This window comes from Streptomyces sp. NPDC002809 (assembly GCF_040295435.1).
GTDB lineage: Bacteria > Actinomycetota > Actinomycetes > Streptomycetales > Streptomycetaceae > Streptomyces.
In genome coordinates this window covers 1-56,802 of sequence record NZ_JBEOVJ010000012.1, presented here as the reverse complement: position 1 = coordinate 56,802, position 56,802 = coordinate 1, and the positions used below count along the sequence as shown (strand labels likewise).

Annotated in this window: 49 protein-coding genes, 1 tRNA gene and 2 pseudogenes (1 of these 52 only partly in view); 27 read left to right on the top strand and 25 right to left on the bottom strand. The window is 71.4% G+C overall.

All coding sequences use genetic code 11. From position 1 onward, the window contains the following. From ABT025_RS10650 to ABT025_RS10630, 5 genes are all read left to right on the top strand, one after another. A protein-coding gene (locus tag ABT025_RS10650; protein ID WP_350992160.1) for an energy-coupling factor ABC transporter permease crosses the window boundary here: on the top strand, window positions 1-1,047 show its 3' portion. It extends 18 nt beyond the left edge of the window; 1,047 of the gene's 1,065 nt are visible here — the last part of the coding sequence; its start codon lies beyond the left edge, outside the window; the stop codon is at window positions 1,045-1,047. A gap of 1 nt (window position 1,048) precedes the next feature. Continuing rightward, window positions 1,049-1,810 (top strand): cobalt ECF transporter T component CbiQ, encoded by a 762-nt coding sequence (cbiQ, locus tag ABT025_RS10645; protein WP_350992158.1) that lies wholly within the window; start codon window positions 1,049-1,051, stop codon window positions 1,808-1,810. Beyond that, window positions 1,798-2,592, top strand: coding sequence for an energy-coupling factor ABC transporter ATP-binding protein (locus ABT025_RS10640; RefSeq protein WP_502971916.1), 795 nt, complete (start codon window positions 1,798-1,800; stop codon window positions 2,590-2,592). The genes cbiQ and ABT025_RS10640 overlap by 13 nt, the downstream gene beginning before the upstream one ends. A 162-nt stretch (window positions 2,593-2,754) precedes the next feature. After that, the gene (locus ABT025_RS10635; protein ID WP_350992345.1) at window positions 2,755-3,915 is read left to right on the top strand and encodes a serine hydrolase domain-containing protein; all 1,161 of its coding nucleotides are present in this window, start codon (window positions 2,755-2,757) and stop codon (window positions 3,913-3,915) included. Then, on the top strand, window positions 3,912-4,706 hold the full coding sequence (locus ABT025_RS10630; protein WP_350992154.1) for an SDR family NAD(P)-dependent oxidoreductase: 795 nt from the start codon (window positions 3,912-3,914) through the stop codon (window positions 4,704-4,706). The genes ABT025_RS10635 and ABT025_RS10630 overlap by 4 nt, the downstream gene beginning before the upstream one ends. Before the next feature lie 193 nt (window positions 4,707-4,899). Here ABT025_RS10630 and ABT025_RS10625 read toward each other — a convergent pair whose 3' ends face one another. Next, the gene (locus ABT025_RS10625; protein ID WP_350992152.1) at window positions 4,900-5,415 is read right to left on the bottom strand and encodes a MarR family winged helix-turn-helix transcriptional regulator; all 516 of its coding nucleotides are present in this window, start codon (window positions 5,413-5,415) and stop codon (window positions 4,900-4,902) included. A gap of 59 nt (window positions 5,416-5,474) precedes the next feature. Between ABT025_RS10625 and ABT025_RS10620 the strand changes: the two genes are divergently transcribed. Beyond that, the gene (locus ABT025_RS10620) at window positions 5,475-6,959 is read left to right on the top strand and encodes an MFS transporter (protein ID WP_350992149.1); all 1,485 of its coding nucleotides are present in this window, start codon (window positions 5,475-5,477) and stop codon (window positions 6,957-6,959) included. An 88-nt stretch (window positions 6,960-7,047) separates the two neighbouring features. Here the strand turns inward: ABT025_RS10620 and ABT025_RS10615 are convergent, their stop codons facing one another. From ABT025_RS10615 to ABT025_RS10575, 9 genes and pseudogenes are all read right to left on the bottom strand, one after another. Continuing rightward, on the bottom strand, window positions 7,048-7,494 hold the full coding sequence (locus tag ABT025_RS10615; RefSeq protein WP_350992343.1) for a DoxX family protein: 447 nt from the start codon (window positions 7,492-7,494) through the stop codon (window positions 7,048-7,050). Window positions 7,495-7,513: 19 nt separating this feature from the next. Further along, window positions 7,514-9,271 carry a discoidin domain-containing protein gene (locus ABT025_RS10610; RefSeq protein ID WP_350992146.1) on the bottom strand — a complete coding sequence of 586 codons (1,758 nt, stop codon included), beginning with the start codon at window positions 9,269-9,271 and terminating at the stop codon, window positions 7,514-7,516. 129 nt (window positions 9,272-9,400) lie between these two features. Beyond that, a complete protein-coding gene (locus tag ABT025_RS10605) occupies window positions 9,401-10,513 on the bottom strand; it encodes a DUF1996 domain-containing protein (protein ID WP_350992144.1) in 1,113 nt (370 codons plus the stop codon). Window positions 10,514-10,868: 355 nt separating this feature from the next. After that, on the bottom strand, window positions 10,869-11,720 hold the full coding sequence (locus tag ABT025_RS10600; protein WP_350992142.1) for an EamA family transporter: 852 nt from the start codon (window positions 11,718-11,720) through the stop codon (window positions 10,869-10,871). A gap of 19 nt (window positions 11,721-11,739) precedes the next feature. Further along, the gene (locus tag ABT025_RS10595) at window positions 11,740-12,507 is read right to left on the bottom strand and encodes a hypothetical protein (RefSeq protein ID WP_350992140.1); all 768 of its coding nucleotides are present in this window, start codon (window positions 12,505-12,507) and stop codon (window positions 11,740-11,742) included. Window positions 12,508-12,544: 37 nt separating this feature from the next. Beyond that, the gene (locus ABT025_RS10590; RefSeq protein ID WP_350992138.1) at window positions 12,545-14,188 is read right to left on the bottom strand and encodes a penicillin-binding transpeptidase domain-containing protein; all 1,644 of its coding nucleotides are present in this window, start codon (window positions 14,186-14,188) and stop codon (window positions 12,545-12,547) included. 287 nt (window positions 14,189-14,475) lie between these two features. After that, window positions 14,476-14,668: pseudogene (locus tag ABT025_RS10585) on the bottom strand (site-specific integrase); the annotation flags it as partial. 165 nt (window positions 14,669-14,833) lie between these two features. After that, window positions 14,834-15,307, bottom strand: coding sequence for a GNAT family N-acetyltransferase (locus ABT025_RS10580; protein WP_350992136.1), 474 nt, complete (start codon window positions 15,305-15,307; stop codon window positions 14,834-14,836). A gap of 362 nt (window positions 15,308-15,669) precedes the next feature. Then, on the bottom strand, window positions 15,670-17,448 hold the full coding sequence (locus tag ABT025_RS10575) for a dolichyl-phosphate-mannose--protein mannosyltransferase (protein WP_350992134.1): 1,779 nt from the start codon (window positions 17,446-17,448) through the stop codon (window positions 15,670-15,672). Window positions 17,449-17,501: 53 nt separating this feature from the next. Between ABT025_RS10575 and rsmI the strand changes: the two genes are divergently transcribed. From rsmI to ABT025_RS10545, 6 genes are all read left to right on the top strand, one after another. Continuing rightward, window positions 17,502-18,398: a 16S rRNA (cytidine(1402)-2'-O)-methyltransferase gene (gene rsmI, locus ABT025_RS10570; RefSeq protein WP_350992132.1), complete on the top strand. Its 897-nt coding sequence runs from the start codon at window positions 17,502-17,504 to the stop codon at window positions 18,396-18,398. 159 nt (window positions 18,399-18,557) lie between these two features. Beyond that, complete coding sequence (locus ABT025_RS10565; protein ID WP_350992130.1) at window positions 18,558-18,932, top strand: hypothetical protein; 375 nt, start codon at window positions 18,558-18,560, stop codon at window positions 18,930-18,932. 48 nt (window positions 18,933-18,980) lie between these two features. Then, window positions 18,981-19,847, top strand: coding sequence for a TatD family hydrolase (locus tag ABT025_RS10560; RefSeq protein WP_350992126.1), 867 nt, complete (start codon window positions 18,981-18,983; stop codon window positions 19,845-19,847). Window positions 19,848-19,961: 114 nt separating this feature from the next. After that, window positions 19,962-21,185 carry a resuscitation-promoting factor gene (locus ABT025_RS10555; RefSeq protein ID WP_350992124.1) on the top strand — a complete coding sequence of 408 codons (1,224 nt, stop codon included), beginning with the start codon at window positions 19,962-19,964 and terminating at the stop codon, window positions 21,183-21,185. Window positions 21,186-21,368: 183 nt separating this feature from the next. Further along, the gene (gene rsmA / locus ABT025_RS10550) at window positions 21,369-22,241 is read left to right on the top strand and encodes a 16S rRNA (adenine(1518)-N(6)/adenine(1519)-N(6))-dimethyltransferase RsmA (protein WP_350992122.1); all 873 of its coding nucleotides are present in this window, start codon (window positions 21,369-21,371) and stop codon (window positions 22,239-22,241) included. Continuing rightward, entirely contained in the window at window positions 22,238-23,143 is a 906-nt protein-coding gene (locus tag ABT025_RS10545; protein WP_350992120.1) for a 4-(cytidine 5'-diphospho)-2-C-methyl-D-erythritol kinase, read from the top strand. Before rsmA ends, ABT025_RS10545 begins: the two co-directional genes overlap by 4 nt. Here the strand turns inward: ABT025_RS10545 and ABT025_RS10540 are convergent. Next, window positions 23,131-23,250 (bottom strand): type II toxin-antitoxin system YoeB family toxin, encoded by a 120-nt coding sequence (locus ABT025_RS10540; protein ID WP_350992341.1) that lies wholly within the window; start codon window positions 23,248-23,250, stop codon window positions 23,131-23,133. The two genes, ABT025_RS10545 and ABT025_RS10540, sit on opposite strands and share 13 nt — an antisense overlap. A 107-nt stretch (window positions 23,251-23,357) precedes the next feature. Beyond that, window positions 23,358-24,005: a lipoprotein gene (locus ABT025_RS10535; RefSeq protein ID WP_350992118.1), complete on the bottom strand. Its 648-nt coding sequence runs from the start codon at window positions 24,003-24,005 to the stop codon at window positions 23,358-23,360. A 192-nt stretch (window positions 24,006-24,197) separates the two neighbouring features. Between ABT025_RS10535 and ABT025_RS10530 the strand changes: the two genes are divergently transcribed. The 5 genes from ABT025_RS10530 (at window position 24,198) to ABT025_RS10510 (ending at window position 33,519) form a co-directional block, all read left to right on the top strand. Next, the gene (locus ABT025_RS10530; protein WP_350992339.1) at window positions 24,198-26,012 is read left to right on the top strand and encodes an ABC-F family ATP-binding cassette domain-containing protein; all 1,815 of its coding nucleotides are present in this window, start codon (window positions 24,198-24,200) and stop codon (window positions 26,010-26,012) included. A gap of 167 nt (window positions 26,013-26,179) precedes the next feature. Then, window positions 26,180-27,919 carry an outer membrane protein assembly factor BamB family protein gene (locus ABT025_RS10525; protein ID WP_350992116.1) on the top strand — a complete coding sequence of 580 codons (1,740 nt, stop codon included), beginning with the start codon at window positions 26,180-26,182 and terminating at the stop codon, window positions 27,917-27,919. A gap of 261 nt (window positions 27,920-28,180) precedes the next feature. Beyond that, window positions 28,181-30,007, top strand: coding sequence for an outer membrane protein assembly factor BamB family protein (locus tag ABT025_RS10520; protein WP_350992114.1), 1,827 nt, complete (start codon window positions 28,181-28,183; stop codon window positions 30,005-30,007). Between the two features lie 111 nt (window positions 30,008-30,118). Further along, entirely contained in the window at window positions 30,119-32,101 is a 1,983-nt protein-coding gene (locus tag ABT025_RS10515) for an outer membrane protein assembly factor BamB family protein (protein WP_350992112.1), read from the top strand. A gap of 722 nt (window positions 32,102-32,823) precedes the next feature. Beyond that, a complete protein-coding gene (locus ABT025_RS10510; protein WP_350992337.1) occupies window positions 32,824-33,519 on the top strand; it encodes a helix-turn-helix transcriptional regulator in 696 nt (231 codons plus the stop codon). Between the two features lie 33 nt (window positions 33,520-33,552). On the opposite strand, the pseudogene ABT025_RS10505 reads toward ABT025_RS10510, so the two are convergent. Further along, window positions 33,553-33,744: pseudogene (locus tag ABT025_RS10505) on the bottom strand (hypothetical protein); the annotation flags it as partial. A 416-nt stretch (window positions 33,745-34,160) separates the two neighbouring features. Here ABT025_RS10505 and galT point away from each other — a divergent pair. The 3 genes from galT to galK are packed head-to-tail and all read left to right on the top strand — an operon-like array spanning window position 34,161 to window position 37,344. Beyond that, window positions 34,161-35,204 carry a galactose-1-phosphate uridylyltransferase gene (galT, locus tag ABT025_RS10500; protein WP_350992110.1) on the top strand — a complete coding sequence of 348 codons (1,044 nt, stop codon included), beginning with the start codon at window positions 34,161-34,163 and terminating at the stop codon, window positions 35,202-35,204. Beyond that, complete coding sequence (gene galE, locus ABT025_RS10495) at window positions 35,201-36,181, top strand: UDP-glucose 4-epimerase GalE (RefSeq protein ID WP_350992108.1); 981 nt, start codon at window positions 35,201-35,203, stop codon at window positions 36,179-36,181. Before galT ends, galE begins: the two co-directional genes overlap by 4 nt. Continuing rightward, the gene (gene galK, locus ABT025_RS10490) at window positions 36,178-37,344 is read left to right on the top strand and encodes a galactokinase (RefSeq protein ID WP_350992106.1); all 1,167 of its coding nucleotides are present in this window, start codon (window positions 36,178-36,180) and stop codon (window positions 37,342-37,344) included. The genes galE and galK overlap by 4 nt, the downstream gene beginning before the upstream one ends. A 16-nt stretch (window positions 37,345-37,360) precedes the next feature. On the opposite strand, the gene ABT025_RS10485 is transcribed toward galK, so the two are convergent. Continuing rightward, window positions 37,361-37,804: a GNAT family N-acetyltransferase gene (locus ABT025_RS10485; protein ID WP_350992104.1), complete on the bottom strand. Its 444-nt coding sequence runs from the start codon at window positions 37,802-37,804 to the stop codon at window positions 37,361-37,363. Window positions 37,805-38,071: 267 nt separating this feature from the next. Here ABT025_RS10485 and ABT025_RS10480 point away from each other — a divergent pair, with 267 nt between their 5' ends. Next, window positions 38,072-38,893 carry a LuxR C-terminal-related transcriptional regulator gene (locus tag ABT025_RS10480; RefSeq protein ID WP_350992102.1) on the top strand — a complete coding sequence of 274 codons (822 nt, stop codon included), beginning with the start codon at window positions 38,072-38,074 and terminating at the stop codon, window positions 38,891-38,893. On the opposite strand, the gene ABT025_RS10475 is transcribed toward ABT025_RS10480, so the two are convergent. After that, entirely contained in the window at window positions 38,852-39,349 is a 498-nt protein-coding gene (locus ABT025_RS10475) for a MarR family winged helix-turn-helix transcriptional regulator (RefSeq protein ID WP_326736646.1), read from the bottom strand. The two genes, ABT025_RS10480 and ABT025_RS10475, sit on opposite strands and share 42 nt — an antisense overlap. Window positions 39,350-39,438: 89 nt before the next feature. On the opposite strand from ABT025_RS10475, the gene ABT025_RS10470 reads away from it, so the two are divergent. Together ABT025_RS10470 and ABT025_RS10465 are read left to right on the top strand one after the other, a co-directional pair. Then, window positions 39,439-40,236: a trans-aconitate 2-methyltransferase gene (locus ABT025_RS10470; protein ID WP_350992099.1), complete on the top strand. Its 798-nt coding sequence runs from the start codon at window positions 39,439-39,441 to the stop codon at window positions 40,234-40,236. After that, window positions 40,236-40,619: a VOC family protein gene (locus ABT025_RS10465; RefSeq protein ID WP_350992097.1), complete on the top strand. Its 384-nt coding sequence runs from the start codon at window positions 40,236-40,238 to the stop codon at window positions 40,617-40,619. Before ABT025_RS10470 ends, ABT025_RS10465 begins: the two co-directional genes overlap by 1 nt. 36 nt (window positions 40,620-40,655) lie before the next feature. Here ABT025_RS10465 and ABT025_RS10460 read toward each other — a convergent pair whose 3' ends face one another. Beyond that, window positions 40,656-41,342: a TetR family transcriptional regulator gene (locus ABT025_RS10460; protein WP_350992095.1), complete on the bottom strand. Its 687-nt coding sequence runs from the start codon at window positions 41,340-41,342 to the stop codon at window positions 40,656-40,658. Next, complete coding sequence (locus ABT025_RS10455; protein ID WP_350992093.1) at window positions 41,339-42,319, bottom strand: acyl-CoA desaturase; 981 nt, start codon at window positions 42,317-42,319, stop codon at window positions 41,339-41,341. The genes ABT025_RS10460 and ABT025_RS10455 overlap by 4 nt, the downstream gene beginning before the upstream one ends. 368 nt (window positions 42,320-42,687) lie before the next feature. Between ABT025_RS10455 and ppc the strand changes: the two genes are divergently transcribed. Further along, window positions 42,688-45,417 (top strand): phosphoenolpyruvate carboxylase, encoded by a 2,730-nt coding sequence (gene ppc, locus ABT025_RS10450; protein WP_350992091.1) that lies wholly within the window; start codon window positions 42,688-42,690, stop codon window positions 45,415-45,417. 85 nt (window positions 45,418-45,502) lie between these two features. On the opposite strand, the gene ABT025_RS10445 is transcribed toward ppc, so the two are convergent. The 6 genes from ABT025_RS10445 to ABT025_RS10420 all read right to left on the bottom strand — a co-directional run bounded on the left by ABT025_RS10445 (window position 45,503) and on the right by ABT025_RS10420 (window position 50,292). Continuing rightward, window positions 45,503-45,973, bottom strand: coding sequence for a hypothetical protein (locus ABT025_RS10445; protein WP_350992089.1), 471 nt, complete (start codon window positions 45,971-45,973; stop codon window positions 45,503-45,505). 101 nt (window positions 45,974-46,074) lie between these two features. Beyond that, the gene (gene pth / locus ABT025_RS10440) at window positions 46,075-46,668 is read right to left on the bottom strand and encodes an aminoacyl-tRNA hydrolase (RefSeq protein WP_350992087.1); all 594 of its coding nucleotides are present in this window, start codon (window positions 46,666-46,668) and stop codon (window positions 46,075-46,077) included. A gap of 111 nt (window positions 46,669-46,779) precedes the next feature. Further along, entirely contained in the window at window positions 46,780-47,367 is a 588-nt protein-coding gene (locus ABT025_RS10435) for a 50S ribosomal protein L25/general stress protein Ctc (protein ID WP_350992085.1), read from the bottom strand. A 200-nt stretch (window positions 47,368-47,567) separates the two neighbouring features. Continuing rightward, complete coding sequence (locus tag ABT025_RS10430; RefSeq protein ID WP_148019072.1) at window positions 47,568-48,542, bottom strand: ribose-phosphate diphosphokinase; 975 nt, start codon at window positions 48,540-48,542, stop codon at window positions 47,568-47,570. A gap of 120 nt (window positions 48,543-48,662) precedes the next feature. Next, complete coding sequence (glmU, locus tag ABT025_RS10425; RefSeq protein WP_350992084.1) at window positions 48,663-50,111, bottom strand: bifunctional UDP-N-acetylglucosamine diphosphorylase/glucosamine-1-phosphate N-acetyltransferase GlmU; 1,449 nt, start codon at window positions 50,109-50,111, stop codon at window positions 48,663-48,665. 109 nt (window positions 50,112-50,220) lie between these two features. Beyond that, window positions 50,221-50,292: transfer RNA gene (locus tag ABT025_RS10420), tRNA-Gln, on the bottom strand. A gap of 199 nt (window positions 50,293-50,491) precedes the next feature. Here ABT025_RS10420 and ABT025_RS10415 point away from each other — a divergent pair. Next, complete coding sequence (locus ABT025_RS10415) at window positions 50,492-51,793, top strand: sensor histidine kinase (protein WP_350992083.1); 1,302 nt, start codon at window positions 50,492-50,494, stop codon at window positions 51,791-51,793. Window positions 51,794-51,896: 103 nt separating this feature from the next. Here ABT025_RS10415 and ABT025_RS10410 read toward each other — a convergent pair whose 3' ends face one another. Beyond that, window positions 51,897-52,430, bottom strand: a complete 534-nt coding sequence (locus ABT025_RS10410) for an SUKH-3 domain-containing protein (RefSeq protein WP_350992082.1) — start codon at window positions 52,428-52,430, stop codon at window positions 51,897-51,899. Window positions 52,431-52,440: 10 nt separating this feature from the next. Then, window positions 52,441-52,974: a YwqJ-related putative deaminase gene (locus tag ABT025_RS10405; protein ID WP_350992081.1), complete on the bottom strand. Its 534-nt coding sequence runs from the start codon at window positions 52,972-52,974 to the stop codon at window positions 52,441-52,443. Between the two features lie 305 nt (window positions 52,975-53,279). On the opposite strand from ABT025_RS10405, the gene ABT025_RS10400 reads away from it, so the two are divergent. Both ABT025_RS10400 and ABT025_RS10395 read left to right on the top strand, forming a co-directional pair. Next, a complete protein-coding gene (locus ABT025_RS10400; protein ID WP_350992079.1) occupies window positions 53,280-54,257 on the top strand; it encodes an SMI1/KNR4 family protein in 978 nt (325 codons plus the stop codon). Between the two features lie 5 nt (window positions 54,258-54,262). Next, entirely contained in the window at window positions 54,263-56,695 is a 2,433-nt protein-coding gene (locus ABT025_RS10395; RefSeq protein ID WP_350992077.1) for an SUKH-4 family immunity protein, read from the top strand. The last annotated feature ends 107 nt before the right edge of the window (window positions 56,696-56,802 follow it).

Sequence of the window (56,802 nt, the reverse complement as noted above, 5' to 3'; positions counted from 1 at the left end):
TTCATCAACGCACCCGTCTCCGCCGTCGCCGGAGTCGTGGCCGCCGGAGCCGTGGCCGTCAGCCTGAAGGGGGCCCGGCGCGAGCTGAACGAGCGCACCGCGCCGCTGGCCGGGCTGGTCGCCGCCTTCATCTTCGCCGTGCAGATGCTGAACTTCCCCGTCGCGGCCGGCACCAGCGGGCACCTGCTCGGCGGGGCGCTGGCCGCGATCCTGGTCGGGCCGTACACCGGGATCCTCTGCATATCCGTCGTCCTGCTGATGCAGGGCATCCTCTTCGCCGACGGCGGGCTCACCGCGCTCGGCGTGAACGTCCTCGACATGGGCGTCGTGACCACCGTCGTCGCGTACGCCCTCTTCCGCGGCCTGGTCGGCGTGCTGCCGCGCACCCGCCGCTCCATGACCGCCGCGTCCTTCGTCGCCGCGCTTGTCTCCGTACCGGCGGCCGCCGCCGCCTTCACGCTGATGTACTGGATCGGCGGCACCACCGACATCCCGATCGGCAAGGTCTTCACCGCGATGGTCGGGGTCCACGTCCTGATCGGTATCGGTGAGGCCGCGATCACCGCGCTGACCGTCGGCGCCGTCATCGCCGTCCGCCCCGACCTGGTCCACGGAGCCCGCGGCCTCACCGCCCCCCTCAAGCTCCGTGTCGACGGTGAACTCGTCGACGCCCCCGCTCCCGCACGCGAGCCCGCCGCCGCCCACCGCTCCACCAAGGGCCTGTGGGCAACCGGCCTGGTCACCGCCCTCGTCCTGGCCGGCTTCGTCTCCTTCTACGCCTCCGCGAACCCGGACGGCCTGGAGAAGGTCGCCACCGACCAGGGCATCGACAAGGAGGCCAAGGACCACGCAGCCAAGGACTCCCCGCTCGCCGACTACGGCGTCAAGGACGTCTCCGACGCCCGGATGTCCGGCGGACTGGCCGGAGTGATCGGCGTCGGCGCCACCCTCGTCGTCGGCAGCGGCGCGTTCTACGTGGTCAGCCGTCGCCGCCGTGCGGACGACGAGCCCGCGGACCGCGACTCCCGTACCGACGAGAAGGTCTGAGATGGGCGCGGGCCACGCCCACAAGCTCTACCGGCACGGGCACTCGCCGGTCCACGACCTGCCGCCGCACTGCAAGCTCGCCGCGGTCTTCGCCTTCGTCGTGGTCGTCGTCACCACCCCGCGCGAAGCGGTATGGGCCTTCGGGCTGTACGCGCTGCTGATCGCGGGCGCCACCGCCGCGGCCCGCATCCCGGCCGGCTTCCTGCTCAAGCGGCTGCTGATCGAGGTGCCGTTCGTCGCGTTCGCCCTGCTCATGCCGTTCGTCGTACCCGGCGAGCAGACACACGTCCTCGGCCTCTCCGTCAGCGTCCCCGGACTCTGGGGCGCCTGGAACGTCCTCGCCAAGGGCACCCTCGGCGTCGCCGCCTCCGTGCTCCTCGCCTCCACCACCGAACTGCGCTCCCTGCTGCTCGGCCTCCAGCGTCTGAAGCTGCCCCCGCTGCTCGTCCAGATCGCCTCCTTCATGATCCGGTACGGCGATGTGATCACCGACGAGATGCGCCGGATGTCCATCGCCCGCCGTTCGCGCGGATTCGAGGCGCGCGGCATACGGCAGTGGGGTGTCCTGGGAAAGTCGGCGGGCGCCCTGTTCATCCGGTCGTACGAGCGCGGCGAACGCGTCCATCTCGCGATGGTCAGCCGCGGCTACACCGGCTCCATGCCGGTCATCGACGAGGTGACGGCCTCGCGCACCCAGTGGGCGTACGCCTCGGTACTCCCCCTGCTCGCCCTCGTCGTCTGTCTGCTGGGATGGACCGTATGAGCCAGCCGCAAGCCGCCCCCGAACCGACCCCGCCGCCGTCCCTCGAGGTCAGCGGTCTCGCCTACGCCTACCCCGACGGCCACCAGGCGCTCTTCGGCGTCGACCTGACCGTCGCCCGCGGCGAGCGCGTCGCCCTGCTGGGCCCGAACGGGGCCGGCAAGACCACCCTCGTCCTCCACCTCAACGGCATCCTCGACGCCGGCGCCGGCAGCGTCCGGGTCGCCGGGCTCCCGGTCGACAAGCGCAACCTCGCCGAGATCCGCCGCCGCGTCGGCATCGTCTTCCAGGACCCCGACGACCAGCTCTTCATGCCCACCGTCCGCGAGGACGTCGCCTTCGGCCCCGCGGCCGGCGGGCTGCGCGGCGCCGAACTGGAGGAGCGCGTCACCGAGGCGCTCAAGCAGGTCGGCATGGAGGAGTACGCGAACCGGCCGCCGCACCACCTCTCCTTCGGCCAGCGCCGCCGTGTCGCCGTCGCCACGGTCCTCGCCATGCGACCGGAGATCCTCGTCCTGGACGAACCCTCCTCCAACCTCGACCCGGCCTCCCGGCGCGAACTCGCCGACATCCTGCGCGCGTTGGACGTCACCGTGCTGATGGTGACGCACGACCTGCCGTACGCCCTGGAGCTCTGCGGCCGCGCGGTCATCCTCAGCGAGGGCGTCATCGCCGCCGACGACCGCACCCAGGACCTCCTGTGCGACGAGGAACTGATGCGCGCCCACCGGCTGGAGCTCCCCTTCGGGTTCGACCCGCGCTCGGTAACCGTTCGTGTTCCGTGACGGCCGGTGTCCCATGAGGGTTCGCGTTCCCTGTGGGTTCCGTGACGGTTCGTGTTCCCTGTGGGTTCGTGTTCCGTGACGGTGAACATCGGGTGACCCGCCCCTCGTCCGACCTGCGGCGCAATGCACCATGGGGGGATGAGCGGGAGCGCAGGAACAGGCGTGGACGTACGGGGCACGGCAGCGCCCGGATTCGAACCGGTCCGGGATGCTTTCATCCGTAACTTCGAGCAGCGCGGGGACCGCGGGGCAGCGGTCACCGTCTACCGGCACGGTCGGAAGGTCGTCGACCTGTGGGCCGGCACCAGAGACGTCGACGGCGTCGAACCGTGGGCCGTCGACACCGTGCAGGTCGTCCGCTCGGCGGGCAAGGGCATCGCCGCCGCCGTCCCGCTGCTGCTGCACCAGCGCGGCCAGATCGACCTGCACGCCCCGGTCGGCACGTACTGGCCGGAGTTCAAGGCGAACGGCAAGGAACGCGTCCTCGTCCGTCATCTCCTCGCCCACCGGGCCGGGATCGCGGCCCTGGACCGGCCGCTGACGCCCGACGAGGCGGCCGACGGGGTGAGCGGGCCGCAGGCGGTCGCCGCCCAGAGCCCCCAGTGGGAGCCCGGCACCGACCACGGCTACCACGCGCAGACCTACAGCTGGCTCGTCGGTGAACTGGTGCGCCGCGTCACCGGGCGGACCATCGGCCGCTGGGTCGCCGAGGAGATCGCCCGCCCGCTCGGCCTGGACTTCTGGTTCGGGATCCCTGCCGACGAGGCGCACCGGGTGGGCCGGATCGGCCAGGTCGAGCCGCCCGCCGGGGACGGCACGGGCGCACTGCGGATGCGCCCCAAGCGCTCGGTCGTCGACGCCTACCGCGACCCGGACTCGCTGACCCGCCGGGCGTTCGGCGCGATCGACCCGTTCCCCGACGAGAACGACGCCGGCTACCGGGCCGCCGAACTCCCCGCGTCCAACGGCATCGCCACCGCCCGCGGCCTGGCCCGGTGCTACGCGGCGATGATCGGCCCGGTCGACGGCCACCGGCTGTTCGCCCCGGCCACCCTCACCCTGGCCCGCACCGAGGAGTCGGCCGGCCCGGACCGGGTCCTGGTCGTCAACACCCGGTTCGGCCTCGGCTACATGCTCCACGGGTCGGCCTCCCCGCTCCTCTCCCCGGGCTCCTTCGGCCACCCGGGCCGGGGCGGTTCACTGGGCTTCGCCGACCCCGAATCCGGCATCGCCTTCGGCTATGTGACGAACGGTCTGCAGAAGGGAGTCACCGCCGACCCCCGTGCCCAGGCGCTGGTGCGCGCAGTACGTTCGGCGCTATGACTTCTGCCGCTCTCACGCGATTCGACGGATACAGCGCTCTCCTCACCGGGGCCGGCCAGGGCATCGGCGCCGCCACCGCCCGCCGGCTGGCCGCGGAGGGCGCCCGCGTTCTGGTCACCGACCTGGACGGCGAGCGGGCAGCGCACGCGGCCGCGGAGATCCGGGAGAGCGGCGGCGAGGCCGAGGCGCTGGCCTGCGACGTGACGGACCGGACGGCGGTCGAGGCGGCGGTGGCCCACGCCGTCTCGGTGTTCGGCGGGCTCGACGTACTGGTGAACAACGCGTACGCGTGCACCCCCGATGCCGCGCTCTTCGAGGACGAGCCGGACGAGTCCTGGCAGCGCGACCTGGACGTCACCCTCAGCGGCGCCTACCGGTGTGCGCGCGCCGCGCTGCCGCATCTGGTGGAGTCCGGCCGGGGCGCGATCGTCACCATCGGATCGGTCAACGGCGAGCAGTCCTTCGGCAACCACGCCTACAGCGCCGCCAAGGCGGGCCTGGCCAGCCTGACCCGTACGCTCGCCGGCCACGCCGGACCGCGCGGGGTGCGGGTCAACCTGGTCATGCCCGGCACGATCCGCACCGACGCCTGGGCGGGCCGCGACGCCGAACTCTCCCGGGTCAGCGGCCTCTACCCGCTCGGCCGGGTAGGCGAACCGGAGGACATCGCGGGCGCCGTGGCCTTCCTCGCCTCCCGCGACGCCGCCTGGGTCACCGGGACGACGCTGAGGGTGGACGGCGGACTGACCGCGGTGAACACGGGCTTCCTGCGGGCGGTCGCGGAGGACTGAGCTCGCGGAGGCCTGGGCTCGCGGAGGACTGATCTTGCGGAGTTCTGAGCCTGCGGAGTTCTGAGCCTGCGGGCCGAGCTCGCGTCGGACCGGGGTGGGCTCGGCGGTTCGTCGGACCGAGCTCGCGTCGGACCGGGGTGGCGGGCTCGGCGGTTCGTCGGACCGAGCTCACGTTGGACCGGGGGTGGCGGGTTCAGCGGTTCGTCGCGTCGTCGTACACGCCCACGATCCGCTCCAAGAACGCCGCCACGACCGCCTGTTCGTCCGGAGAGAGCTCCGCGGCGGCCTCGGTGACGCCCTCGATGACCGGCGCCACGTGACCGTAGGCCGTGGCGCCCCAGTGCTCGGCCGGGGTGACGATCACCTTGCGGCGGTCGGTGGGGTGCGGCTCGCGGGTGGCGTGGCCGCCCGCGACGAGCCGGTCGATCACCAGGGTCGTCGCCGCGGTCGAGGCGTCCAGCCTGCGGGCGAGCTCGGTGGGCGTCGTCGGTCCGACGTTGACGAGGTGGTCCATCACGGCGAGCCCCGCCGCGTCCACGTGCAGCTGCCGCCCCAGATGGCGCTCGAACCGCTGCTGCCTGAGCGTCAGATTCCGCAGCTGCTCCCTGATGGCGCCACCGGTCGTCCCGGAGCCTGCGGGCGCGGGTGCGTCCTCGGCGGGGCCGGTGGGGGCAGTGGGGCCGGTGGCGACGGGCGGTTTGACATCCATGCGGCTCAGGATACTCTCGATATTGCTAAGAATATTGGTAATCAATGATCTGAGGTAAAATGGGTGCGGAACCGATCGTGGCCCCCGTCCCGGCCGTGGACCGGGCGGGGAAGCCCCCGTACCGCTGGCGCTGGATGATCCTGGCGGTGATGCTCGTCGCGGAGATCATGGACCTGCTGGACGCGTCCATCGTCAATGTGGCCGGACCCGAACTGGAAAGGTCCCTCGGGGCGGGCCCCGTCGGCCTCCAGTGGGTGATCGGGGGCTACGCACTCACCCTGGGCGCGGGCCTGATCCTCGGCGGGAGGCTCGGCGACCGGTACGGCCGCCGCCGGATGTTCCTGACCGGCCTCGCCGCCTTCACCCTCACCTCGCTGCTCTGCGCGTGCGCACCGGACATCGGGTCGCTGATCGCCTTCCGGCTGCTCCAGGGCACCGCGGGTGCGATGCTCCTGCCGCAGGGCCTCGGCCTGTTGCGGGAGAACTTCTCCGGCGCCGAACTCACCAAGGTCTTCGGCATCTTCGGACCCGTCCTCGGACTGGGCGGCATCGTCGGACCGGTCCTGGGCGGCGGACTGATCCAGGGCGACTTCCTGGGCCTGGGCTGGCGGCTGGTGTTCCTGGTCAACCTGCCCATCGGCATCGCCGCGCTGATCGTCGCGGCGAAGGTCGTCCCCAAGAAGCCGGGCGACCGCACGGTGGTCGTCGACGGCGTGGGCGCCGCCCTGGTGGCCCTGTCCTGCGCCCTGCTGGTCCTGCCGCTGAACCAGGGCCAGGAGTCCGGCTGGCCGCTGTGGACCTGGCTGTCCATGGCCGCGTCCGTCCTCGGGTTCGCCGCGTTCGCACTTCAGCAACGCCGCACCGCGGCCCGTGGGCGCGAGCCGCTGGTGACACCCGCGCTGCTGCGCAAGCCCGCGTTCACGGTGGGGCTCGGCGGGATCGCACTGTTCTTCGGCGGGCTGGTCGGCAGCCAGCTCGTACTGACCCTCTATCTCCAGATCGGACAGCACTTCACCGCGGGTGAGGCCGGTCTCGGTAATCTGCCGCTCGCTGTGGGGACCGCGATCGGCGGCGCGGTCAGCGGTGCGTTCCTCGCCGAGCGGATCGGCCGGGCGGTCCTGCAGATCGGCCCGCTCGTGCAGCTCGCGGGCGCCGGACTGCTCTGGTACGAGCTCGGCGCCGACGGCTCGTTCTCCCTCTGGGGCATCGTGCCCGGCGTGGCCGTCTCCGGCATCGGCGCGGGCATGGTGATCGCCGCCCTGTTCAGCTTCATCCTCGCCGCCGTCGACGACAGCGAGATCGGTTCCGCCTCCGGAGTCCTGACCGCGGTGCAGTCCATCGGCGGCTCGATCGGGGTGGCCGTCTTCGGCTCGGTGTTCTTCGACCGGGCGGGGGCCGGCGAGTTCGACACCGGCTTCCGCCACGCGCTGATCGCTCAGGCCTGCCTGCTGGTGGCGTTCCTCGCCGTCACCCTCCTGCTGCCGAAGAAGGCCCGGCCCGAGGGCGAGGAGTACGCGGGGGCGGAAGCGGACGCCGCGGTGTGACGGCAGGGCGGCGGGCGGACGGACGCGGCGCGGCACCGGCCCCCCGGGGGCAGTCCCGGGAGGCCGGTGCGCGGGCGTACCCGTCCCCTCAGGCGGGTACGCCCAGGTGCTGCTCCTGCCGTGCCTCCGCGCTCTTTCGGCCGGCTCCGCGGAAGACCGGCAGCCGGTCCACGGCCGGCACGCCCGGACCGGAGAAGACGAGCAGCAGCAGCGTCCAGCAGAAGAGGACCGCCGCCTCGCCGCCGTTCTGCACGGGCAGCAGCCCCGCCCGCTGGTGGACGTCGAAGTACGCGAACGCCATGGATCCGGAGCCCACGAACGCGGCCGTTCTCGTACCGAGGCCGAACAGCACCAGGGCGCCGCCGACCAGTTGGATGACGGCCGCGTACCACCCCGGCCAGGCGCCCGCGGAGAGCGTCGGCCTGCCGAGCACGCCGAAGAGGGACGCGACACCGTGACAGGTGAAGAGCAGCCCGACGACGATCCGGAACAGGCCGAGCGCACAGGGCCGGGCCCGCCCGAGGCGACTGACCATCATGAGTGACCGCCTCCTGTCAGCTGTAGACGCCGAACTCGTAGAGCGAGTAGCCGTAACCGGAGCCGCGGGCCGTGCCGTTGACGCGCACGTAGCGGCCTGTGCCGTTGACGTCGATGTCGTCGATGTCCCCGTTGCCGTCGGTCACCGCCTTCGCCGTCGTCCAGTTCTGTCCGTCCTCGGACGTCTGGATGTCGTACGCCTTGCCGAACGCCGGGTCCCAGGCGAGCTGGACGTGCTTGAACGTCGTCGAGGCGCCCAGGTCGACCTGGACCCACTGCGGGTCGCTCCAGTCACTGGCCCAGCGGGTGTCGAACTTCCCGTCCACGGCGTTGGCCGCACCGCACGGGCAGCCGCCCGTCGGGTCGGTCTGGAAGGAGGACGCCGTGGCGGCCTTGCCCTGGGAGACGTTCGTCCCGTCCACCTTGGGCGGGATCACCTTGACCGACTTCGTCTCGATGCCCGCGTTGCCGTGGCCGTCCGTGGCCTTCACATAGACCTTGTAGACGCCCGTCCTGCTCGGCGCCTTCGCCGTCAGGGTGCCGTTGCCGTTGTCCTTGGTCTCGGCGGGGACCAGGGCCTTGTTCTGGTCGATGTAGTTGCTGCTGAACAGGACCTGGTAGGTGATCGCATCGCCGTCCGGGTCGCTGGTGCGGGTGCTGATCCTGACGTCACCCCCGGTGGGGACGCCGGTGGTGGCACCGTCCACCTCCATGCCGGTGATCACCGGAGGGGTGTTGTCGCCCGCGGTGTCCGCCCCGTACGCCTTCTTCACGGCGTAGTACGAGAGCCGCTTCTCGCCGCCGGGCAGCAGGTTGAACCAGACGCCGCCGAAGTCGTCCTCGACGCCGTAGTGGAACATCGTGGCGCCGAGCGCCACCCCGGTGTGCCCGGTGACGCAGCCCCACGCCTTCTCGTAACCCTCGCCCTTGGCGACATCGGCCGGCTCGGCCGGGACACCGTTCGCGTCGTCGTCGACCTCCCACTCACCGGCCGGGCCCGTCTCGGTGACGATGTAGGGCTTGTCGTAACCGCCCTCCTCCCAGTCGGACTTGATGTTGCAGACGGCGTTGTAGGCGTTGACGGCGTACAGGTCGAGGTCGGGGGCGTTCTTCTTGTAGTACGGCCAGGCACCCGTCCAGGCGTCGGTGGAGGTCACCGGGTGATTCGGGTCGACTGCGTGGATCTTCTTCGCGACGTCGTTCACGAAGGTGGTGTACGCGTTGCGCTGCGCCTCCAGCTCGTCCCCGCCGTAACAGTTCTGCAGGCCGAGCGTGGACTCGTTGCCGACGTTCCACATCAGCACGCCGGGGTTGTCCTTGTAGGTGTCGACCCACTTGGGGAACTCGGCGAGCATGTTGTTCTTGTACTCGGTGTCCGTCAGGTAGTTCACACAGCCACCGCTGCCGGGGCCGCCGCCGGGCTGGAGCCAGAAGCCGGCGATCACCTTGATGCCGTTGGCCGCCGCCGTGTCGAAGAGCGGCTTGCTGGTGGCGTCGGTGCCCCAGGTGCGGATGGTGTTGACGCCCATGGACTTCACGTCCGGCATGTACTTTTCCGCGTCGGCGACCGAGGGGCCCCAGGTGAGGCCCTTGACCGTATACGGCGAACCGTCCACGGTCAGCTGCCAGTCGCCCTGCGAACCGGTGACCTTCACGACGTTGCCGGCCGCCTGGGCGGCGGGCGCCTGGACGGCGAGCAGACCGCCGCCGAGCAGGGCCGCCGCCGCGAGCGGTGCCACGAGGCGTTTGGCCCTGCGGGTGGGGGGACGGTGCATTTCATGCTCCTTGCAGGTGGGGAGGGGGGTGACGGACGCGATCTTGGAGAGCGCTCTCCAAGATGGCCCGAAAAAAGGGCCCCGCGTCCGGTGGGGATGTGGATGGGAGTGGGGGGTGGGGTGTGCGGACTACGGCAGTTCGTAGTTCCCGTCGAGCACGGCGCCGGCTCCGGGGTGGTTCTCGTCGTAGCCGTGCGGGTCGCACTGCAGGCCGCCCTTGACGCAGTGGGTGACCATCGCGTCGAGCGTGGCGGCGTCCCAGCCGTTCATGAAGTCGTAGTGGAAGGAGAAGCCCTTGCCGCTCGCCAGCTTCACCTGCGACATGTCACCGTTGACCGGCCAGGCCATCTTGAACTCGATCATCGGCAGCGCGACTGGGTGGTCGGCCGGGCAGGAGTTGTAGTTGGCTCCCCCCGCCACCGGGTACGCCATGTGGCTCTTGTGGTCGGGCGTGTCCAGGTGGATGCCGTCCCAGCAACTGGGCGCCTGGAGGCGCAGGTTGAGGTAGGTGTCGCGGCTGGTCGGGCAGGTGGCCGGGAAGTCGTAGTTCTTGAACGACTCGCCGCACTCCCAGCCCTCGACGGTGCCCTTGAGGTTCTTGAACTCGTCCTGCGTCTGCATCGGGCTGCCGACGACGTACCGCAGTCCTCTCGGGAAGGGTCGCACGCTGCGGTAGTCGGTGACGCCCGACTTGTAGTAGATGGTCTGGACGCCCTCGGGGAGGATCTTCGTGTCCCCGTTGAACAGGCTCGGCATCCAGTAGCCGGACTTGTCACCAGGGGCCAGGCAGGTGGTGTCACCCGCCTCCAGCGAGGCGGTGGTGGTGTTGGCGTTCGTGGTGGTGTTGCCCATGAACGTGTGGTCGTGCGACTTGCCGGGCTGCCCCGGATAGACGATCGGGTCGTCGGGTGCGGTGTGCGTCGGGGCACACTTGGCCTGGAACTCGTGGAAGTACGCCGACGGCGGGACCTCCATCGAGGGCGTGACCCCGGTGACCGGCGGGTCGGCCATGATGTAGCCGTCGCCGTCCGGGTCGTCGCCCGATGCCTTGGTGGAGTTGGCCATGCCGGGCATCCCGGGCATGGAGTACGCGGCGTTGTGTGCGGCGTGCGTGCCCGCCGCCGAGGCCGGCGCTTCGGGCGAGGCGTTCGCTGTCGCCGCGATCCCGGCGATCCCCGCCGTGGTCAGGGTCAGCGAGGTGAACAAGAGCAGTCCGGTGAGGGTTCTCGACCTCCGTGGCATGGAGACCTCCTGCTGCGTCGTGGGGGCGTGCATGGAGTTGGGAGAGCGCTCTCCCAACTCGGAGTGTTCCGCTCCTGACAAGAGCGTGTCAATAGCTTGTGAACGACGCCCGCCCCGGCCGGAGTTGTCCGACAGGGGCGTGTTGCCGACGGTGAGGGCGGGTGACCTGCGCGGAGTTGACCGGGCGCCCGACTTCCGGGTGGTGAGGTGGGTCCGGCCCGGATCCCCGCCCTCGTGCACGGCCGAGGCTCAGGAACAAGCCGAGTGCCTGTTCCTGCTTCACCTCGGACTTGCCGGAGATGACACGGGAACGGTTCGCTTCCGCGAGGTCCCTGAGCGCGGCTCGCCACCGCCGTCAACTCGTATGCAGCATCAGCCCGATCCCCACCACCATCAGCCCCGCCGCCGCGATCCGCGGGGCGCCGAAGCGTTCCTTGAAGAAGACCGTGCCGATCGCCGCGCCCACGATGATCGACGATTCGCGCAGTGCCGCGACCGGGGCGAGCGGCGCCCGGGTCTGGGCCCACAGGACGAGGCCGTACGCCGTCACCGACAGGGCCGCGCCGAGCAGGCCGCGCAGCGCGTACGGGCGGAGCTGGGCCGGCAGGGCGGAGCGGCGGCGGTACAGGGCGTAGAGGGGGATCGCGAGGCCCTCCAGGATCATCAGCCAGGCGATGTAGCCGAGCGGGCTGCCGGAGGCGCGTACGCCGACGCCGTCCACCGTCGTGTAGCCGGCGATGGCGAGACCGGTCGCCAGCGCGGCCAGGATCGCGGGCCACTGGGGGCGCTTGCCGGAGCCGCGGATGCCCCATACGGCGAGCCCGACCAGTCCCGCAGAGGCCACCGCGACACCCGCGGTGGCCCAGCCGTCCGGGCGCTCGCCCACGAAGACGGCGGCCAGGACGGTGACCACGAGCGGGGCCGTGCCGCGGGCGATCGGATACATCTGGCCGAAGTCGCCCAGCGTGAACGACCGCATCAGCAGCAGCATGTACGCCACGTGCAGGGCGGCGGAGACGGCCAGGTACGGCCAGGCCTCCGCGGCCGGGAACGGGACGAAGAGGGCGGCGGCCGCGCCGATCAGCAGACCGCCCCCGGAGATGAGGGTGAAGGAGAGCAACTGGTCCTTGATCGCATGCGCGATGGCGTTCCAGCCGGCGTGCGTGAAGGCGGCGGTCAGGACGGCTATGGCGACGAGCGGTGTCACGTGGTACCCGGGATTCCGTTCAGCGGGGGAGGCGGCCGGTGAGAGCCTGCCAGCGCGCGCGGGCCGCGTCGAGTTCCTGGCGGGCCAACGGGATACGGGGGTCGCCGCTCTGACGGGCGGTGATCTCTTCGAGGCGGCGCCCCGCCTCGGACGGTTCGGCGGCGCTGCCGCGGAGGCGTCTCAGCTCTGCCCCGGCCTCGCCGATGAGCGTGGGCCGGTCCCGCTGGAAGGCCTTGGCGGCGGAGATGGCGTTCTGGACGTCGAGGACGAATCTGCGGACGTACTCCTCGGCGAGCTCCGTATGCGGATAGCTCAGCAGGTGCCGGCGTCCGTCCGGGCCGGTCAGGTAGACGTGGGATTCCCACGCGGAGTAGTCGGCGCGGATCGACGTCTCGTGCAACGGGAGCTGGAGGTCGCCGCTCCAGTCGTCGGTGCCGCTCGCCACGAGCACGTGCTCGTAGAGGCTGAGGTCCCTGATCTCGCCCCGGTACCCCCCGCGGCCGGGCTCGCGCAGATACGCGAGCTCCTCCTCGGCTCTGCGCACCTCGCGCCGATGGGCGGCGTCGGCCTTCCGGACGGCGGTCTGCGCGCCGGACAACTCCCCCTGCGCCGACCGCTCCAGGGCGCGCAGGGCGTTGCGTGCGGTGTCGAGGTCGCGGCGCGCGGCGGAGTGCTCCCCGCCGAACGCGAACTTCCGGCCTCCGGGGTAGCGGTGGAGCTGCCGGCCGGCCGCGCCCGCGGCGGCGACGACTGCCAGGACGAGCAGCAGGGGCAGTCCGGCGATCATGGTGCTTCCTCTCCCAGCGTGTTCGCGGTCGGTACGTTCACTGCCCCGCGCGCAGGACAGCGGCGACGACCGGGCCGGCCGCGTCCCCGCCGTGGCCGCCGGACTGGACGACCGCCGCTGCCGCGAGGTCGTCGCTGAACCCGGTGAACCAGCTGTTGGACGTCCCCTGCCCGTCCACCTCCGCCGAGCCGGTCTTGGCCCCCTTGTCGCCGCGGACCGAGGACATGGCCGCCTTGCCGGTGCCCCAGGAGGCGGTGGCCCGCATCATGTCGTTCAGCTGGCCGGTGACGTTCGGCGACAGCGAGCGGGAAGCGGTGACGATCTGACGGCCGTCCAGACTGCTGGGTACGAGGACCGGCTGGTGGAAGGTGCCGGTGCGGGCCGTCGCGGTGATCGACGCCATGTTGAGCGCGTTCATCGTGACCGTGCCCTGGCCGATGTACTGGGCCGCCGCCTCACCGCCTGTCGCCTCGGGCACGCTGCCGTCGACGGAGGTGACACCGGTCTTCCAGACCAGGCCGATCCCGAAGACGTCCCGGGCCTCCTTGCCGAGCGCCGCGTCGTCCTTCGTGTCGTCGATCAGCTTGATGAAGGCCGTGTTGCAGGACTGGGCGAAGCTGGACGTGAACGTGTCCGTGGCCGGGAGCGAGAAGTACTTCAGGTTGTGGAACGTGGTTCCTTGGTAGAGCACTTCCTTGGGGCATTCGGTGGGGCTGTTCGCGGAGGCGAGCCCCTTCTCGATGAGCAGCGCCGCGGTCACGATCTTCATGGTGGAGCCCGGTGCCTGTGTGCCCTGCATCGCCGCGTTGAAGCCGGTCGCCGGGTTGTTGGCCACCGCGCGGATCTCGCCGGTGGACGGTTTCACCGCGACCACCGAAGCCCCGCCGAACTGCTTGACCGCGGTCTCGGCCGCCGCCTGGGCCTTCGCGTCCAGGGTGGTCGGCACCCTGCCGGGCTTCCCCTTGACCAGGGTCAGCAAGGTCCTGTCCGCCGCGTCGGCGTTCGCGCTGTTGATCCAGGTCTCGATGCCGACGGTGCCGCCGGCCTTCGCGCTGTACCTCTTGCGCAGCTCGTCCAGGATGCCGCCCAGTGAGGGGTACTTCTCCTTGGTGAGCACGTTGCCGTTGCGGTCGACCGCCTCGATCGACGCGGTCCGGGACTCGCCGGTCTCCAGCGACTCGCCCTTGCCCAGTTCCGGATGGATGACGGAGGGGAGCCAGTCGACCAGCGGGCGGCCCGTGGTCAGTCCGCGTACGACGGTGAGCTCGGAGGCGTACGACCAGGGCTTCGTCCTTCCCTCGTAGGAGACGGTCGCCTTGACGGTGTACGGCACCTTCGAACCGGCCGCCGGGCCCGCCGTGATCACGGCCCCGGTGACGTGGGCCGATTCGCTGTAGCCGATCAGCGCCGGCTTGGCATCGCCCTCGTTGTTGGTGAGTTCGGCCGCCGTGGCCGCATCACCCTTCGCCCACGCGGCGAGGAACTTCTTCGACGTCTCGGCTATCTCGTCCTCGGTGACCGGACCCGTCTTCACCTCGTTCGAGGTTGCCTTGGTGTCCGAGCCGCCCCCGACACCGCTGCTGCCGAGCCCGTCCAGGACGTTGTAGGCCCCGTAGCCCACCCCGCCGACCACGACCGCGAACACTCCGCCGACCACGGCGACCTTCACTCCACTGCGCATCCCTGCAGTCCCCCTCCCCAGGAGACCCCCTTGAACGCGTTCAAGGGGGCTGTTCCTGGCACGTTACGGGACTGCCGTGACGGTGGGGCCGGTTGTTATCGGAATGCGATCCGGTGTGGCGTGAACAGAACGGTCAAATCCAGGTATCCAGCCACATGCGGTCCCGCCGGGATTCCTCGGGAATGGGAGCCCCCGTATACGGCGGCCGGAAGTGGATGAAGTCTCGCCGAATTCGGAGAGAGGGACCCTGGCCTGCGGTTTCCCTGTCGTTCAGGGGTGCCCGGACGCTACTTGGCCGCCTGTGGGCCGTGATCATGGTTCAGGGGTGCCCGGCAGAGGCTTTCCATGGCCTTCCGTGTACGCACTTCACTGCTCGGCATCAGGTACGTGTAGACGCCCAGGGTGAATCCGGGATCCGAAATGCCCAAGGTAGTTGCTCGGGGCACGGATGTTTTCGCCCGCGTCCAGAAGTGCCGGGGCGAGGTGCGCCACCCTCGCGCAGGGTCTCGATGCGGCGACTCCATGCAGGGTGCCGGGCGGGCGCCGCATTCACCTCGGGGCAGAGCGCGACCGGCAGGAGGAGCACCGGGCGGCACGTGCTCCTCCTGCCGTACGAAAGGTGCGGCTTCGCGGGAACACCGGCCCTCAGCTGCCCGGAAGCGCCACCACGATCTCCTCGTCCTCGAAGTCCCCGGTCGGCTGGAAGCCGAACGAGGTGTAGAGGCGGCCGGCGGACGTATTGTCCGGGTGGTACGAGAGGCGGATCTCCCGGCACTCCGGCAGCGCCGACAGGCGCTCGATGACGGCGCCCAGGGCGGCGCGGCCCACACCCCTGCCCTGTTCGGCCGCGCTCACGACCATGCCGCCGATCCAATGGGTGCCGTCCTCGTCGTCGTACGCCCACATGACGTGGCCCACGACGTCGTCACCGGCGCGGACGCCCAGGGACGTCCACACCTCGCCGCGCTGGGAGAGCAGGAGGTAGCGCGCCGCGAGCGGGGCCACGTACCGGCGCTGCTCGTCGACGGGCGCCACGTCGGCGACATCGCGCCAGTTGTCCTCCGTGATTTCCTCGAGCACCACGGCCCGGCCCTGGCGGTCGGTGAACCTCTGCGTCATGCGCTCCCCATGTCTGTGCTGGTCGGAGGGGGTGAGCGTAGCCAGCCACGCAGGCGCCCGGGTAGCGGTTTTCGCTGTCTCCCGGTGCGCCCGGGGGTGAGGCACAGGGACCGGACCGGCTGGGCAGGTTCAGCGCGGAAGAGCTTGTCGGGCGAGGAGGTCCGGGCAGGCCGGTGGCCGTACCGTGATCGGCCTCGTGGAGACGCGCTGCGCCGCGCGGCAGGCAGGTTCCGCAGGGATCTTCGACCCTTTGGGCTGCTCTCCGGGCCGTCGGCGGGCGGCCAATGGCCACAAGTGACGGCCGGCAACCACCGAGAGGGCGTGGCCGCCGGCCACGCCCTCTCGGTATTCACGGACAGCCCTCAGATCCAGGTGTCCAGCCACATGCGGTCCCGCCAGGAATCCTCCGGAATGGAGGTCCCCGTATACAGCGGCCAGAAATAGATGAAATTCCAGACGATCAGCAGGACCAGTACGCCGGCCGCCACGGCCCCCAGCGTCCGGCGGCGTTCACCCGAGGGATCGCTCCTTGCCAGACCCAGTTCGTGTTTCGCCCCGGTGCCCGCAGCCGGGCCCAGCATCGCGCCGATCATCATCGCCACCGCAAGGCAGAGGAAGGGCACGAACACGACCGCGTAGAAAAGGAAAATGGTGCGCTCCTGGTACAGGAACCACGGCACCCACCCCGCGGCCACCCCGCAGGCGATCGCGCCGGCCCGCCAGTCGCGGCGGAAGAACCAGCGCCACAGCACGTACACCAGGGCGAAGCAGGCGGCCCACCACAGCAGCGGTGTGCCGATCGCCAGGACCTCGCGGGCGCACTTGCCGGTCGACGACTCGGTGCAGCCGTTCTGCTCCTCGTAGAAGTACGAGACCGGCCGGCCCAGCACGATCCAGCTCCACGGATTGGACTGGTAGGTGTGACCGGAGGTCAGGTTCACATGGAACTCGTAGACCTGGTTCTCGTAGTGCCACAGGCTGCGCAGCCAGTCCGGCAGCCAGGTCCAGCTGCCGCCCTTGCCGTCGGTCGCCGCCCAGTCCCGGTAGTAGCCGTGGCGGTCCGGGTCGTTGTGGATGATCCAGCCGGTCCACGAGGCGATGTACGTGAGGACCGCCACCGGCACCGTCGAGACGAACGCCGGCACCAGATCCCGCTTCAGCACCGCCTTGTACGGCTGAACCGCACCCGCGGTCCGTCGCGCGCCCACGTCCCACAGGACCGTCATCAGGCCGAACGCGACCATGATGTACAGCCCGTTCCACTTGGTGGCGAAGGCCAGCCCCAGCGAGACCCCGGCCGCGATCCGCCACGGCCGCCAGCCGAGCCGCAGCCCCTCCGCGACCCCGGCGTCCGGCCGCAGCACACCCTCCTCGTCCACCGGCAGCGCGGCCGCCAGCCGGCGCCTCGCCCAGTCCCGGTCGATCAGCAGACAGCCGAACGAGGCCAGCACGAAGAACATCAGCACCAGGTCGAGCAGCGCGGTGCGGCTCATCACGAAGTGCAGCCCGTCCACGGCGAGCAGACCGCCCGCCAGACAGCCCAGGAACGTCGAACGGAACAGCCTGCGGCCGATCCGGCACAGCATCAGCACCGACAGCGTGCCGAGCACGGCGACCATGAACCGCCAGCCGAACGGCGTGAGTCCGAAGATCTGCTCACCGATGCCGATGATCCACTTGCCGACCGGCGGGTGCACCACATAGCCGGGATCGGTCGGGACCGGCACCTGGGACGGGTCGTTGAGGATCAGCTTGTCGACGTCCTTGGGCCACGCCCCCTCGTACCCCTGCTTGATGAGCGCCCAGGAGTCCTTGGCGTAGTACGTCTCATCGAATATCACCGCGTGCGGGCTGCCGAGGTTCCAGAACCGCAGCACCCCGGCGACCGCCGCGACCAGCAGCGGACCGCCCCACGCCGACCAGCGCACCAGCCGGTCCGCGAGCGTCGGGGGGATTCCGAGCACCGCCCACAACTGGCCACCGGGGCGGGTGTACGGCGGAACCAGCCGGTCGCGCAGCCCGATACCGGGGCGCGGGAAATGGCCGAAGCGGCGCAGCCGCTGCTGCCAGGAAGTCGGCTCCGGGCCATGTTGTTCCCCGGCGTCTTGGCCCTGCCGGGCTTCGGGCGCAGTACTCGTCACCGCGCCATCGTAGGGAACGCATCTGTGCGAGTCCTGTCGCCCGTGCTGGGAGTATGGGGGTTGTGACTGGAACGACTGGAACGCTGGTACTCGCAGGGACCCCCATCGGCGACGTGGCGGACGCCCCGCCACGCCTCGCCGCCGAACTGGAGACGGCCGATGTCGTCGCCGCCGAGGACACCCGCCGGCTGCGCCGGCTGACCCAGGCGCTGGGCATCCACACCACGGGGCGTGTCGTCTCCTACTTCGAGGGCAACGAGTCCGCCCGCACGCCCGAACTCGTCGAGGCGCTGATGGGCGGCGCCCGGGTGCTGCTGGTCACGGACGCCGGGATGCCGTCCGTCTCCGACCCCGGATACCGGCTGGTCGCGGCGGCCGTGGAGAAGGACATCAAGGTCACCGCGGTGCCTGGCCCGTCGGCGGTGCTCACCGCGCTCGCCCTGTCCGCGCTGCCGGTGGACCGTTTCTGCTTCGAGGGCTTCCTGCCGCGCAAGGCCGGTGAGCGCCTCGGCAAGCTCCGCGAGGTCGCCGACGAGCGCCGCACCATGGTCTTCTTCGAGGCCCCGCACCGGCTCGACGACACCCTCGCCGCGATGGCCGAGGTCTTCGGCGCCGACCGGCGCGCCGCGGTGTGCCGGGAGCTGACCAAGACGTACGAGGAAGTGAAGCGCGGTCCGCTGGGCGAGCTCGCCGTCTGGGCGGCCGAGGGCGTACGGGGCGAGATCACCGTCGTCGTCGAGGGCGCGGCCGACTCCGGAGCCGAGGAACTGGACGCCGAGGAGCTGGTGCGCAGGGTGCAGGTGCGCGAGGAGGCGGGGGAGCGGCGCAAGGAGGCGATCGCCGCTGTCGCCGCCGCGGCGGGGCTGCCCAAACGCGAGGTGTTCGACGCGGTCGTCGCAGCAAAGAATGCGGCGCGGACCGGCCCAGCGGACGGCAAAGGACTATCGTGAAAGGCAAAGCGCGAGCCGCGTTCCGGCCCCTTTTGCCACGAGAAGGCCAAAACCGCTCCAACACTCGACAGGGCCCGGTGCGCTCCCGCCGGTAAAGGCGTCCACTGGATCCAGGACGCATTCTCCGGAGTGCTTGTCCGGCGGACAAGAGGAGCAGGCATGAGTGAGATCGCAGCAACCACCGTGCACGAGGCGTATGCCTTCGCCTGCATGAGGTGCGGATACGGCTGGGAACAGGCCTACGAAATAGAGCACCACGTCGACACCTCGAACCACGCATTCGTGGTCTACAAGGCGGACGGCGAACGCGTGCCGTCCCCGCTTTCCACACCTACCTGCACGAACTGCGGCGGGCACGTCGTACGGATCATGAGGGCCGGCCGCGTGTCCACGGTGCAGCAGCTGCTCACGAACCGCCGGCCGGCCCGCGAGGCCGACTCCGAGGTGCGGGAACCTGTCGCGGCCACGGCCGCCCCCGCGGGAGAACACCACTGGCACCTCTCGGACCTGCTTCACCCCTTCCACCGGAAGTGAGGCCCGCGCGGTGAGGTTCCCGGCCACGGTCCTCGTACGATCGTGGCCATGAGCCGTACCGAAGCCCCGCCGCTGCCCGAGCCCCTCCGGGTGCCGGTCGCCGATTCGCACACCCACCTGGACATGCAGGACGGCACCGTCGAGGAGGGCCTGGCCAGGGCCGCCGCGGTGAACGTGACGACCGTGATCCAGGTGGGCTGCGACGTGAAGGGCTCGCACTGGGCCGCCGAGACCGCGGCCGCGCACCCGAGCGTGTACGCGGCGGTGGCACTGCACCCCAACGAGGCTCCGAGGATCGTGCACGGGGACCCGGAAGGCCGGTCGCGGGAGGGAGTCCGTGAAGGCGGCGGGAGCGCCGCGCTCCACGAGGCGCTCGCCGAGATCGACGCGCTGGCCGCGCTCGACCACGTACGCGGCGTCGGCGAGACCGGACTGGACTACTTCCGGACCGGCCCCGAGGGCATGGCGGCCCAGGAGGAGTCCTTCCGGGCCCACATCGAGATCGCCAAGCGGCACGGCAAGGCGCTCGTCATCCACGATCGCGAGGCGCACGCCGATGTGCTGCGCATCCTGGCCGACGCGGGCGCCCCCGACCGGACCGTCTTCCACTGCTACTCCGGCGACGCCGACATGGCCCGACTCTGCGCGGACGCCGGGTACTTCATGTCCTTCGCGGGCAACATGACGTTCAAGAACGCCCAGCCGCTGCGCGACGCGCTCGCCGTGGCGCCCGTGGAACTGGTCCTGGTCGAGACGGACGCACCCTTCCTCACCCCCGCCCCGTACCGCGGACGGCCTAACGCGCCGTACCTGATTCCGGTCACGCTGCGCGCCATGGCCGAGGTCAGGGGCGTCGACGAGGACACCCTGGCGTCGGCGATCGCCGACAACACGGCTCGCGCGTTCGACTACTGACCCGGGATCCATGACGCCGGGTAGTCGCGCCGCTTTGGAGAGTGACGCCTCCTCCGCTATCGTCCCGGGCGCCAGGAGCGAGCCGGCCGGTACGGATCATCTGGAGCGAGCGTCGTGAGCAATTCGCAGGGCAGCCACCGTGCAGCACGCGGCAGGGGGCGTACGACGGCCGCCGGGGCGCGCGGGCCCGCGACCGTCGTCGTTCCTGGCCCGTCCCCGGTACCGCCGCACGCCGGGGCGCGCGGGCCCGCGACCGTCGTCGTGCCGGGCCCGTCCCCGGTACCGCCGCACGAGGAGCTGACGCTCGCCGCGTGGCCCCGGCACACGCCGACCGTCGTCGACGTGCCGACCGGGCGGACCGTCGCCGCGCTCGGCAGCCCGTTCCGTATCGCACAGGCTCCCACCGTCACCGCCCTCACCGTGCCGGCGCCCGGTGGCAGGTCCGGGACGCGGCGGGGCGCCCGGCGGCGCCGGGTGTCCGTCCGCCCCGAGCGGCTGCGCCGACTGGTCCCGCGGGCCCTGGTGGTCGCCTTCCTGGCGGGCGGGACGACCGTGTTCGTCGCCGAGGACAAGGCGGTGACGCTGGACGTCGACGGGGAGCCCCGCACCCTGCACACGTTCGCGGACGACGTGGGCGAACTCCTTGCCGAGCAGGGCATCGGCGCGGACGACGACCGGACCGTGTCCCCGGCCCCAGGCACCCGCCTCGGCGACGGTGACGTGATCACCGTCGGCGGTCCGCGCCCGGTGACGCTCACGCTCGACGGGGTGCGGCGCAGGGTCTGGACCTCCGAGCCCACCGTCGGCGCCGCCCTGCGCCGACTGGGCGTGCGGGCCGACGGCGCGTACCTCTCCGTCTCCCGGTCCGCGCCGATCGGGCGCACCGGACTGACCCTGGACGTGCGCACCGAGCGCACCGTCACCGTGATGGCCGACGGCCGTGAACACACGGTCCGCACCACCGCAGGCACCGTCCGCGAGGCCGTCGCCCGGGCCGGTGTCGTCCTGCACGGCGAGGACACCACCTCCGTTGCCCCGGACAGCTTCCCGCGCGAGGGCCAGACCGTCTCGGTGCTCCGGATCACCACGACCCGGGTGGTGCGCGAGGAGTTGCTGCCGTACGCCGTGGAACGGTCCGGCGACGGGGCGCTCCCCGCCGGCACGGAGCGGGTCGACCGGGAGGGGCGGGACGGCTCGCGGCGCGTCATGTACGCCCTGCGGACCGTCAACGGTGTCCGGCAGAAGCCCCGGGTGCTGGCCGCCGAGGTCGTACGGCAGCCCGTCAGCCGGATCGTGAAGGCCGGCACCGGCCCCCGCACGGCCGGGACGGCCGGGTAGGGCCTTTCGTTCGGAACGGGCCGGGCTCGCGGGGTCCGGCACGCGCATCTCCGCCTTGTCGTCGGTCGCCAATGCTCCGCAGTGACTCCCTCCTCCGCCTTGCGGCCGCACGCACCGGACCCCGCTCCCTTGTCCGGCCTGTTCCGAACGAAAGGCCCTGGCGACAGCCCGTACGCTTAACGGGTGAGCACCACAGAGCCCGACGCCCTCCTGGGCCCCGCAGAGATCCGCGAGCTGGCCGCGACGCTGGGCGTACGCCCCACGAAGCAGCGCGGTCAGAACTTCGTCATCGACGCCAACACGGTCCGCCGGATCGTGCGCACCGCGGAGGTCCGCCCCGACGACGTGGTGGTCGAGGTCGGGCCCGGCCTGGGCTCGCTGACCCTGGCGCTGCTGGAGGCGGCCGACCGGGTCGTCGCCGTCGAGATCGACGACGTGCTGGCTGCCGCCCTGCCGGCCACGGTCGCCGCCCGGATGCCGGAGCGCGCCGACCGTTTCGCCCTCGTCCACTCGGACGCGATGCTCGTACGGGAGCTGCCGGGCCCGCCGCCGACCGCACTGGTCGCCAACCTTCCGTACAACGTCGCGGTGCCCGTGCTGCTCACCATGCTCGACCGTTTCCCGAGCATCGAGCGGACCCTGGTCATGGTGCAGGCCGAGGTCGCCGACCGGCTGGCCGCCAAGCCGGGCAACAAGGTCTACGGCGTGCCGTCGGTGAAGGCCAACTGGTACACCGACGTCAAGCGCGCCGGGTCCATCGGCCGCAAGGTCTTCTGGCCCGCGCCCAACGTCGACTCGGGTCTGGTGTCGCTGGTGCGCCGGACCGAACCCGTCGCGACCACGGCGAGCAAGGCCGAGGTCTTCGCGGTCGTCGACGCGGCCTTCGCCCAGCGCCGCAAGACGCTGCGGGCGGCCCTGTCCGGCTGGGCCGGCTCCGCGCCCGCCGCCGAGGCGGCCCTGGTCGCCGCCGGCATCTCGCCGCAGGCCCGCGGCGAGGCCCTCACGGTCGAGGAGTTCGCAGCCATCGCCGAGAACAAGCCGGAGCTGTCCGCATGAGCGAGAGCGTCACCGTCCGGGTACCCGCCAAGGTCAACGTCCAGCTCGCCGTCGGCGCCGCGCGCCCCGACGGCTTCCACGACCTGGCCAACGTCTTCCTCGCCGTCGGCCTGTACGACGACGTCACGGTCACCCCGGCCGACGGGCTCCGCGTCACCTGCTCGGGTCCGGACGCCGCCCAGGTACCGCTGGACGCCTCCAACCTCGCGGCCCGCGCCGCGACCGCGCTGGCCGAGCGGCACTGCATCGCGCCCGATGTGCACATCCACATCGCCAAGGACATCCCCGTCGCCGGCGGAATGGCGGGCGGCAGCGCGGACGCGGCCGGAGCGCTGCTGGCGTGCGACGCGCTCTGGTCCACCGGCGCCACCCGCGAGGAGCTCCTCGCCATCTGCGCCGAACTGGGCAGCGACGTGCCGTTCAGCCTGGTCGGCGGGGCGGCCCTCGGGGTCGGCCGCGGGGAGCGGCTCACCCCCGTCGAGGTCGGCGGCACCTTCCACTGGGTCTTCGCGGTCGCCGACGGCGGCCTCTCCACCCCGGCCGTCTACCGCGAGTTCGACCGGCTCACCGCCGGCACACGGGTGCCCGAGCCCGTCGCGTCCGCCGCGCTCATGGACGCGCTGCGGGCCGGCGACCCCGTCGCGCTCGCCGCGGCCCTCGGCAACGACCTGCAGGCCCCCGCACTGTCGCTGCGGCCCTCGCTGGCCGGCACCCTGGCGGCGGGCACCGCCGCGGGCGCACTGGCCGCGCTGGTCTCGGGCTCCGGGCCGACCACCGCGTTCCTGACCGAGGACGAGGCGTCGGCCCGCAAGGTGGCCGACGCGCTGACCGCCTCGGGGACCTGCCGCACCGCCCGGATCGCGGCGTCCCCGGCGCCGGGGGCGACGATTCAGCGGCCGTAGCGGTAGCGGCAGGAGGCGATGCGTACCTCGTCCTCGACCACGTGGCGGGCGAGGCGGTGTTCGTCGCCGATCCTCCGGGACCAGTACCCGTGGAAGCCGTGTCTCAGGGGCTCCGGTACAGGCAGGCCGTCTCCTTCATGGGGGCAGCAGCGGCGAATCCATAGGGGGCGGCAGCGGCGAGTGCGCCACCGCCCGCCCCGCCCCGCGCCCGGCCTCAGCCGAGCCGCACGCTCTGCTTCGCCAGCTCGAACGCCGGCAGCATGCCCTTGTGCTCCTGCGCGTCCAGCCCGCCCAGGTGCACCACGACCGGTCCGTCCGGGGTGGCGACGGCGAAGGCGCGGGCCGGGCGCGACTCCTCCATGATCTTGCTGTAGATGGTGTAGCCCACCTCGGTCACGGACAGCTTCCCGACCGTGGCCTGCGTGTACGTGATCTTCGAAGCGTTCTCGTCGGCCTTCACGAAGCCCTCCAGCGCCTGGCGCGCCGTGCTCCCGTTGCCGTCGCCCTGCCACACCCGCAGGAACCCGATGTGCCCCGCGGGCTTCGCGTCGATCTCGCAGACGATGCTGACCGGACCCTGCGTGCTGAGCTCGGCGAACTCGGAGTCCGGCTCCACGGGAGCCACGGCCTTCGCCTTCCAGTGCTGCGCCAGGTCGAAGGCGACCGGCAGCTCGCATCCGGAACCGGGGCCCCCGACCGTGCCGCCCTTGGCCGCGGTCCCGTCGCCCGCCCCGTGCGCGGCAGCCCCGCCGCCCGGCTTGGTGTCCGCCTTCGTACCGTCGCCGGACCCCGACGAGCAGCCGGTCAGCGCGACGGCTGCCAGCAGGACGGGCGCCAGGCCGCGAACCGTACGTCGTGTCATGAAGTTCCCCACCCCGGTGAGACCCGGAACCGGCCCGGATCTTGATCAATTCGGGCAAGGTACCGCACAGGGGTGTCCGGGCGAACGCCGTTTTCCGACCCCGTCCCGCACGGGTGAGCGGGCGCTCGTACGGAGGCCGGTGCCATGGCGACTACGCTGAAGGCCAGTGTTCTCCTTCGAGCTGGAGCGTTTGTGGCCGTCAACCTCGTCAATGTCGAGCAGGTCAGCAAGGTGTACGGCACCCGTGCGCTGCTCGACGGTGTGTCCCTCGGCGTGTCCGAGGGGGACCGGATCGGTGTCGTCGGCCGTAACGGAGACGGAAAGACGACCCTCATCCGGATGCTCGCCAAGCTGGAGGAGGCGGACACCGGCCGCGTCACCCACAACGGCGGACTGCGCCTCGGCGTCCTGACCCAGCACGATTCGCTGGACCCGAAGGCCACGATCCGCCACGAGGTCATCGGCGATCTCGCGGACCACGAGTGGGCGGGCAGCGCCAAGATCCGCGATGTGCTGACCGGACTCTTCGGCGGCCTCGACCTGGCCGGCTTCGAGCAGGGCCTGGACACCGTCATCGCCCCGCTCTCCGGTGGCGAGCGCCGCCGGATCGCGCTGGCCAAGCTGCTCATCGCCGAGCAGGACCTGATCGTCCTCGACGAGCCGACCAACCACCTCGACGTCGAGGGCATCTCCTGGCTGGCCGGACATCTGCGCGCCCGCCGCTCCGCACTGGTCTGCGTCACCCACGACCGGTGGTTCCTCGACCAGGTCTGCACCCGCATGTGGGACGTCCAGCGCGGCACGGTCCACGAGTACGAGGGCGGCTACAGCGACTACGTCTTCGCCCGGGCGGAGCGGGAGCGGATCGCCGCCACCGAAGAGGGCAAGCGGCAGAACCTGATGCGCAAGGAGCTGGCCTGGCTGCGGCGCGGCGCCCCCGCACGCACGTCCAAGCCGCGCTACCGCATCGAGGCGGCCAACGAGCTGATCGCCGATGTGCCGCCGCCCCGCGACACCAGCGCGCTGATGAAGTTCGCCAACGCCAGGCTCGGCAAGACCGTCTTCGAGCTGGAGGACGTGACCGTCCAGGCCGGCCCCAAGACGCTGCTCACCCATCTCACCTGGCAGCTCGGCCCCGGCGACCGGATCGGCCTGGTCGGGGTCAACGGCGCGGGCAAGACCTCGCTGCTGCGGGCGCTGGAGCAGGCGGCCCGCACCCAGGGCGAGGCGCAGCCCGCCGCCGGGAAGATCGTCGTCGGCAAGACCGTGAAGCTGGCCTACCTCTCCCAGGAGGTGGCGGAGCTCAACCCGAACCTCCGGGTGCTGGAGGCCGTGCAGCAGGTGCGCGACCGGGTCGACCTCGGCAAGGGCCGGGAGATGACCGCGGGCCAGCTCTGCGAGCAGTTCGGCTTCTCGAAGGAGAAGCAGTGGACCCCGGTCGGCGACCTCTCCGGTGGTGAGCGCCGCCGGCTGCAGATCCTGCGGCTGCTGATGGACGAGCCGAACGTCCTCTTCCTCGACGAGCCCACCAACGACCTCGACATCGAGACCCTGACCCAGCTGGAGGACCTCCTCGACGGCTGGCCCGGGTCGATGATCGTGATCTCCCACGACCGGTTCTTCATCGAGCGGACCACGGACAAGGTGCTGGCGCTCCTCGGCGACAAGGCGCTGCGGATGCTGCCGCGCGGTATCGACGAGTACCTGGAGCGCAGGCTGCAGATGGCCGGGTCCGCCGCGCCCGCGGCGCCCGCCGCGGCCTCCCGGGCCGCCGCCCCTGCGCCGGGTGTCTCGCCGCAGGAGGCACGCGCGGCCAAGAAGGAACTCCAGAAGGTCGAGCGGCAGCTCGACAAGATGTCGACCCGCGAGACGACGCTGCACGCCCAGATCGCCGACAACGCCACGGACTTCGAGAAGGTCGCGAAGCTCGACGCCGAACTGCGTGAACTGGTCGCGGAACGCGATGTGCTGGAGATGCGCTGGCTGGAACTGGCCGAGGAGGCCTGACCGGCCGCTGAGGCGTCTTGCCGCGTGGCCGGCACAACTGCCGTGACCGGTGTGGCCGATGAGGCCTGTGGTGCGGGTGGTAGAAAGAAGCCATGCCCGGCGCGACCGCCGGAGCGCGTCGCACCACAGGCACCGACGGAACAACAACGGAACAGGGGGACGGGCCGATGAGCCAGCCGCCCGGACAGCAGCCGCCCCAGGGTGGGTTCGGAGCTCCTTACGACCCGCCCCCCGGGGCGTATCCGCCACCGGCCGCCCCGCCGCAGCCCGCCGGCCCGTACAACCAGCCCGGCCAGTACGGCAGTCAGCCCGGCCCGTACAACCAGCAGCCGCAGGGCCACGGGTACGGCTACCCGCCCCAGCAGCAGCAGACCTGGCAGCAACAGCAACAGCAACAGCAGCAGGGTTACGGCTACCCGACGCAGCCGCCGCAGTCCGGCGGACCGCGGGGCGGAGGCCGGTTCCGCGGCCGGACCGGGATGATCGTCGGCGGCCTGCTCGCGGTGGTGCTGCTGGCAGGCGCCGGCATCTGGCTCGCCACCGGCGACGACGGGAAGCCCACGGCGAACGGCGGACACACCTCCGCGCCGCCGACCCCCGCGCCGACCCTGGACCAGGGCGACGGCAAGGGCGACAGCGACGACGACGGTACGGTCACGCCCCGCGAGGAGGCCGCCGAGGTCAACGCGGCGCTCAAGCCGGGGGAGTCGAAGCTCCTCTGGCTCCGGAAGAGCGGTGTCGACCTCCCTGAGGGCGGCGAGGACGTGTACGGCCCGTGGTTCGCCGGCGACACCGTTGTCACAGCCATGTACCACACCGTCACGGGCTATTCGATAGCCGACGGGACGCTCAAGTGGAGCCTGCGGCTGCCCACCAACGCGTGCGGGGCGCCCACCCAGCCCACCGCCGACGGCAAGATCGTCCTGGGCATCGAGCACAGCACGGCGGAGGACGCGTCCTGCGACAACCTTCAGATGGTCGACCTCACGACGGGCAAGGCCGGCTGGCGCAAGGAGTACGTCCGCGACGGCGCCTGGGACGGGCTCTCCGACCTCGCGATGGCGATCAACGGCGACACCGTGACAGTGGGGCGCACCAGCAGGACCGACGCCTTCCGAGTCAGTGACGGCAAGGTGCTGTTCGGCAAACTGCCCGGCAACTGCCAGCCGTTCGGCTTCGCCAGCGGCCCGGTGGCGATCGCCGCGGCGAGCTGCCAGACCGCCGCGGACGACCACAAGGAACACCAGGTGCAGCGGATCGACCCCGCCACCGGCAAGGTGCAGTGGACGTACAAGGTCAAGAAGGGCTGGCAGGTCGCGCAGATCTACTCCGCCGACCCCATCGTGATCTCACTCACGCAGCCGGAGAAGTGGGGCATCCTCGTGCTCAACGCCGACGGCACCTACCGCACACAGCTCTCCGGCGGACCGGGCGAGTACGCCGTCGAGTGCGACAAGGACCGGCGCGTCCAGGGGGCCAACCTCGACAGCTGCGCCGGGGTGGCCGCCGGTGCGAACACGTTCTACATGGCGACCAAGGCCGTCGACATCAAGACCGGTGACGGCAACCAGGTCGCCGCCTTCGATCTGTCCACCGGCAAGCACAAGTGGACGGTCAGCTCCCCGAAGGACCAGGCCCTCACTCCGCTGCGGACGGATGGCGGCAGGCTGCTGATGTACCTCGGGGCCGCGAAGAACAAGGGGGGCGGCATCGCCTCCCTCCCGGCCACCGGCGGTAAGTGGGACATGCTGGTGCGGCACCCGGCGGCGGCCTCCGTGCTTGAACGCAGCTTCTACGCCCCGGTCGTCTCCTACGCGGGCGGACGCAGCATCCTCACGCATACGAGGATCAGCGGCACGGACGACGAGGAGATAGAGCTGCGATCCATGGCGGCCTTCGGCAACTGACGGCCGATCAGTGTCCGGGCAGGCGTAACGGCGGTATCACGGGCCGGTTCTCCCTTGGGAACAGGGGCGGACCGAACCGCAGCGGGTGGCGGACCGGGTGGTACAAAGAAGCCCCGCTCGACTGACGTAACACTGCGGGATCCATGCCCGATTCGCTCCATTTCGCTGGTAATTCAGGGGTCTTCGCCGACTCCCGGGGCTCCGGCGTGATCGCGGGGGAGTCCGGACCGGGCACCGGACCGCATGAAGGGGGACGCGCTGATGACCCAGCCGCCCAGCCAGCAACCGCCGCAGGGAGGCTTCGGCGCTCCGCAGGAGCCGCCGCACGGGGTCCCACAGCCGCCCCAGGGCCCGCCGCAGACGCCGCCGCCCGCGCAACCGCCCCAGGCCCCGGCCGCCCAGCCGGGTTACGGCTACCCCCAGCAGCCGGGTCCGTACGGCCAGCCGCAGCAGCCCGGCCCCTACGGCCAGCCGCAGCAGCTGGGCCCGTACGGCCAGCCCCAGCAGCCGGGTCCGTACGCCCAGCAGCCGGGCCCCTACGGTCAGCCGCAGCAGCCCGGTTACGGCTATCCGCAGCAGCAGTACCCCGGTGCGCCGGTCCCGGCCGGGCCGACGGGACCCGGCGGGGGCAACCCCTTCAAGGGCAAGCCCGCCATGATCATCGGGGCTGCGGTCGCCGCGCTCCTGGTCATCGGCGGCGGCGTCTACCTGGCCACGAGCGGGGGCGACGACGAGAAGAAGCCCATCGCGAAGAAGAGCGGCGAGGTCAAGGCGCCGTCCACCTCGCCCACCGTCGACGAGGGCGACGGCGACGGCACCGGCCGCGAGGGCGACGACGACCTGAACGGCGGGCGCAAGCCCGGCGAGGCGAAGGTCCTCTGGCTCCAGAAGAACGACGTCGACCTGCCGCGCAACGGCGCTGACGTGTACGGCCCGTGGATCGTCGGCGACACCATCGTCAAGGGCATGTACCGCACGGTCTCCGGCTACTCGGTGGCCGACGGCAAGGAGAAGTGGAAGCTGAAGCTTCCCGCCGACATCTGCGCGGCGCCGGCACAGACCACCACGGCCGGCAAGATCGTCATCGGGGTCAAGAACGGCACCACGGACAAGGCCGACTGCTCCGACCTCCAGCTGATCGACCTCAACACCGGCAAGACCGGCTGGAAGAAGTCGGTCAAGAGCAGCGGTCTCTTCGACCTGATGTCGGACATCTCCCTCGCCATCAGCGGCGACACCGTGACGGTCGGCCGCACCGGCGCCTCCAACGCGTTCCGGGTGAGCGACGGCAAGGAGCTGTTCGGCAAGCGCGAAGGCATCTGCCAGCCGTTCGCCTTCGCGGGCGGCGCCAAGCTGATCGCCGCCACCAGCTGCCGCACCGACGACCTCGACAACCCGCAGCACCAGATCGAGCAGATCGACCCGAACACGGGCAAGCCCAAGTGGACCTACAGGCCCGCGCGTGGCTGGGAGATCGACAAGGTCTACTCGGTGAGCCCCCTCATCGTGTCGCTGACCAAGGGAAGCAGCAGCGACAACAAGCAGTGGAGCATCCTCGCGCTCCGGGAGAACGGCACGCTCCGCTCGCAGATCGTCAGCGACAAGGGCGACAAGTTCGCACCGGACTGCGGTGGCGCGTTCGCCATCTTCGGCCAGCGCCTGGACGGCTGCACCGGTGTCGCGGCCGACGCCAACACCTTCTACATGGCGACGCAGGACGACACCAGCGGCTCCGGCCGCACCAACAAGGTCGTCGCCTTCAACCTGAACACCGGCAAGACGAAGTGGAAGGCGAAGGCCCCGGCCGAGCAGACCGTGAAGCCGCTGCGGATGGAGGGCGGCAACGTGCTCCTCTACGTGGACGCCGGCTACAACAAGGGCGGCGGGATCGCCACCCTGGCACCCTCCGGCGGCAGCCCGAAGACGGTGCTCCAGCACCCGGCGTCCACGGCTCAGATCGAGAGCTCGTTCTGGGACGAGGACGTCCTCTACGCGGACGGCCGCTCGTTCATCGTGAGCGGGCGGGTCAGCGCGAGCAACGACGAGGAAGAGCTGGAGACGAAGACCATGATGGCCTTCGGCAAGTAACGCTCCCCACGGCACCCGCAGGAACACCACCGGTCGCGGACGGCGCCAGACCCGCCCGCGACCGGCTCCGGCCCACCGCCCGACTCCCCTTCTCCCGAGGTACGCAACGCCATGACGCAGCCGCCCCAGCCGCCGCCCAACGACCCGTCCCAGGGCGGGTTCGGCGCGCCGCAGGACCCCCCGCCCGGTGGTTTCGGTGCCCCGCAGGACCCGCCGCCGGGTGGTTTCGGTGCCCCGCAGGACCCGCCGCCGGGTGGTTTCGGTGCCCCGCAGGACCCGCCGCCGGGTGGTTTCGGTGCCCCGACGCCGCCGCCCGCGGACCCGTTCGGCAAGCAGCCGGCCACCCCGCCGCCCCCGGCCCCGGGCGGCTACGGCTCCCCGCCCCCCGCGGGCCCGCCCCAGCAGCAGCCCGGCTACGGCTACCCGCAGGGCCGGCCGACGCAGCCCGGCTACGGATTCCCGCAGACACCCGCGCAGGGCCAGCCCCAGCAGCCGTCCGGCTACGGCTTCCCGCCCGGCCAGGCACCGCAGCAGGGGTACGGCTTCCCGCCCGGCCAGCCGACGCAGCAGGGCTACGGCTACCCGACCACCCCGATGCAGCAGCCGTACCAGTCGCCGCAGCCCGGCGGCAACGGACCGAAGAAGTTCTCCACGCAGTCCCGGATCATCGTCGCCGCGGCGGTCGCCGTGGCACTGATCATCGGTGGCGGTGTCTGGTTCGCGTCGACCGGCGACGGCAAGAAGAAGGACGAGGCGTCCACCTCCGGCGGCACCACGGGTGAGAACAAGGGCGGTTCGGGCAGCAGCCTCGGCGGCGGCGGCAAGGAGAAGGCCCCGGCCAACATCAAGGCCGAGGTCGGCTTCCAGCTCCCGCAGCCCAAGGTCACCGATGTCACCACGGTCGCCGGCTCCTGGCTGACCGACAAGGCGTACGTGAAGACGGGCGTCAACGAGGTCGTCGGCTACGACCTGGCCAAGGGCACCAAGCTCTGGTCGATCCCGCTGGACGGCCAGCTGTGTGCCGCCTCCCGGCACATGAGCAAGGACTTCAAGACGGCCGTCGCCTTCGAGGAGGGCAAGCGGACCGCGGCGAACAAGTACCCCACCTGCAACCAGGTGGGCGCCCTGGACCTGAACACCGGCAAGCTCCTGTGGAGCAAGTCGGTGACCGCGTCCACCGGCGGTGACCGCCCGGTCCGGTTCGACGAGATCACCCTCAGCGGCACCACGGTCGCCGCCGGCGGCACCGAGGGCGGCGCCGCCTTCGACCTGAACACCGGTGCCGAGCGCTGGAAGCCGAAGGTCAGCACGGACGGCTGCTACGACAAGGGGTACGGCGGCGGCGAGGCACTGGCCGTCGTCCGCAAGTGCGGGACGTACGACGACCCGCAGCTCGTCATCCAGGCCCTGAACCCGACGACGGGCGCCCCGCTCTCCTCGTACAAGATGCCGCCCGGCGTCGAGTACGCGAGCATCATCTCCACCAAGCCGCTGGTCGTCGCCGCCGACGTCGGCGACACCGCCGGCGACGGCAGCGGCATCTCGGACTTCTTCTCGATCGACGCGGCCAGCGGCAAGCTGCTCACCAGGATCGCGGCGGACGGCGAGAAGTACGCGGCGAGCTGCCGCGCCACGAAGGTCGAGAGCTGCCAGCACCTCGCGGTCGGCAACAACCGCATCTACGTGCCCACCGAGGAGCACGAGGGCACCGGGGAGTACGGCAACACCAACGAGATCGTCTCGTTCGACCTGGCCACCGGCAAGCCGACCAGCGACCGCGCCGACGCCGGCGACCGCTACTCGATGTTCCCGGTGCGCATGGACGGCGGCAACATCATCGCGTACAAGGAACCCCCCTACGACAAGGGCGGCCAGATCGTCTCCATCGACGGCGCCACCTTCAAGCAGACCGTGCTGATGGACAACCCGGGCGACGAGTCCGTCCGGGACGCGGAGACCAGCTTCTCCTCGGACTACGCCGAGTACATCTACGGCAACGGCAAGCTGTACATCTCGGAGACGATGGTCAGCAAGCCGCGGGAGAGCTCGCTGGACGACAAGGAGTACCTCGTCGTCTCGTTCAGCACGAGCTGACCGCCGGATGTGCGTGAGGGGGTGGAGCCGGCCGGCTCCACCCCCTCACGCATGTCCCGCCCCAACCGCGACGAGGTCAGGAGCTGCTGCTGTCGTCGTGGGCCGGGTACACGATGCCGGACGAGACGCACTTCGGGACGGTGCTGCCCTCCATCCGGCACAGCTCGATCCGTGCGGTGCCGATCCGGCCACCGGGGTTGGCGTAACCGGTCGCGTCCCGGGCGGTGGGGACCCGGTGGATCGGGAAGCAGCGGGTTCCGCGTCGCCGGTGGTGGGCAGACGCACGCCCACCGAGTGGCCGTCGGCGTCCTTGTCCTTCACGTACCGGCGGAGCGGGTCGAGCCCGTACGGGCTGAGCCTCCAGGCGGTTTTCACCTCGGCGTATCCCCATGCCGTCGGGACGTCTTCGCCGGTGGCGTCGGACGCGGCGGCAGCCGTACCGGTGAACGCGGGGCCTGCCGGCCCGGCAGACGTGGCCGCGGAGACGAGCAGGGTCTTCTTGAGGCGCACGCTTCCCCGGAGGCCGTTCCGTACTGGTCGGTAGGCAGATTGCAACAGTCTGAATTCGGCCACGATGAGTCATCAACTCGCTGCGAAAGGACCCGAAGTCGGCTATCTCGATGCTTCTGCCCGCTAAGACGCCCGCCGCCTCGAACAAGCGTGTAACTTGCCGGGTCTGGAGAGGGCCGGGGGGGCCTGCTGGCGCTATGGGGGGTTTCTCGATGGGCGTGCGGCTCATGGTGATCGATGACCACCGACTGCTGGCCGAGGCACTGGCCTCGGCACTGAAACTGCGGGGTCATCGGGTGCTCGCCGCTGCCGCGCCCACCTCCGGTGCGGCGGAACTGGTCGTCAGCAGGGCTCCGGAGATCTGCCTGTTCGGCACGGCGGCACCAGCCGAACCGGGCACCTTCGACCCGGTCGTCAGGATCAGGCGCGAGCGCCCGCAGACCGCCGTGGTGGTCCTCGGCCCGGTGCCCAGTCCGCGCGGCATCGCCGCCGCCTTCGCGGCAGGCGCCGCGGGGTACGTCCGGCACGACGAGCGCATCGAGGGTGTCGAGCGGGCCATCGCCAAGGCGCGCGCCGGTGAGGCGGCGATCGCGCCGCAACTGCTCCAGGGCGCCTTCGCCGAACTGCTCAACCCGGCCGCCCAGCCGGACGACGAGGGCCGGCGGCTGCTGCAGATGCTCACCCCGCGCGAGATCGAGGTCCTGGTCCGGGTCGCCGAGGGCGAGGACACCCGGCTGATCGCGGCCGGTATGCGGATCGCGCCGAGCACCGCCCGTACCCATGTGCAGCGCGTGCTGATGAAGCTGGGCGTCGGCTCCCGGCTGGAGGCGGCGGCGCTCGCCGCCCGTACGGGGCTGCTGGACCGGGCGGCCCTGGGGACGCGGCAGGGGCAGGACCCCGTCGGCTGACGCTGTCCGGCCCCTGCCGTTGGTGGTGGCGCGTCAGTTGCCCGGCGTGTCCGTGATGTCGGGCGCGGCGGCCGGCGGCTGGGCCGGGCGCGGCTTCGGCCGGACCGGGAAGAGCAGCTTCAGGGCCGGCATGGCGAGCCCCGTCCGCAGGTTGATGTGGACGCCCTCGGCCTTCTTCGGGCCGGCGTCGGAGGGGCCGATCCGCGCGATGGCGACGATGACTCCTTGAAGCGTTCTTCCGGCCGAGGCCGGGAGACTCCTGCTTGCCTCGCGGCAGCGGGCTCGACGCGCTTCGCGCGCCTGACGCCTCCCCTTCCGGCAGCCGGGACGGGCGCGAGGCCCATCCGGTACAGGTGCGAGACGTCCCCGGGCTGCGTCGTGGTCGGCGTTGCCCGACCAGCCGCAGCGCGGTTTCCTGCGCGCGAACGCGGCCGGGGCTCCCGATCGCCCGGCGTCGGCGATGCCGGAGCGTTCCACCGCTCCGGCATCGAAAGCCGGGGCCGGTTATTCGTTCCTCGCCCGAACAGCGCCGAACCGCCGACCTCGATCCCGTGAGACTCCCAGCGCGTCGCCGGGCCCTCTCATTGACGGGATTGTTGATTCGTGGTTCATTGTGTTCGGTTCTGTTTGGGAGGAGTCTGGTGAAGAAGACGGTTACGACGCTCGCCGACGGCCGGGAGCTGATCTACTACGACAGCCGTGACGACGTCGTGCGCGACGCAGTCGACCGGCGTCCGCTCGACCCCGTCTCCACCTCGTCCGAGGTCCGCCGCGACCCGCTCCTCGGCGACAGCGTCGCCATCGCCTCGCACCGCCAGGGCCGCATCTACCACCCGCCGGCCGACGAGTGCCCGCTCTGCCCCTCGCAGGAGGGCCGGCAGAGCGAGATCCCGGAGCCGGACTACGACGTCGCCGTCTTCGAGAACCGCTTCCCCTCGCTCGCCGGCGACTCCGGCCGCTGCGAGGTCGTCTGCTTCACGTCCGACCACGACGCGTCCTTCGCCGACCTCACCGAGGAGCAGGCCGCACTCGTCCTGGAGGCGTGGACCGACCGCACCACCGAGCTCGCCGGGCTCCCCCAGGTCACGCAGGTGTTCTGCTTCGAGAACCGGGGCGCCGAGATCGGCGTCACGCTCGGCCACCCGCACGGCCAGATCTACGGCTACCCGTTCGTCACCCCGCGCACCGAGCTGATGCTCCGCTCCGCAGCGGATCACCGCACCGAGACCGGCGGCAACCTCTTCGACGACGTGCTGGCCCGCGAGGAGGCCGACGGCTCGCGGATCGTGCTCGCCGGCGAGCACTGGGTGGCCTTCGTCCCGTACGCGGCGCACTGGCCGTACGAGGTCCATCTCTACCCGCGCCGCCGCGTCCCGGACCTGCGGGAGCTCGACGAGGCCGCACGCACGGAATTCCCACAGGTCTATCTGGAACTCTTGAGGCGATTCGACCGGATCTTCGGCCCCGGCGAGCCGCCGACCCCGTACATCTCCGCCTGGCACCAGGCGCCGTTCGGAGTCGAGGGACGGGACGACTTCGCGCTCCATCTGGAGCTTTTCACCATTCGACGTACCTCCGGCAAGCTGAAGTTCCTCGCGGGTTCCGAATCCGGCATGAACGTGTTCATCAACGACGTGCCGCCGGAGACCGCGGCCCAGCGACTGCGAGAGGTAGCGAGCGAGTGAGCAACTCCCCGAAGAAGTACCTGGTGACCGGCGGCGCGGGATACGTGGGCAGCGTGGTCGCCCAGCACCTGCTGGAGGCCGGGCACACCGTCACCGTCCTCGACGACCTCTCCACGGGCTTCCGCGAGGGCGTCCCGGCCGGTGCCGAGTTCATCGAGGGCCGCATCCAGGACGCCGCGAAGTGGCTGGACGCCTCCTACGACGGGGTGCTGCACTTCGCGGCCTACTCCCAGGTCGGCGAGTCCGTCGCCGACCCGGAGAAGTACTGGGTCAACAACGTCGGGGGCTCCACCGCCCTGCTCGCCGCGATGCGTGACGCCGGGGTGCGCACCCTCGTCTTCTCCTCCACCGCCGCCACCTACGGCGAGCCGGTCTCCAGCCCCATCACCGAGGCCGACCCCACCGCCCCGACCAGCCCGTACGGCGCCACCAAGCTCGCCGTCGACCACATGATCACCGGCGAGGCGGCCGCCCACGGCCTGGCCGCGGTCTCGCTGCGGTACTTCAACGTGGCCGGGGCCTACGGAGACTGCGGCGAGCGGCACAGCCCCGAGTCCCACCTCATCCCGCTGGTCCTCCAGGTTGCGCTCGGGCAGCGCGAGTCGATCTCCGTGTACGGCGACGACTACCCCACCCCCGACGGCACCTGCGTCCGCGACTACATCCACGTCGCCGACCTCGCCGAGGCCCACCTGCTGGCCCTCGGCGCCGCCACCGCGGGCGAGCACCTGATCTGCAACCTCGGCAACGGCAACGGCTTCTCGGTCCGCGAGGTCATCGAGACGGTCCGCCAGGTCACCGGCCACCCGGTCCCCGAGACCGCGGCCCCCCGCCGCGGCGGCGACCCGGCCGTGCTCGTCGCCTCCGCCGCCACCGCCAGGGAGCGCCTCGGCTGGCAGCCGTCCCGCGCCGACCTGGCCGGAATCGTCTCCGACGCCTGGACGTTCGCCCGCCGAGAGGAGCCCACCGCACCATGACCGACAACGCTGAGCTGACCGCCTCCTTCACCGAGCTCTACGGGGCCGAGCCCGAGGGGGTCTGGGCCGCCCCCGGCAGGGTCAACCTGATCGGCGAGTACACCGACTTCAACGACGGCTTCGTGATGCCGCTCGCGCTGCCGCACACCGCGCGGGCGGCCGTGGCCCGCCGTACCGACGGCGAACTGCGGCTCCACTCCACCGATGTGCCCGGAGGCGTCGTCCAGCTCCGCGTCGACGAGCTGGTCCCGCACGAGGGCCACGGCTGGGCCGCCTACCCTGCCGGTGTCGTCTGGGCGCTGCGCGAGGCCGGCCACGAGATCAGCGGCGCCGACATCCAGCTGTCCTCCACCGTCCCCACCGGCGCCGGGCTCTCCTCGTCCGCCGCCCTCGAAGTGGTGACGGGGCTGGCCCTGAACGACCTCTTCGGGCTCGGGCTCACCCCCGCCGAGCTCGCGGTCCTCGCCCAGCGCGCCGAGAACGCGTTCGTCGGCGTCCCCTGCGGCGTCATGGACCAGATGGCATCGGCCTGCTGCACCGAGGGCCACGCCCTGCACCTGGACACCCGCGACCTCACCCAGCGCCAGGTCCCCTTCGACCTGGCCGCCCAGGGTCTGCGGCTCCTGGTCGTCGACACCCGCGTCAAGCACGCGCTGGGCGACGGCGCGTACGCGGAGCGGCGCGCGGGCTGCGAGGAGGGGGCCCGTCTCCTCGGCCTCCGCACCCTGCGCGAGCTTCCGTACGAGGGGCTGGGAGAGGCCCTCGGCACCCTGGCCGCGTCCGGCGCGGACGAGTCCGTCGTGCGCTACGTACGCCATGTGGTCGGCGACAACCAGCGCGTCGAGCAGGTCATCGCGTTGCTCGACTCCGGCGAGGTGCGCGCGGCCGGCCCGGTCCTCACCGCCGGCCATGTCTCGCTCCGCGACGATCTGCGGGTCTCCTGCGTGGAGCTGGACCTGGTCGTCGAGACGGCGAACGCCGCCGGTGCGCTCGGCGCGCGGATGACCGGCGGCGGCTTCGGCGGCTCGGCGATCGTGCTCGTGGAGGAGTCGCAGGCGGACACGGTCACCAAGACCGTGCAGGAGGCGTTCGCCGCAGCGGGTTACGCGGCGCCGGGGGTCTTCCCCGCGACGCCGTCGGCGGGGGCCCGCCGGCTGGTCTGAGCCGGGCGCGAACCGGTCAGCCGAGTTCCTTGGTGAGCGTGAACTCGGTTACTCCGGGAGGGTAGTTCTCGACCCGCCCGCTCACCTCGTAACCCCGCTTCCGGTAGAAGTCCGGGGCCTGGAAGTCCCAGGTCTCCACCCGGGAGCGGGTGCAGGACCGGTCCGTACCGGCCACCCGTTCCGCCTCGGCGAGCATCCGCGAGCCGAGGCCGGAACCGCGGTGGCGGGGGTCGACCCAGAGCAGATCCACGTGGAGCCAGTACGCCCAGGTGCGCCCGGTCAGCCCCGCTGCGATCCGGCCCTCCGCGTCCAGCGCCCATACCTCCAGCGGGACTTCGAGCGCGGCCGGTGTATCGCGCAGGGCGCGGATCCGCGGTGAGCGTGCGGTGTTGTCGTCACGCAGCCACCTGTTCAGCAGCTGACGTCGTTCTTTGTCCACTTCTGTCTCAAGACGGAACATGAACAACACCCTAGGACCCCACTGTCTGCCAGTTCTGTGAATCTCCTTCCGCTCCGGGCCGCCGCCCGTACGCTGATGCACAGCACCGGCGGGGGCCGGTGCTGATTCAGGGGTACGAGACAGCCGGGTGCGACGCCCGGGCGGGATGGCAGTCGGAACACGGCGGCGGCCGTGGACTGCGGTTCAACTCCCCGCTCCGGGCGTCGCACCCGCGCCGGTCCGTCCCTGCCGGGGGTCGCACGCTTCGGGCGCCCCAGAACGCACAGCATGGGGGTGTCTGTGGCCCGTATCCGGGTTCTCGTCGTCGACGACCACCGCATTTTCGCCGAGTCACTCGCCGCGGCGCTCGCCGCCGAGCCGGACGTCGACGTGGCCGCGGCGGGCAGCGGCCCGGCCGCACTGCGCTGTCTGGAACGCGCGGCGGCCGAGGGGCGCGGTTACGACGTGATACTCGTCGATGCCGAACTGGGCATCGTGCGCCCGCCCGGCCGCCCGGCCGCAGGCCCGGTTCCGGTGCCCGCTCCGAACAGCGGGGAGAACGGCCTGGTCGACGGCATCTCCCTGGTGGCCGGCATCCGTTCGCTGCGGCCTTCGGTGCGCACGGTGGTGCTCGCCGAGAAGGACGACGCGAGCAGGGCCGCGCGCGCACTCCAGGCGGGCGCCTGCGGCTGGGTGGCCAAGGACAGCTCGCTGCAACGGCTGCTCGCGGTGATCCGGGGTGTCCTGCGCGACGAGACGCATCTGCCGCCCGCGCTGCTCACCGGCGTGCTGCGGGAGCTGATGGCGGACCGCAAGCACCGCACCGAGAGCGAAGAGCTCGTCGAGTCCCTGACCCCGCGCGAGCGTGAGGTGCTGCGCTGCATGGTGGCGGGGCTCGGCCGCAAGGCGGTGGCGGAGCGGCTCTTCCTCTCCCCGCACACCGTGCGTACGCACATGCAGAACGTGCTGGGGAAGCTGGGTGTCCACTCGACGCTGGCGGCCGTCGCGCTGGCCCGGCGGGCGGGCGTCGGCCCGGCCGACCTGGAAGCACCGGCCCCGGTGCCGGTCCTAGCCGGGGATGTTGTCGAACGGGGCGGTCAACTGGCGTAGCAGTCCGGCCAGTTCACCCCGCTGGCGGCGGGAGAGCTCACCCAGGATGGCGCGCTCCTGGGCGAGCAGGCCGGCCAGTGACTGGTCGGCCTTGTCGCGGCCCTCGGCGGTCAGCCGGACCAGCACGCCACGGCGGTCGCTGGGGTCGGGGAGCCGCTCGACGAGATTCTTCTTGGTCAGCCGGTCGATGCGGTTGGTCATCGTGCCCGAGGTGACCAGGGTCTGGGTGAGGAGCTGGCCGGGGGAGAGCTGGTACGGGTCGCCCGCGCGGCGCAGCGACGTGAGGACGTCGAACTCCCACGGCTCCAGGTGGTGCTCGGCGAAGGCGATTCTGCGGGCCCGGTCGAGATGGCGGGCCAGGCGGGAGACGCGGCTGAGGACCTCGAGTGGTTCCACGTCGAGGTCGGGGCGCTCTCGGCGCCATGCAGCGACCAGTCGGTCGACCTCGTCCTCCATGTGGATCAGTGTAGAGGGTCTGTCGACATGAAGTCTCTTGAATTCAAGTGTCTTGACATCAAGATACTTCCGGGATGATCCTCGACCACATGACCACACCCACCTGGGACCCGCAGCAGTACCTGCGCCACGCGGACCACCGCACCCGCCCCTTCCACGACCTGCTGGCCCGCGTCCCCGAGCTGCCGGGCGCCCCCGCCCCCCGGATCGCCGACCTCGGCTGCGGCGCGGGCAACGTCACCGCCCTGCTCGCCGCACGCTGGCCGACGGCCCGCATCACCGGCTACGACAACTCCCCGCAGATGCTGGACCGGGCCCGCGCCCACGCCACCGCCCTGCTGGACTTCGCCGAGGCCGACGCCTCGACCTGGACCCCCGGGCAGCCGCACGACCTGATCATCTCCAACGCACTGCTCCAGTGGGTCCCCGGCCACGCCGACCGCTTCCCTGACTGGCTGGCCGCCCTCACCCCGGGCGGCACCCTCGCCCTCCAGGTCCCGGGCAACTTCGACCAGCCCTCGCACGCCCTGATGCGCGAACTCGCCGAGTCCCCGCGCTGGCGCTCCCGCCTGGGCGGCCGCCTGCGCCACACGGAAGCGGTCCTGAGCCCCGCCGGCTACCTGGACCGCCTCACCGTCCCCGGCCGCACCGCCGACGTCTGGGAGACCACCTACCTCCACCTCCTGCACGGAGAGGACGCCGTCCTCGACTGGGTGAAGGGCACCGGGCTCCGCCCGGTCCTCACCGCCCTCGCCGACGACGAGGAGGCCAGGGACGCCTTCCTCGCCGAATACCGCGACCTGCTGCGCGCTGCCTACCCCGAGGGCCCGCACGGCACGGTCTTCCCGTTCCGCCGCATCTTCGCCGTCGCCCACCGGGAGAAGTGATGATCACCGCCGTCGACCACGTCCAGCTGGCCGCCCCCGAAGGCTCGGAGGAGGCGCTGCGCGCGTACTACGTCCGCATCCTCGGCATGACGGAGATCCCCAAGCCGCCGGTCCTGGCCGCCCGCGGCGGCTGCTGGTTCCAGGCCGGCCCGGTCCAGCTCCACCTGGGCATCGAGGCGGACTTCCGCCCGGCCCGCAAGGCCCACCCCGGCCTGCGGGTCACCGGCATCGAGGCGTACGCGGCCCGGCTGACTGAGCGCGGCGCCGAGGTGCGATGGGACGGGGACCTGCCGGGCCACCGCCGCTTCTTCAGCCATGACCCGGTGGGCAACCGGCTGGAGTTCCTGGAACCTGAGAGGGCCCCGTCACCGGATCTCCGGTGACGGGGCCCCGTCGCGTACGTGTGCCACGGCCGCAGGTCAGCTCTTGCGGTGCCCGATCAGCCGGGGCTTCGACTCCAGGTTCTCCAGACCGTGCCACGCCAGATTCACCAGATGGGCGGCGACCTCGGCCTTCTTGGGCTTGCGTGCGTTCATCCACCACTGGCCGGTCAGCGCCACCATGCCGACCAGCGCCTGCGCGTACAGGGGGGCCAGCTTCGGGTCGAAGCCCCGGGCCTTGAACTCCAGCCCCAGGATGTCCTCCACCTGGGTGGCGATATCGCTGATGAGGGAGGCGAACGTGCCCGTCGACTGGGCCACCGGCGAGTCGCGGACCAGGATGCGGAAACCGTCCGTGTACGTCTCGATGTAGTCCAGCAGCGCGAACGCCGCCTGCTCCAGCAGTTCACGCGGATGGCCGGCGGTCAGCGCACTGGTCACCATGTCCAGGAGCTGACGCATCTCCCGGTCCACCACCACGGCGTACAGCCCCTCCTTGCCGCCGAAGTGCTCGTACACCACCGGCTTGGAGACCCCGGCACGTGCCGCGATCTCCTCCACCGACGTGCCTTCGAAACCCTTGTCGGCGAAGAGGGTGCGACCGATGTCCAGCAGCTGCTCGCGGCGTTCCTTCCCGGTCATCCGCACCCGGCGGGCTCGCCGGGCGGAGGGTGCACGGGTGTTCTCGCTGCTTGCGCTTGAGTCGGTCGCCACGTCGTCAATCATGCCGCGTCGGCCTGCGCGGGGTGGCGCCGGGACTCGATACGGGCGGAGTCGGGCCAGCGCACATCGGTCGCCCAGCCCAGCATCTCGAACCAGCGGATCAGTCGCGCGCTCGAATCGATCTGACCCCGCATCACGCCGTGCCGTGCACTCGTCGGGTCTGCGTGGTGCAGGTTGTGCCAGGACTCACCACACGACAGGACCGCCAGCCACCACACGTTGCCGGACTTGTCACGGGACTTGAAGGGGCGCTTGCCGACCGCGTGACAGATCGAGTTGATGGACCACGTCACATGGTGCAGCAGTGCCACCCGGACCAGCGAGCCCCAGAAGAACGCGGTCGCCGCACCCCACCACGACATCGTGACCAGGCCGCCCACCAGCGGCGGAATGGCCAGCGAGACGATCGTGAAGGTGAGGAAGTGACGGGAGATCCCGCGGATCGCCGGGTCCCTGATCAGATCGGGGGCGTACTTCTGCTGCGGCGTGCGCTCCTCGTCGAACATCCAGGCGATGTGCGCCCACCAGAGGCCCTTCATCAGAGCAGGCAGCGTCTCGCCGAAGCGCCACGGCGAGTGCGGGTCACCCTCCGCGTCCGAGAAGCGGTGGTGCTTGCGGTGATCGGCCACCCAGCGGACCACCGGGCCCTCCACCGCCAGCGAACCGGCCACGGCCAGGGCGATACGGAGCGGACGTTTCGCCTTGAACGAACCATGCGTGAAATACCGGTGGAAACCGATCGTGATGCCATGGCAGCCGATGAAGTACATCGCCACCAGCAGGCCCAGATCGAGCCAGCTCACACCGCGGCCCCAGGCCAGCGGCACCGCCGCGACCAGAGCCACGAACGGCACGACGATGAACAGCAGGAGCGCGATCTGCTCGATCGAACGCTTGTTGTCCCCGCCGAGCGTGGCGGAGGGAAGAGCCTGACCGTCAACCGTCTGAGCGGCCTCGATCACTTCGGGGCTGGTCTTCATGGGGAGTCCCCTGTGGGGTGAGAATGCGGCGGAAAGGCAGGGCCCCCGAAGGGGAGGCCCTCGGGCTACGCGCCCGTAACCTACGGCGTCGTAAGTATGGCAGCGAGGAGGCCCGCCATACGAGAGGACGAGGGAGACGGCACGTACGGGTGCCGTACGGGGTAGGGGACATCACGCGTACCCCGAACGTCCCCGTAATGAACAGGCGGGCACCTCTCGGGGCGCGAACAGCACCGAAAGCACGGACACCTATCCTGGAGAGGTCGGACAGCGCGGTCCGCACCCTGCCACCCGGGGGGTTGCGTCAGCACCGCTGCCAGCCGCGGGCCCCGGATCCCGTGCTCAACCACTGCAAGGAGCCGCACACTGTGAGCAGTGCCGACCAGACCCCTGCCGCCAGCACCGAGCTGCGCGCCGACATCCGCCGCCTCGGCGACCTGCTGGGCGAGACCCTCGTACGTCAGGAGGGGCAGGAGCTCCTCGACCTCGTCGAGCGCGTCCGCGCCCTGACCCGCACCGACGGCGAGGCCGCGGCCGAACTCCTCGGTGACACGGACCTGGAGACGGCCGCACAGCTCGTGCGGGCCTTCTCCACCTACTTCCACCTCGCCAACGTCACCGAGCAGGTCCACCGCGCCCACGAGATGCGCGACCGGCGCGCCGCCGAAGGCGGACTCCTCGCCCGGACCGCCGACCGGCTCAAGGACGCGGACCCCGAGCACCTGCGCGAGACGGTCAAGAACCTCAACGTACGGCCCGTCTTCACCGCGCACCCCACCGAGGCCGCGCGGCGCTCCGTACTGAACAAGCTCCGCCGCATCGCCGCACTCCTGGAGACCCCGGTCATCGAGGCCGACCGGCGCCGCCAGGACATCCGGCTCGCCGAGAACATCGACCTCATCTGGCAGACCGACGAGCTGCGCGTGGTCCGTCCGGAGCCGGCCGACGAGGCCCGCAACGCCATCTACTACCTCGACGAGCTCCACGCCAACGCCGTGGGCGACGTCCTGGAGGACCTGGCCGCCGAGCTGGAGCGCGTCGGCGTCGAACTGCCCGCCGGCACCCGCCCGCTCACCTTCGGCACCTGGATCGGCGGCGACCGCGACGGCAACCCCAACGTGACGCCCGCCGTCACCTGGGAGGTGCTGATCCTCCAGCACGAGCACGGCATCACCGACGCCCTCGAACTCGTCGACCAGCTGCGCGGACTGCTCTCCAACTCCATCCGCTACACCGGAGCCACCGACGAGCTCCTCGGCTCCCTCCAGGCCGACCTGGAGGCACTCCCGGAGATCAGCCCCCGCTACAAGCGGCTGAACGCGGAGGAGCCCTACCGGCTCAAGGCGACCTGCATCCGGCAGAAGCTCGTCAACACCCGCGAGCGCCTCGCCTCCGGAACCCCGCACCGCCCCGGCTGCGACTACCTGGGCACCGCCGAGCTCATCGCCGACCTGGCCCTCATCCAGACCTCGCTGCGCGAGCACCGGGGCGGCATCGTCGCCGACGGCCGGATGGACCGCACGATCCGTACGCTCTCGGCGTTCGGTCTGCAGCTCGCCACGATGGACGTACGCGAGCACGCCGACGCCCACCACCACGCGCTCGGCCAGCTCTTCGACCGCCTCGGCGAGGAGTCCTGGCGCTACGCCGACATGCCGCGCGACTACCGGCAGAAGCTCCTCGCCAAGGAGCTCCGCTCCCGCCGCCCGCTCGCCCCGACCCCGGCCCCGCTGGACGCCGCGGGCGAGAAGACCCTCGGCGTCTTCCACACCATCAAGGAAGCCTTCGAGCGCTTCGGCCCCGAGGTCATCGAGTCCTACATCATCTCGATGTGCCAGGGCGCCGACGACGTCTTCGCCGCAGCCGTCCTCGCCCGCGAGGCCGGCCTCCTCGACCTGCACGGCGGCTGGGCCAAGATCGGCATCGTGCCGCTCCTGGAGACCACCGACGAGCTCAAGGCCGCCGACGTCATCCTCGACGAGATGCTCGCCGACCCCTCCTACCGCCGCCTCGTCTCGCTCCGCGGCGACGTGCAGGAGGTCATGCTCGGGTACTCCGACTCCAGCAAGTTCGGTGGCATCACCACCTCCCAGTGGGAGATCCACCGCGCCCAGCGCCGGCTCCGCGACGTCGCCCACCGCTACGGCGTACGGCTGCGCCTCTTCCACGGCCGCGGCGGCACCGTCGGCCGCGGCGGCGGCCCCTCGCACGACGCGATCCTCGCGCAGCCGTGGGGCACGCTGGAGGGCGAGATCAAGGTGACCGAGCAGGGCGAGGTCATCTCCGACAAGTACCTCATCCCCGCGCTCGCCCGCGAGAACCTGGAACTGACCGTCGCGGCCACCCTCCAGGCCTCCGCGCTGCACACCGCACCCCGTCAGTCCGACGAGGCCCTGGCCCGCTGGGACGCGGCCATGGACACCGTCTCCGACGCCGCGCACGCCGCGTACCGCAAGCTGGTCGAGGACCCCGACCTGCCGACGTACTTCGTCGCCTCCACTCCGGTGGACCAGCTCGCCGACCTGCACCTGGGCTCGCGGCCCTCCCGCCGCCCCGGCTCGGGCGTCTCGCTCGACGGCCTGCGCGCCATCCCGTGGGTCTTCGGCTGGACCCAGTCGCGGCAGATCGTGCCCGGCTGGTACGGCGTCGGCTCCGGCCTCAAGGCCCTGCGCGAGGCCGGTCTGGACACCGTCCTGGACGAGATGCACGAGCAGTGGCACTTCTTCCAGAACTTCCTCTCGAACGTCGAGATGACCCTGGCCAAGACCGACCTGCGCATCGCCCGGCACTACGTCGACACCCTCGTCCCCGACGACCTCAAGCACGTCTTCGACGCCATCGAGGCCGAGCACGACCTGACGGTGAGGGAAGTCCTCAAGGTCACCGGCAACACCGAACTGCTCGGCACCAGCCCGGCGCTCCAGCAGACCTTCGCCATCCGCGACGCCTACCTGGACCCGATCTCCTACCTCCAGGTGTCCCTGCTGGCCCGCCAGCGCCAGGCGGCCGAACGCGGCGAGGAGGCCGACCCGCTGCTCGCCCGCGCCCTGCTGCTCACCGTCAACGGTGTCGCCGCGGGTCTGCGCAACACCGGCTGATCAGTGACACCGGCCGGTCAGCGACACCGGGTGACCGGCTGACCGGCTGACCGGCTGAATCAACGCGGTCGCGGGTGCGGTCCTGTCACAGGGCGATGAACGTCGCCACGAGCAGGACCCCGCCCGCGATCCCGGTGCCCCAGGCGGTCCGGGGCAGCCGCAGACCGCCGCCGATCACCAGCGCGGCCAGGACCAGCGCCCCGCCCAGCGGCACCCACGCATGCAGGAAGCCCGGCGTCCCGGTGCGTACCACGTCATCGGTGCCGGGCTTCACGACGACCGGGAACCGGTCGCCCTTACGGGCCGCGACGGACTGGTCCACCGTCACCCGGGAACGCGCCGAGGCCCCGTCCGACGGCGCGAACGGGCCCGTACAGACATCGGCCCCGCAGCCCGTGACCGTCATCGTCCCGTGCTCGCGCCCCTTCGCCAGCACGATGTGATGCGCCGAGTCCCACGAGGACAGCACACCCGCGACGAGCAGCAGCAGGACGACGCAACCGAGCGCCGCGCTTCGGCCGTACTGCAGGGCGGGGTGGGAGGAGCTGCGCTTCATGGGGGCCGATCCTTGGCCAGGGCCCTGCGCGCGGTCAAGCTGTGGCCGAAAACAGCCCACTTACCGGTGGGTATGTCGGAATTCGGGACCGCCCGCGCGGCTCAGGAGTTGTACGCGCTCTGCGCGCGCTCCAGCCCCTCCGCCAGCAGACACTCCACCGAGTCAGCCGCCCGGTCCACGAGGAAACCGAGCTCCTTGCGCTCCGTGGACGAGAAGTCCTTCAGTACGAAGTCCGCCACCTGCATCCGCCCCGGCGGACGCCCGATCCCGAACCGGATCCGGTGGTACTCGGGGCCCATCGACTTCGTCATCGACTTCAGCCCGTTGTGCCCGTTGTCGCCGCCGCCCAGCTTCAGCCGCAGCGTCCCGTAGTCGATGTCCAGCTCGTCATGGACCGCCACGACGTGGTCGAGCGGCACCTTGTAGAAGTCGCGCAGAGCGGAGACCGGACCGCCGGACAGATTCATGTACGACATCGGCTTGGCCACCACCACCCGGCGGCTCAGCGGGCCGGGCGGGCCGATCCGGCCCTCCAGCACCTGTGCCTGGGCCTTGGGGGCCCGCTTGAACTTCCCGCCGATCCGCTCCGCGAGCAGGTCGGCGACCATGAAACCGACGTTGTGCCGGTTCGCCGCGTACTCGGGACCGGGATTCCCCAGGCCCACGATCAGCCAGGGGTCGTTGGCGTCGGACATCGCGCTGGGTCTCCTCGCGTACGGGCGGGTGGCGACAGGGACAGGGAAACGGGGCGGCAGACCCCTCGGAAGGAGACCGCCGCCCCGTCAGTCAAGCAGGTGGGGCGAGGCTCAGGCCTCGGTGCTCGCGGCCTCGGTGCCCTCGGCGGCCGGCTCCTCGGCCTGCGCGGCGACGACCTGGAGCACGACGGCGTCCTCGTCACCGGCCAGCACGGAACCCGACGGCAGCGGGATGTCCTTGGCGAGGATCGAGTCGCCGGCGTCCAGGCCCGCGACGGAGACCGTGACGGACTCGGGGATGTGGGTGGCCTCGGCCTCGACGAGCAGGGTGTTCTGGACGTACTCGAGGAGGTTGCCGCCCGGGGCCAGCTCGCCCTCGACGTGCACCGCGATCTCGACCTCGACCTTTTCGCCGCGCTTCACGGTCAGCAGGTCGACGTGCTCGATGTTGCCCTTGAGGGCGTTGCGCTGCACGGCCTTCGGGATGACCAGGGCGTCCTTGCCGTCGATCTCGAGACCGATCAGGACGTTGGCGGTGCGGAGCGCGAGGTGCAGCTCGTGGGCCGGCAGCGTGATGTGGACGGCCTCGGCGCCGTGGCCGTAGATGACCGCGGGGACCAGGTTGGCGCGACGGGTACGGCGGGCGGCGCCCTTGCCGAACTCGGAACGGACCGCGGCGTTGAGCTTGATCTCGGCCATGACTGCACTCCTCGTAAGGTGACAAAACTGCGGATGGTCACCCGGCCCACGACAGGCCTGCTACGAAGAGCGCGTCGATAACGGACCGCCGTACCTATGAGTACGGCCTCCCTCGCCGAGCAACTCGCTGAGTCTACCCGGCGGGGAGGCCGCACCCAAAGTGGATCTTCTGTGACGCTTCCGCCCTGGGGCGGAAGGGCCTACTGCTCCTCGAAGAGGCTCGTGACCGAGCCGTCCTCGAACACCTCACGCACCGCGCGCGCGATGGTCGGCGCGATCGAGAGCACCGTGATCTTGTCGAGCTCCAGCTCGCCCGGGGTCGGCAGGCTGTCCGTGAAGACGAACTCGCTGACCTTCGAGTTCTTCAGCCGGTCGGCGGCCGGACCCGAGAGCACGCCGTGCGTGGCCGTCACTATGACGTCCTCGGCACCGTGTGCGAACAGGGCGTCGGCGGCGGCGCAGATCGTGCCACCCGTGTCGATCATGTCGTCGACCAGGACACAGACCCGGCCCTTCACGTTGCCGACGACCTCGTGGACGCTGACCTGGTTGGGAACGTCCTTGTCGCGGCGCTTGTGGACGATCGCCAGCGGAGCGTCCAGACGGTCGCACCAGCGGTCGGCGACACGGACCCGGCCGGCGTCCGGCGACACGATCGTCAGCTTCGAGCGGTCGACCTTCGCACCGACGTAGTCGGCGAGGATCGGCAGCGCGAAGAGGTGGTCGACCGGGCCGTCGAAGAAGCCCTGGATCTGGTCGGTGTGCAGGTCGACGGTGAGGATGCGGTCCGCACCCGCCGTCTTCATCAGGTCCGCGATCAGGCGCGCCGAGATCGGCTCGCGGCCACGGTGCTTCTTGTCCTGACGGGCGTAGCCGTAGAACGGCACGATCACCGTGATGGAACGGGCCGACGCGCGCTTCAGCGCGTCCAGCATGATCAGCTGCTCCATGATCCACTTGTTGATCGGAGCCGTGTGGCTCTGGATCAGGAAGCAGTCGGCGCCGCGGGCGGACTCCTGGAAGCGGACGTAGATCTCACCGTTGGCGAAATCGAAGGCCTTCGTCGGCACGAGGCCCACACCCAGTTGGTGCGCAACCTCCTCGGCCAGCTCGGGGTGGGCGCGGCCGGAGAAGAACATCAGTTTCTTCTCGCCGGTCGTCTTGATCCCGGTCACAGCACAGTCTCCTCAGACGTGTATCTGGCGCTGCACGCAGATGTCCCGATGTGCAACGAGCCAGCCGAAATGGGGTGAGCATCTATCACGGTACGCCGTGCGCGGCGCACCTGTTTCCGGTCAGCTTTCGCTGCCGGTGTCCTCTGCCGCGGCCTGGGCCGCCTGCGCGGCCGCGCTGCCCGGACGCTTACGGGCCACCCAACCCTCGATATTCCTTTGCTGGCCACGGGCCACGGCCAGTGAACCGGCCGGAACGTCCTTCGTGATGACCGAGCCCGCCGCGGTGTAGACGCCGTCCCCGACCGTGACAGGCGCCACAAACATATTGTCCGAACCGGTACGGCAGTGAGAGCCGATCGTCGTGTGGTGCTTGTTCACGCCGTCGTAGTTCACGAAGACGCTCGCGGCGCCGATGTTGGTGTGGTCGCCGATGGTCGCGTCCCCGACGTACGACAGGTGGGGGACCTTCGTCCCCTCCCCGATCGTGGCGTTCTTCATCTCCACGTACGTACCGGCCTTGGCCTTCGCGCCGAGCTTCGTGCCCGGCCGCAGGTACGCGAACGGGCCGACCGTCGCGCCCGGACCGACCTCGGCCCCGTCCGCGACCGTGTTGTCCACCCGCGCGCCCGCCCCGACGACGGTGTCCTTCAGTCGCGAGTTCGGGCCGACCTCGGCGTCCTCCGCGAGGTGCGTGGTCCCCAGCAGCTGGGTGCCCGGGTGCACGAGCGCGTCCCGCTCGTACGTCACGGTGGCGTCGATCAGCGTGGACGCCGGGTCCACCACGGTCACGCCGGCCGTCATCGCCCGCTCCAGCAGCCGCCGGTTCAGCAGCATGCGGGCCTCGGCGAGCTGTACCCGGTTGTTGATCCCGAGGATCTCCCGGTGGTCGGCGGCCACCGACGCGCCCACCCGGTGCCCGGCAGCGCGCAGGATGGACAGCACGTCGGTGAGGTACTCCTCGCCCTGGCTGTTGTCCGTGCGCACCTTGCCGAGCGCTTCCGTGAGGAGCTGCCCGTCGAACGCGAACACCCCGGAGTTGATCTCCCGGATCGCGCGCTGCGCGTCGGTGGCGTCCTTGTGTTCGACGATCTCGGTGACCGCGCCGGTCGCCGCGTCGCGGACGATGCGGCCGTAGCCGGTCGCGTCGGGGACCTCCGCGCTGAGCACGGTGACGGCGTTGGCGTCGGCGGCGTGGGTGGCGGCGAGCGCGGCGAGCGTCCCGCCGGACAGCAGCGGGGTGTCGCCGCAGACGACGATCACGGTGCCGTCGACGGTCCCGCCCAGCTCGTCGAGCCCGACACGGACCGCGTTCCCGGTGCCCTTCTGCTCGGCCTGGTAGGCGGTGCGCACCTGGGCGTCCGCGGCGGTGAGGTGGGCGGTGACCTGCTCGCTCGCGTGGCCGACGACCACGACGAGGTGCTGCGGGTCCAGCTCGCGGGAGGCTGTGACGACATGTCCGACGAGCGAGCGCCCGGAGATCTCGTGCAGGACCTTGGGGGTCTTCGACTTCATGCGGGTGCCCTCACCCGCTGCGAGGACGACGACGGCTGCCGGGCGTACGGAGCTCACGGATATGCCCTTCGGCTTCGGGTGGTGGACATCCGCAGGATACCGGGGGGTGCTGTGCCGGACATGGGTGCGGGCCCCGACCGGTGAGGTCGGGGCCCGCGACAAGAGGCTCCCCCACCAGGACTCGAACCCGGACAAATAGCACCAAAAGCTACTGTGCTGCCAATTACACCATGGGGGAACAAAGGCGATCTAACCGGACATTGCGTCAGTTCGCCGGATCGGCACCCAACACTATGCCGTACCACCGGCCTTCGACGCGACGGTATAGGTCTGTCCTTTCGCTCGGACGACCACCACTCATTCGAATCCGTTCGACGGCGCGACGTGCTGCGCAGGTCACCCGAAAATGAGGTGCACCCGCCCGTACGCTGGATGCCATGACCGCAACGGGGGCAGACCGGGAAGCGGCGGGACCGACCACCCGCGGCTACTGGTGGTGGGAACGGCGACGGAGTGTCGCACTGGATGTGGGACTGGCGCTGGTATCGGCGCTGGAGTGTGCGCTGGAAGGGGTGGATTTCGCAGGGGACACCGGGCTGCCGGTGCCGCTGGGGGTGGTGTTCGGGCTGTTCGCCGGGGCCGTGCTGCTGGTACGGCGGAAGTGGCCGATCGCCGTGGTGCTCGTGTCGATCGCGACGACGCCGGCAGAGATGGGCTTCCTGATGGGCCTGGTCGGCCTCTACACGCTGGCCGCGTCCGATGTGCCGCGCCGGATCACCGCGGTGCTCATGAGCATGTCGCTGGTGGGGACGTTCATCGTCACGTACGTGCGGCTGCGGCAGGGTGTCAACGCCGACGCGGACTTCGGTCCGGGCGACTGGTACGTCCCGATGCTGTCCCTCTTCATGGCGGTGGGCCTGACCGCGCCGCCGGTGCTGTTCGGCCTCTACATAGGGGCGCGGCGCCGGCTGATGGAGAGCCTGCGGGAGCGGGCGGACTCGCTGGAGCGGGAACTGTCGCTGCTCGCCGACCGTGCGGAGGAGCGGGCGGAGTGGGCGCGCACGGAGGAGCGGAACCGGATCGCCCGTGAGATGCACGACGTGGTCGCGCACCGGGTGAGCCTGATGGTGGTCCACGCGGCGGCTCTGCAGGCGGTGGCGCCGAAGGATCCCGCGAAGGCGGTGCGCAACGCGGCGCTGGTGGGTGACATGGGGCGACAGGCGTTGACGGAGCTGCGCGAGATGCTCGGTGTGCTGCGCACCGGCGAGCCGATGGTGGCGCGGGTGACGAAGGTGCCGCTCGCCTCCGTGGGCCGTGCGGTGCCGGCGGCGACGGAGGACGGGCCGCGGCTGGACGAGATGGAGACCCTGTTGGGGGAGTCGCGGGCGGCGGGCATGACGGTGGAACTGTCCGTGGAGGGCGAGGCGCGTGCGTACGCCCCCGAGGTCGAGCAGACGGCGTACCGGGTGGTGCAGGAGGCCCTGACGAACGTGCACAAGCACGCGGCGGGCGCGAAGACGTGGGTGCGGCTGGCACACCGGGCGTCCGAGGTCGCCATGCAGGTGGAGAACGGTCCGTCGGACGCGGCCACGGCGGACGCGGGGCTGCCCAGCGGGGGCAACGGGCTGCTCGGCATGCGGGAACGTGTGCTGGGGCTGGGGGGCGTCTTCGTGTCGGGCCCGACGGACGCGGGTGGCTTCCGGGTGTCGGCGGTCCTGCCGGACGTCGACGCGGCGTAGCGGCGCCGCGTCCCCGGCCCGGGGCCGGATGTCGGCCCGGGATCGACCGTCGGCCCGGGGCCGGACATCGGCCCGGGGCCGGTTCCGGCCCTCTGACCGGGCGTCAGCCCGAGACCAGGCGTTCCGGCTGGATGCCGGTGACGAGTGTGGCGAGGGCGCCGTCGATGTCCGGCCCGAGGTACCAGTCGCCGGTGTGGTCGATGCTGTAGACCCGTCCGTCCGCGTCGATGGCGAGGACGGCCTGTCCGTCCCCTTCCTCGCCCAGGGGTGCGACCTCGGTCTCCAGGGCGCGTCCGAGGTCTCCCAGGGTCCGGGCCAGGTGGAGTCCGCTCAGTGGGTCGATCCGTACCGGTGCCGGTGCGATCTGCCGGCCCGGTGCGGTGGCGGTGATGTGCAGTCCGCCGAATTCGGCCCAGGCCTCCACTGCGGCCGGGAAGACGGCGTGCTGGTGTCCGGCGGGTGAGGCGTGGGAGCGCAGGGCGTCCGCCCACTCCTCGGCCTGGCGGATGTCCCAGCGGCCGGGCTCCCAGCCGGCGGCGCGCAGGGCGGCGTCGACCGCGACGGGGAAGCGGGTGGAGCTGTGGCGGTCGTGGTCGGCCGGGCCTGTCTGTGCGGGTAGGTCGGTTCGGTCGCGCATGGGGGCGTGGTCAGCCCTTCTCGGCGGTGGTCGCCGTTCCGGTCGTGGTGAGGTCGACGGGACGTACGCCGAAATGGGCGAGCATGACGGAGCAGGAGCGGCAGGGCGCCGCGTAGCTGCCGTGGAGGGGGTCGCCGTCCTCGCGGATGCGGCGTGCGGTGAGCCGGGCGTGCTTGAGCGCGCGCCGGGCCTCGCCGTTGGTGAGGGGCTTGCGCTGGGCACGCTTTGAGCGGCCGGTCTCGGCGGCGGTGAGGTGCCGGGAGAGCAGTATGGCTTCGGGGCAGCGGCCGGTGAACCGTTCGCGTTGCCCGCTCGGGAGGGTGTCGAGGAAGTCCTGGACGAGGTGGTGGAGTACCGGTGGCTGATCGCCCTTGCCCGCGGTGCAGGTGAGGGTTTCGCCGCGTACGGACAGTGCTGCGGCCACCGCGGGCAGGATGCCGTCGCGGCGGTGGGTCAGCCGGGGGGTGCGGCCGGTCTCGTTGCTGCTCCAGCTGAGTCGTGGGTCCCCGGTGGTGACGGTCTGTGCAGAGTGTGCGGTGTGCATGGTGCTGTGTCCCTCCCGTGCCCGCAGCGGCTGCTGCCGAATGTGCACGCCCCCCGTGTATGCGGGTGACAGCCTGCCAAATGTGTCGGGTCCTGTGAAAGCTGGGTCGGTGAAACGTGTCTGCGTGTCGCGATTCAGTGGCCTGTTCGTCGCCCGTCCGTCACTCCGTTGTGACGGTTGGTGACGGATGTGGTCGTGAGGCGGAGGGGCGGGGTCTGTTACGGGCTCACCGCATAGGCTGTGCCTGGACCGCCCCCGTGGGCAGGTCGGTCCTCATCAGCCAGACGCAGCAGGGGGCAACCGCCATGACGACAGGTCGGCTCGGGCAGCAAGCCGCGCCACCGAACGCGGCCTACGCCGGGCAGCTCGTGCACTTCCCGGATCCGGTCCGGGCGTCCCGCCACCCCAGAGGTGTGCGTATGGACGGGAACGGCTGTCCGGACTTCGCGCAGTACGCGCGCGCCGCCGCGGAGATCGCAGAGCCTCCGCAGGGCTTCGGTGTTGATGAGCTGCGGCTCACGGACTACGTGTCGGCGAACGCGGCGCTGGCGGCGAGCGGGCACGAGCTGTGGGGCACGATTCCCGCGGTGGCCACTCCGCACGGCTGGACCTGGCATCACGTGCCGGGCGGCCGGCGGATGGAGCTGGTTCCGGTCGAGGTGAAGGCGTTGCTGCGGCACCACGGTGGCCTGGCGACGACCGCGGTGGACCAGAACAAGCGGGGCACGCGTCCACTGCAGGAGACCCGGCCCGCGCACTTCCGGTTGCCGAAGGGCGCCGTGGCGGTGAGCGAACAGCAGATCCAGGGGGTCGAGGAGGACCTCGGCTACCGGCTGCCGGGCGCGTACCGCTCGTTCCTGAAGGCGGCGGGTGGTTCGGCCCCGGTGGGTACGGCCCTGGACGCGGAGCTCGGTCTTCTGGTCGACCAGCCGTTCTTCACGGTGCGCGAGGAAGCCGGGGTGAACGACCTGGTGTACGTGAACAAATGCCTGCGGGACCATCTGACCAAGGACTATCTCGGGGTCGGTTTCGTCCAGGGCGGCATTCTCGCGGTGAAGGTCCGGGGGGACGGCATCGGTTCGGTCTGGTTCTGTGCGTACGACGACGCGCGTGACCAGGACGGCTGGAGCGTCCAGGAGCGGGTGGACCGGCTGCTGCTGCCGTGCGGCGCCGATTTCGACGCGTTCCTCCAGCGCCTCGCGGGCAATCCGCCGGAGCTGGAGACGGTGGCGAACCTGATGGTGGACGGCGGCTTCGCGCGTGCCGTCCCGGTGGAGGGGTGAGCGCGATGGTGACCTTTGCACAGGCGCAGGAGCGCGCGGACGAGTGGGTCAACGGTGACGTCGCCGCGTACCAGCACCGCGAGGTGCGGGTGCGTGAGTTCGAGCTGGGCTTCGTGGTGTGGGCCGAGGACCGCGCCGAGGGCCCGGTGTCGGACGGTGGCCGGCAGCGGCTGGTGATCGCCCGGGACAGCGGCGAGGCGACGTTGTGGCCCGGGCTGCCGGTGGGTGAGGTGATCCGGCGGTACGAGGAGGAGTACGGGTCGTCCGACGGTGCGCCGCCGGCCCCCGAGCCGCCGCAGCGTATCGATCTGAACCAGACGTCGTTCCTGTTGAGCCCGCCGGAGTGGCTCCAGGAGGCGGCGGACAAGCTGGGTATCCCGGACCGGCGGGCGGAAGCGGCCGGCCAGGTGCCGCCGCCCGCGGTCCCGTCCCCTTCTCCTTCCGCGCACGGAGGGCCGGTTCCGTATGAGCCGACCGCTGCTTCGGACGGGCGGGCGTCCGCGCCGCAGCCGCCCGTCGGGGCCACTCCGTGGGCGGGTACCGACACGAACGCGGGTTCCGACGAGGGTGAGGTGGGGTTGCCCGCCACCGTGTTCGCGCCGCCGCTTTCGGGTGCGGACGACGAGGGCGCACCGCCCCGCGTGGTGCCGGCCGACGCACCGACGGCGCTGATGTCGGGTGGCAGCGGGCTGCCTCCGACGGCGATCGCCCCGGGTCTGCCCCCGCGGGGCGGCCCCGCGGCCCCGCCCGCGCCCGTGCCCGCGCACGGCGGTCCCGGTGCTCCGCCGCCGGCTCCGGTGCCGGGCGGGCCCGCGCCGAACCGTGCCGCCGGTCCGGGGCCCCGTGCCGGTGACATCGCGGACGAGGCGACCAGCAAGGCGGTCGTTCCGCCTCGCGGCGCGCGTGGTGGCGGCTCGACGACTCCGCCGCCGCCCGGTGCCCCGGGCACTCCGGGTGCCCGGCCGGGCGGTGCGCCGCTGCCGCCGCCTTCGGGGCCGGGTACGCCGGGTGCTCCGGCGGGCGGGTACGTGCCGACGCAGCTCGTGTCGCAGCTGGGTCCGCCCGGTGCGCCGCAGCCTCCGGCGCCCCCGGCGCCGCCCGGTTCCACGCCGCCGCCCGGTGGTGGCAACGTGCACCACGCGGCGACGATGTTCGCCGAACCGGGCATGGTCGGGCCGTCGGCTCCGAGGCCGCCCGGGGCTCCCGGTGCGCCGCAGCCTCCGGCGCCCCCCGGTTCCACGCCGCCGCCCGGTGGTGGCAACGTGCACCATGCCGCGACGATGTTCGCCGAACCGGGCATGGTCGGGCCGTCGGCTCCGCGACCGCCGGGCCCGCCCGGTCCGCCGGGTCCGCCGGGTGCGCCGATGGGCCAGGGCGGTTCGTCGGGCGGGGCCCCCGGTCCCGTACCGCCGCCCGGTCACACCCCGCCGCCGGCGTACGGCCATCCGCAGGCGCCGGCCGGTCAGCCGACCGTCGGTCCCGGCTACCAGGCCGTGCTGCGCTACCGCGCACCGGACGGCAGCGAGCAGCAGCTGATCCGTCGTTCGGCGCCGGGCACTCCGCACCCCGAGTGGCAGATGCTGCACGAGCTGCGGGCGATGAACGTGCCGCCGCAGCAGGTCATCGAGCTGCACACGGAGCTGGAGTCGTGCGAGCTGCCGGGTGGTTACTGCGCGCGGATGATCCGGGAGACGTGGCCGCAGGTGCGGATCACGAGCGTCGCTCCGTACGGTGCGGATCACGCGAGCCGGCAGCAGGGCATGCAGCACCTGCTCACGCATCAGGGGGAGCTGCACCAGGTCGCGGACGGTCCGGCGCGTCCGGCGCCGGTGCGGGCACCGCTGCCGCAGGTGCCGCCCGCGATGCAGGTGGCGCCGGAGGCGATCGCGGAGGAGATGCTCCAGACGTTCGGCCCGCAGGGTGTGCTGCGCTTCGATCAGCGTGCCGTGTCCCGGCAGGGCGTGCCGGAGATCGTGGCGCGGACGCTGGTGTGGGCGGGGCTGCCGGCCGACTTCGGGCCGTTCTTCTGGGCGCAGCCGGGTCAGCCCGTGGTGCCGACGCTGGCGGAGCTGGCCGCGCAGCGGCAGGTGCAGGCGGCTCCTGACGCGGGGTCGTATCTGGTGATGGGCTCGGACTTCGGCCGGGCGATCTGTGTGCAGTACGGGACGGCGAACATCGTGGCCGTGCCGGTGGAGGCGGGTCCGGGCGGGCAGTCGGTGGCGCCGCAGTTCGTGAACACGGGGCTGCCGGAGTTCGCGCGTTGCATGGCGTTGCTGGGCCGGATGTGGCGGCTGCGGTTCGGGCTGAATCCTGAGCAGGCGGGTCGCTGGACGGTCGACTTCCAGGCGCAGCTGGTGGCCCTGGACCCGGCGGCGCTGGCGTCGCCGGAGAGCTGGTGGTCGGTGCTGCTGGAGCAGATGTGGGACGGGCTGATCTGACGGGCCGTTCTTCGCGGTGGTGCCGGCCTGCTCCTCGATCCGTGCCGAGGAGAGCGGGATGGGCGTGAACATCTCGGGTTCCTCGTCCGGGGACAGCGCGGTGGGGC

Coding starts and splice junctions, on each gene's coding strand:
- cbiQ (WP_350992158.1), top strand. CDS start 1,049: ATGGGCGCGGGCCACGCCCACAAGCTCTACCGGCACGGGCACTCGCCG.
- ABT025_RS10640 (WP_502971916.1), top strand. CDS start 1,798: ATGGACCGTATGAGCCAGCCGCAAGCCGCCCCCGAACCGACCCCGCCG.
- ABT025_RS10630 (WP_350992154.1), top strand. CDS start 3,912: ATGACTTCTGCCGCTCTCACGCGATTCGACGGATACAGCGCTCTCCTC.
- ABT025_RS10625 (WP_350992152.1), bottom strand. CDS start 5,415: ATGGATGTCAAACCGCCCGTCGCCACCGGCCCCACTGCCCCCACCGGC.
- ABT025_RS10620 (WP_350992149.1), top strand. CDS start 5,475: ATGGGTGCGGAACCGATCGTGGCCCCCGTCCCGGCCGTGGACCGGGCG.
- ABT025_RS10615 (WP_350992343.1), bottom strand. CDS start 7,494: ATGGTCAGTCGCCTCGGGCGGGCCCGGCCCTGTGCGCTCGGCCTGTTC.
- ABT025_RS10610 (WP_350992146.1), bottom strand. CDS start 9,271: ATGCACCGTCCCCCCACCCGCAGGGCCAAACGCCTCGTGGCACCGCTC.
- ABT025_RS10605 (WP_350992144.1), bottom strand. CDS start 10,513: ATGCCACGGAGGTCGAGAACCCTCACCGGACTGCTCTTGTTCACCTCG.
- ABT025_RS10595 (WP_350992140.1), bottom strand. CDS start 12,507: ATGATCGCCGGACTGCCCCTGCTGCTCGTCCTGGCAGTCGTCGCCGCC.
- ABT025_RS10590 (WP_350992138.1), bottom strand. CDS start 14,188: ATGCGCAGTGGAGTGAAGGTCGCCGTGGTCGGCGGAGTGTTCGCGGTC.
- ABT025_RS10580 (WP_350992136.1), bottom strand. CDS start 15,307: ATGACGCAGAGGTTCACCGACCGCCAGGGCCGGGCCGTGGTGCTCGAG.
- rsmI (WP_350992132.1), top strand. CDS start 17,502: ATGGGGGTTGTGACTGGAACGACTGGAACGCTGGTACTCGCAGGGACC.
- ABT025_RS10565 (WP_350992130.1), top strand. CDS start 18,558: ATGAGTGAGATCGCAGCAACCACCGTGCACGAGGCGTATGCCTTCGCC.
- ABT025_RS10560 (WP_350992126.1), top strand. CDS start 18,981: ATGAGCCGTACCGAAGCCCCGCCGCTGCCCGAGCCCCTCCGGGTGCCG.
- ABT025_RS10545 (WP_350992120.1), top strand. CDS start 22,238: ATGAGCGAGAGCGTCACCGTCCGGGTACCCGCCAAGGTCAACGTCCAG.
- ABT025_RS10535 (WP_350992118.1), bottom strand. CDS start 24,005: ATGACACGACGTACGGTTCGCGGCCTGGCGCCCGTCCTGCTGGCAGCC.
- ABT025_RS10525 (WP_350992116.1), top strand. CDS start 26,180: ATGAGCCAGCCGCCCGGACAGCAGCCGCCCCAGGGTGGGTTCGGAGCT.
- ABT025_RS10520 (WP_350992114.1), top strand. CDS start 28,181: ATGACCCAGCCGCCCAGCCAGCAACCGCCGCAGGGAGGCTTCGGCGCT.
- ABT025_RS10515 (WP_350992112.1), top strand. CDS start 30,119: ATGACGCAGCCGCCCCAGCCGCCGCCCAACGACCCGTCCCAGGGCGGG.
- ABT025_RS10510 (WP_350992337.1), top strand. CDS start 32,824: ATGGGCGTGCGGCTCATGGTGATCGATGACCACCGACTGCTGGCCGAG.
- galK (WP_350992106.1), top strand. CDS start 36,178: ATGACCGACAACGCTGAGCTGACCGCCTCCTTCACCGAGCTCTACGGG.
- ABT025_RS10485 (WP_350992104.1), bottom strand. CDS start 37,804: ATGTTCCGTCTTGAGACAGAAGTGGACAAAGAACGACGTCAGCTGCTG.
- ABT025_RS10480 (WP_350992102.1), top strand. CDS start 38,072: ATGGGGGTGTCTGTGGCCCGTATCCGGGTTCTCGTCGTCGACGACCAC.
- ABT025_RS10475 (WP_326736646.1), bottom strand. CDS start 39,349: ATGGAGGACGAGGTCGACCGACTGGTCGCTGCATGGCGCCGAGAGCGC.
- ABT025_RS10470 (WP_350992099.1), top strand. CDS start 39,439: ATGACCACACCCACCTGGGACCCGCAGCAGTACCTGCGCCACGCGGAC.
- ABT025_RS10465 (WP_350992097.1), top strand. CDS start 40,236: ATGATCACCGCCGTCGACCACGTCCAGCTGGCCGCCCCCGAAGGCTCG.
- ABT025_RS10460 (WP_350992095.1), bottom strand. CDS start 41,342: ATGATTGACGACGTGGCGACCGACTCAAGCGCAAGCAGCGAGAACACC.
- ABT025_RS10455 (WP_350992093.1), bottom strand. CDS start 42,319: ATGAAGACCAGCCCCGAAGTGATCGAGGCCGCTCAGACGGTTGACGGT.
- ABT025_RS10445 (WP_350992089.1), bottom strand. CDS start 45,973: ATGAAGCGCAGCTCCTCCCACCCCGCCCTGCAGTACGGCCGAAGCGCG.
- pth (WP_350992087.1), bottom strand. CDS start 46,668: ATGTCCGACGCCAACGACCCCTGGCTGATCGTGGGCCTGGGGAATCCC.
- ABT025_RS10435 (WP_350992085.1), bottom strand. CDS start 47,367: ATGGCCGAGATCAAGCTCAACGCCGCGGTCCGTTCCGAGTTCGGCAAG.
- ABT025_RS10415 (WP_350992083.1), top strand. CDS start 50,492: ATGACCGCAACGGGGGCAGACCGGGAAGCGGCGGGACCGACCACCCGC.
- ABT025_RS10410 (WP_350992082.1), bottom strand. CDS start 52,430: ATGCGCGACCGAACCGACCTACCCGCACAGACAGGCCCGGCCGACCAC.
- ABT025_RS10405 (WP_350992081.1), bottom strand. CDS start 52,974: ATGCACACCGCACACTCTGCACAGACCGTCACCACCGGGGACCCACGA.
- ABT025_RS10400 (WP_350992079.1), top strand. CDS start 53,280: ATGACGACAGGTCGGCTCGGGCAGCAAGCCGCGCCACCGAACGCGGCC.
- ABT025_RS10395 (WP_350992077.1), top strand. CDS start 54,263: ATGGTGACCTTTGCACAGGCGCAGGAGCGCGCGGACGAGTGGGTCAAC.